This is a genomic window from Croceicoccus esteveae (assembly GCF_031846435.1).
GTDB lineage: Bacteria > Pseudomonadota > Alphaproteobacteria > Sphingomonadales > Sphingomonadaceae > Croceicoccus > Croceicoccus esteveae.
The window spans coordinates 344,067-398,208 of record NZ_JAVRHS010000001.1 but is presented as its reverse complement, the minus strand read 5'-3'; the positions used below and the strand labels follow the sequence as shown (position 1 = coordinate 398,208).

65 protein-coding genes (2 of these 65 only partly in view) are annotated in these 54,142 nt (G+C 61.3%); 25 read left to right on the top strand and 40 right to left on the bottom strand.

Annotated elements, in window-relative coordinates; genetic code table 11:
- Both RM533_RS01895 and hemF read right to left on the bottom strand, forming a co-directional pair.
- A protein-coding gene (locus tag RM533_RS01895; protein ID WP_311339489.1) for an SDR family NAD(P)-dependent oxidoreductase crosses the window boundary here: on the bottom strand, positions 1 to 54 show its 5' portion. It extends 777 nt beyond the left edge of the window; the window shows 54 of its 831 coding nt (coding positions 1-54); the start codon lies at positions 52 to 54; its stop codon lies off the left edge, out of view.
- 88 nt (positions 55 to 142) lie between these two features.
- Positions 143 to 1,012, bottom strand: coding sequence for an oxygen-dependent coproporphyrinogen oxidase (gene hemF, locus RM533_RS01890; RefSeq protein ID WP_311339488.1), 870 nt, complete (start codon positions 1,010 to 1,012; stop codon positions 143 to 145).
- A gap of 48 nt (positions 1,013 to 1,060) precedes the next feature.
- On the opposite strand from hemF, the gene pdeM reads away from it, so the two are divergent.
- The 3 genes from pdeM to RM533_RS01875 all read left to right on the top strand — a co-directional run bounded on the left by pdeM (position 1,061) and on the right by RM533_RS01875 (position 4,144).
- Positions 1,061 to 1,801: a ligase-associated DNA damage response endonuclease PdeM gene (pdeM, locus tag RM533_RS01885; protein ID WP_311339487.1), complete on the top strand. Its 741-nt coding sequence runs from the start codon at positions 1,061 to 1,063 to the stop codon at positions 1,799 to 1,801.
- Positions 1,802 to 2,043: 242 nt separating this feature from the next.
- On the top strand, positions 2,044 to 2,562 hold the full coding sequence (gene infC / locus RM533_RS01880) for a translation initiation factor IF-3 (protein ID WP_311339486.1): 519 nt from the start codon (positions 2,044 to 2,046) through the stop codon (positions 2,560 to 2,562).
- A 262-nt stretch (positions 2,563 to 2,824) separates the two neighbouring features.
- On the top strand, positions 2,825 to 4,144 hold the full coding sequence (locus tag RM533_RS01875; protein WP_311339485.1) for a cystathionine gamma-synthase family protein: 1,320 nt from the start codon (positions 2,825 to 2,827) through the stop codon (positions 4,142 to 4,144).
- A 104-nt stretch (positions 4,145 to 4,248) separates the two neighbouring features.
- On the opposite strand, the gene RM533_RS01870 is transcribed toward RM533_RS01875, so the two are convergent.
- The 15 genes from RM533_RS01870 to hisB form a co-directional block, all read right to left on the bottom strand.
- The gene (locus RM533_RS01870; RefSeq protein WP_311339484.1) at positions 4,249 to 4,788 is read right to left on the bottom strand and encodes a J domain-containing protein; all 540 of its coding nucleotides are present in this window, start codon (positions 4,786 to 4,788) and stop codon (positions 4,249 to 4,251) included.
- A 42-nt stretch (positions 4,789 to 4,830) separates the two neighbouring features.
- On the bottom strand, positions 4,831 to 5,376 hold the full coding sequence (pal, locus tag RM533_RS01865; protein WP_311339483.1) for a peptidoglycan-associated lipoprotein Pal: 546 nt from the start codon (positions 5,374 to 5,376) through the stop codon (positions 4,831 to 4,833).
- A 141-nt stretch (positions 5,377 to 5,517) separates the two neighbouring features.
- A complete protein-coding gene (tolB, locus tag RM533_RS01860) occupies positions 5,518 to 6,867 on the bottom strand; it encodes a Tol-Pal system beta propeller repeat protein TolB (protein WP_432265003.1) in 1,350 nt (449 codons plus the stop codon).
- Position 6,868: 1 nt separating this feature from the next.
- Entirely contained in the window at positions 6,869 to 7,828 is a 960-nt protein-coding gene (locus RM533_RS01855; RefSeq protein WP_311339482.1) for a hypothetical protein, read from the bottom strand.
- 14 nt (positions 7,829 to 7,842) lie between these two features.
- Entirely contained in the window at positions 7,843 to 8,268 is a 426-nt protein-coding gene (locus tag RM533_RS01850; protein ID WP_311339481.1) for an ExbD/TolR family protein, read from the bottom strand.
- A gap of 28 nt (positions 8,269 to 8,296) precedes the next feature.
- Positions 8,297 to 9,004: a protein TolQ gene (gene tolQ, locus RM533_RS01845; protein WP_311339480.1), complete on the bottom strand. Its 708-nt coding sequence runs from the start codon at positions 9,002 to 9,004 to the stop codon at positions 8,297 to 8,299.
- A 6-nt stretch (positions 9,005 to 9,010) separates the two neighbouring features.
- Positions 9,011 to 9,472 (bottom strand): YbgC/FadM family acyl-CoA thioesterase, encoded by a 462-nt coding sequence (locus RM533_RS01840; RefSeq protein WP_311339479.1) that lies wholly within the window; start codon positions 9,470 to 9,472, stop codon positions 9,011 to 9,013.
- A 130-nt stretch (positions 9,473 to 9,602) separates the two neighbouring features.
- Positions 9,603 to 9,989 carry an HIT domain-containing protein gene (locus tag RM533_RS01835; RefSeq protein ID WP_311339478.1) on the bottom strand — a complete coding sequence of 129 codons (387 nt, stop codon included), beginning with the start codon at positions 9,987 to 9,989 and terminating at the stop codon, positions 9,603 to 9,605.
- Complete coding sequence (locus RM533_RS01830; RefSeq protein WP_311339477.1) at positions 9,986 to 10,306, bottom strand: phosphoribosyl-ATP diphosphatase; 321 nt, start codon at positions 10,304 to 10,306, stop codon at positions 9,986 to 9,988. Before RM533_RS01830 ends, RM533_RS01835 begins: the two co-directional genes overlap by 4 nt.
- 88 nt (positions 10,307 to 10,394) lie before the next feature.
- Positions 10,395 to 11,189, bottom strand: a complete 795-nt coding sequence (hisF, locus tag RM533_RS01825; RefSeq protein WP_311339476.1) for an imidazole glycerol phosphate synthase subunit HisF — start codon at positions 11,187 to 11,189, stop codon at positions 10,395 to 10,397.
- Complete coding sequence (gene hisA / locus RM533_RS01820; RefSeq protein ID WP_311339475.1) at positions 11,186 to 11,914, bottom strand: 1-(5-phosphoribosyl)-5-[(5-phosphoribosylamino)methylideneamino]imidazole-4-carboxamide isomerase; 729 nt, start codon at positions 11,912 to 11,914, stop codon at positions 11,186 to 11,188. The genes hisF and hisA overlap by 4 nt, the downstream gene beginning before the upstream one ends.
- A 19-nt stretch (positions 11,915 to 11,933) precedes the next feature.
- Positions 11,934 to 13,070, bottom strand: coding sequence for a glycoside hydrolase family 130 protein (locus RM533_RS01815; protein WP_311339474.1), 1,137 nt, complete (start codon positions 13,068 to 13,070; stop codon positions 11,934 to 11,936).
- On the bottom strand, positions 13,063 to 13,830 hold the full coding sequence (locus RM533_RS01810) for an SDR family oxidoreductase (protein ID WP_311339473.1): 768 nt from the start codon (positions 13,828 to 13,830) through the stop codon (positions 13,063 to 13,065). The genes RM533_RS01815 and RM533_RS01810 overlap by 8 nt, the downstream gene beginning before the upstream one ends.
- 33 nt (positions 13,831 to 13,863) lie before the next feature.
- Positions 13,864 to 14,547: an imidazole glycerol phosphate synthase subunit HisH gene (hisH, locus tag RM533_RS01805; RefSeq protein WP_311339472.1), complete on the bottom strand. Its 684-nt coding sequence runs from the start codon at positions 14,545 to 14,547 to the stop codon at positions 13,864 to 13,866.
- A gap of 2 nt (positions 14,548 to 14,549) precedes the next feature.
- Positions 14,550 to 15,158: an imidazoleglycerol-phosphate dehydratase HisB gene (gene hisB / locus RM533_RS01800; protein ID WP_311339471.1), complete on the bottom strand. Its 609-nt coding sequence runs from the start codon at positions 15,156 to 15,158 to the stop codon at positions 14,550 to 14,552.
- A 231-nt stretch (positions 15,159 to 15,389) separates the two neighbouring features.
- Here hisB and RM533_RS01795 point away from each other — a divergent pair, with 231 nt between their 5' ends.
- The 9 genes from RM533_RS01795 (at position 15,390) to RM533_RS01755 (ending at position 20,164) form a co-directional block, all read left to right on the top strand.
- On the top strand, positions 15,390 to 15,923 hold the full coding sequence (locus RM533_RS01795; RefSeq protein WP_311339470.1) for an SspB family protein: 534 nt from the start codon (positions 15,390 to 15,392) through the stop codon (positions 15,921 to 15,923).
- A gap of 53 nt (positions 15,924 to 15,976) precedes the next feature.
- Entirely contained in the window at positions 15,977 to 16,330 is a 354-nt protein-coding gene (locus tag RM533_RS01790; protein ID WP_311339469.1) for a hypothetical protein, read from the top strand.
- 93 nt (positions 16,331 to 16,423) lie between these two features.
- A complete protein-coding gene (gmk, locus tag RM533_RS01785) occupies positions 16,424 to 17,119 on the top strand; it encodes a guanylate kinase (protein WP_311339468.1) in 696 nt (231 codons plus the stop codon).
- 110 nt (positions 17,120 to 17,229) lie between these two features.
- The gene (gene dapD / locus RM533_RS01780) at positions 17,230 to 18,075 is read left to right on the top strand and encodes a 2,3,4,5-tetrahydropyridine-2,6-dicarboxylate N-succinyltransferase (RefSeq protein ID WP_311339467.1); all 846 of its coding nucleotides are present in this window, start codon (positions 17,230 to 17,232) and stop codon (positions 18,073 to 18,075) included.
- 174 nt (positions 18,076 to 18,249) lie between these two features.
- Entirely contained in the window at positions 18,250 to 18,489 is a 240-nt protein-coding gene (locus RM533_RS01775; RefSeq protein WP_311339466.1) for a hypothetical protein, read from the top strand.
- 89 nt (positions 18,490 to 18,578) lie between these two features.
- Positions 18,579 to 18,806, top strand: a complete 228-nt coding sequence (locus RM533_RS01770; RefSeq protein WP_311339465.1) for a hypervirulence associated TUDOR domain-containing protein — start codon at positions 18,579 to 18,581, stop codon at positions 18,804 to 18,806.
- Between the two features lie 115 nt (positions 18,807 to 18,921).
- A complete protein-coding gene (locus tag RM533_RS01765) occupies positions 18,922 to 19,254 on the top strand; it encodes a DUF3140 domain-containing protein (protein WP_311339464.1) in 333 nt (110 codons plus the stop codon).
- Complete coding sequence (locus RM533_RS01760; protein ID WP_311339463.1) at positions 19,254 to 19,694, top strand: DUF1810 domain-containing protein; 441 nt, start codon at positions 19,254 to 19,256, stop codon at positions 19,692 to 19,694. The genes RM533_RS01765 and RM533_RS01760 overlap by 1 nt, the downstream gene beginning before the upstream one ends.
- Positions 19,695 to 19,696: 2 nt before the next feature.
- On the top strand, positions 19,697 to 20,164 hold the full coding sequence (locus RM533_RS01755; protein WP_432265002.1) for a DoxX family protein: 468 nt from the start codon (positions 19,697 to 19,699) through the stop codon (positions 20,162 to 20,164).
- Positions 20,165 to 20,172: 8 nt separating this feature from the next.
- Here the strand turns inward: RM533_RS01755 and RM533_RS01750 are convergent, their stop codons facing one another.
- From RM533_RS01750 to RM533_RS01730, 5 genes are all read right to left on the bottom strand, one after another.
- Positions 20,173 to 20,424, bottom strand: a complete 252-nt coding sequence (locus RM533_RS01750) for an SWIB/MDM2 domain-containing protein (protein WP_311339462.1) — start codon at positions 20,422 to 20,424, stop codon at positions 20,173 to 20,175.
- 54 nt (positions 20,425 to 20,478) lie between these two features.
- Positions 20,479 to 20,976 carry a YbhB/YbcL family Raf kinase inhibitor-like protein gene (locus RM533_RS01745; RefSeq protein ID WP_311339461.1) on the bottom strand — a complete coding sequence of 166 codons (498 nt, stop codon included), beginning with the start codon at positions 20,974 to 20,976 and terminating at the stop codon, positions 20,479 to 20,481.
- Positions 20,977 to 21,360: 384 nt separating this feature from the next.
- Complete coding sequence (locus tag RM533_RS01740; protein ID WP_311339460.1) at positions 21,361 to 21,567, bottom strand: cold-shock protein; 207 nt, start codon at positions 21,565 to 21,567, stop codon at positions 21,361 to 21,363.
- Between the two features lie 289 nt (positions 21,568 to 21,856).
- Positions 21,857 to 22,435 (bottom strand): fasciclin domain-containing protein, encoded by a 579-nt coding sequence (locus RM533_RS01735; RefSeq protein ID WP_311339459.1) that lies wholly within the window; start codon positions 22,433 to 22,435, stop codon positions 21,857 to 21,859.
- 179 nt (positions 22,436 to 22,614) lie between these two features.
- On the bottom strand, positions 22,615 to 23,037 hold the full coding sequence (locus RM533_RS01730) for a hypothetical protein (protein ID WP_311339458.1): 423 nt from the start codon (positions 23,035 to 23,037) through the stop codon (positions 22,615 to 22,617).
- Between the two features lie 227 nt (positions 23,038 to 23,264).
- Here RM533_RS01730 and modA point away from each other — a divergent pair, with 227 nt between their 5' ends.
- The 3 genes from modA to RM533_RS01715 are packed head-to-tail and all read left to right on the top strand — an operon-like array spanning position 23,265 to position 25,392.
- Positions 23,265 to 24,038, top strand: a complete 774-nt coding sequence (gene modA, locus RM533_RS01725) for a molybdate ABC transporter substrate-binding protein (protein ID WP_311339457.1) — start codon at positions 23,265 to 23,267, stop codon at positions 24,036 to 24,038.
- Positions 24,039 to 24,071: 33 nt separating this feature from the next.
- The gene (modB, locus tag RM533_RS01720; protein ID WP_311339456.1) at positions 24,072 to 24,767 is read left to right on the top strand and encodes a molybdate ABC transporter permease subunit; all 696 of its coding nucleotides are present in this window, start codon (positions 24,072 to 24,074) and stop codon (positions 24,765 to 24,767) included.
- On the top strand, positions 24,757 to 25,392 hold the full coding sequence (locus RM533_RS01715; RefSeq protein WP_311339455.1) for an ATP-binding cassette domain-containing protein: 636 nt from the start codon (positions 24,757 to 24,759) through the stop codon (positions 25,390 to 25,392). Before modB ends, RM533_RS01715 begins: the two co-directional genes overlap by 11 nt.
- A 6-nt stretch (positions 25,393 to 25,398) precedes the next feature.
- Here the strand turns inward: RM533_RS01715 and dnaE are convergent, their stop codons facing one another.
- From dnaE to RM533_RS01695, 4 genes are all read right to left on the bottom strand, one after another.
- Complete coding sequence (gene dnaE, locus RM533_RS01710; protein WP_311339454.1) at positions 25,399 to 28,869, bottom strand: DNA polymerase III subunit alpha; 3,471 nt, start codon at positions 28,867 to 28,869, stop codon at positions 25,399 to 25,401.
- Between the two features lie 136 nt (positions 28,870 to 29,005).
- Positions 29,006 to 29,290 carry a hypothetical protein gene (locus RM533_RS01705; RefSeq protein WP_311339453.1) on the bottom strand — a complete coding sequence of 95 codons (285 nt, stop codon included), beginning with the start codon at positions 29,288 to 29,290 and terminating at the stop codon, positions 29,006 to 29,008.
- Between the two features lie 91 nt (positions 29,291 to 29,381).
- On the bottom strand, positions 29,382 to 30,107 hold the full coding sequence (locus tag RM533_RS01700; RefSeq protein WP_311339452.1) for an ABC transporter ATP-binding protein: 726 nt from the start codon (positions 30,105 to 30,107) through the stop codon (positions 29,382 to 29,384).
- Positions 30,100 to 31,341 carry a lipoprotein-releasing ABC transporter permease subunit gene (locus RM533_RS01695; RefSeq protein ID WP_311339451.1) on the bottom strand — a complete coding sequence of 414 codons (1,242 nt, stop codon included), beginning with the start codon at positions 31,339 to 31,341 and terminating at the stop codon, positions 30,100 to 30,102. Before RM533_RS01695 ends, RM533_RS01700 begins: the two co-directional genes overlap by 8 nt.
- Before the next feature lie 246 nt (positions 31,342 to 31,587).
- Here RM533_RS01695 and purF point away from each other — a divergent pair, with 246 nt between their 5' ends.
- Together purF and RM533_RS01685 are read left to right on the top strand one after the other, a co-directional pair.
- The gene (purF, locus tag RM533_RS01690; RefSeq protein WP_311339450.1) at positions 31,588 to 33,069 is read left to right on the top strand and encodes an amidophosphoribosyltransferase; all 1,482 of its coding nucleotides are present in this window, start codon (positions 31,588 to 31,590) and stop codon (positions 33,067 to 33,069) included.
- Positions 33,069 to 33,785 (top strand): SDR family NAD(P)-dependent oxidoreductase, encoded by a 717-nt coding sequence (locus tag RM533_RS01685; RefSeq protein WP_311339449.1) that lies wholly within the window; start codon positions 33,069 to 33,071, stop codon positions 33,783 to 33,785. The genes purF and RM533_RS01685 overlap by 1 nt, the downstream gene beginning before the upstream one ends.
- A gap of 14 nt (positions 33,786 to 33,799) precedes the next feature.
- Here the strand turns inward: RM533_RS01685 and RM533_RS01680 are convergent, their stop codons facing one another.
- On the bottom strand, positions 33,800 to 35,062 hold the full coding sequence (locus RM533_RS01680; RefSeq protein ID WP_311339448.1) for a cyclopropane-fatty-acyl-phospholipid synthase family protein: 1,263 nt from the start codon (positions 35,060 to 35,062) through the stop codon (positions 33,800 to 33,802).
- Between the two features lie 88 nt (positions 35,063 to 35,150).
- Positions 35,151 to 36,542 (bottom strand): cryptochrome/photolyase family protein, encoded by a 1,392-nt coding sequence (locus tag RM533_RS01675; protein ID WP_311339447.1) that lies wholly within the window; start codon positions 36,540 to 36,542, stop codon positions 35,151 to 35,153.
- An 89-nt stretch (positions 36,543 to 36,631) separates the two neighbouring features.
- Between RM533_RS01675 and RM533_RS01670 the strand changes: the two genes are divergently transcribed.
- The gene (locus tag RM533_RS01670; protein WP_311339446.1) at positions 36,632 to 37,372 is read left to right on the top strand and encodes a phosphatase PAP2 family protein; all 741 of its coding nucleotides are present in this window, start codon (positions 36,632 to 36,634) and stop codon (positions 37,370 to 37,372) included.
- Between the two features lie 36 nt (positions 37,373 to 37,408).
- On the opposite strand, the gene RM533_RS01665 is transcribed toward RM533_RS01670, so the two are convergent.
- From RM533_RS01665 to RM533_RS01650, 4 genes are all read right to left on the bottom strand, one after another.
- The gene (locus RM533_RS01665) at positions 37,409 to 38,035 is read right to left on the bottom strand and encodes an EF-hand domain-containing protein (protein ID WP_311339445.1); all 627 of its coding nucleotides are present in this window, start codon (positions 38,033 to 38,035) and stop codon (positions 37,409 to 37,411) included.
- A 98-nt stretch (positions 38,036 to 38,133) separates the two neighbouring features.
- Positions 38,134 to 39,168, bottom strand: coding sequence for a 2-oxoacid:ferredoxin oxidoreductase subunit beta (locus RM533_RS01660; RefSeq protein WP_311339444.1), 1,035 nt, complete (start codon positions 39,166 to 39,168; stop codon positions 38,134 to 38,136).
- Between the two features lie 11 nt (positions 39,169 to 39,179).
- A complete protein-coding gene (locus tag RM533_RS01655) occupies positions 39,180 to 39,521 on the bottom strand; it encodes a hypothetical protein (RefSeq protein ID WP_311339443.1) in 342 nt (113 codons plus the stop codon).
- Positions 39,518 to 41,446: a 2-oxoacid:acceptor oxidoreductase subunit alpha gene (locus RM533_RS01650; protein WP_311339442.1), complete on the bottom strand. Its 1,929-nt coding sequence runs from the start codon at positions 41,444 to 41,446 to the stop codon at positions 39,518 to 39,520. The genes RM533_RS01655 and RM533_RS01650 overlap by 4 nt, the downstream gene beginning before the upstream one ends.
- A gap of 222 nt (positions 41,447 to 41,668) precedes the next feature.
- Here RM533_RS01650 and RM533_RS01645 point away from each other — a divergent pair, with 222 nt between their 5' ends.
- The gene (locus RM533_RS01645; RefSeq protein WP_311339441.1) at positions 41,669 to 42,163 is read left to right on the top strand and encodes an RNA pyrophosphohydrolase; all 495 of its coding nucleotides are present in this window, start codon (positions 41,669 to 41,671) and stop codon (positions 42,161 to 42,163) included.
- Here RM533_RS01645 and RM533_RS01640 read toward each other — a convergent pair.
- From RM533_RS01640 to RM533_RS01620, 5 genes are all read right to left on the bottom strand, one after another.
- Positions 42,156 to 42,671: a hypothetical protein gene (locus RM533_RS01640; RefSeq protein ID WP_311339440.1), complete on the bottom strand. Its 516-nt coding sequence runs from the start codon at positions 42,669 to 42,671 to the stop codon at positions 42,156 to 42,158. The genes RM533_RS01645 and RM533_RS01640 overlap by 8 nt on opposite strands.
- Positions 42,672 to 42,732: 61 nt before the next feature.
- A complete protein-coding gene (locus RM533_RS01635; RefSeq protein WP_311339439.1) occupies positions 42,733 to 44,016 on the bottom strand; it encodes an RsmB/NOP family class I SAM-dependent RNA methyltransferase in 1,284 nt (427 codons plus the stop codon).
- Between the two features lie 12 nt (positions 44,017 to 44,028).
- Positions 44,029 to 45,507 (bottom strand): IMP dehydrogenase, encoded by a 1,479-nt coding sequence (gene guaB / locus RM533_RS01630; protein ID WP_311339438.1) that lies wholly within the window; start codon positions 45,505 to 45,507, stop codon positions 44,029 to 44,031.
- 75 nt (positions 45,508 to 45,582) lie between these two features.
- Positions 45,583 to 46,671 (bottom strand): M28 family peptidase, encoded by a 1,089-nt coding sequence (locus tag RM533_RS01625; RefSeq protein ID WP_311339437.1) that lies wholly within the window; start codon positions 46,669 to 46,671, stop codon positions 45,583 to 45,585.
- 27 nt (positions 46,672 to 46,698) lie between these two features.
- A complete protein-coding gene (locus RM533_RS01620; protein WP_311339436.1) occupies positions 46,699 to 47,490 on the bottom strand; it encodes a 3-hydroxybutyrate dehydrogenase in 792 nt (263 codons plus the stop codon).
- A gap of 68 nt (positions 47,491 to 47,558) precedes the next feature.
- Between RM533_RS01620 and ypfJ the strand changes: the two genes are divergently transcribed.
- Genes ypfJ through RM533_RS01605 form a run of 3 tightly spaced genes read left to right on the top strand, consistent with a single transcriptional unit; the run spans position 47,559 to position 50,148 of the window.
- Positions 47,559 to 48,446, top strand: a complete 888-nt coding sequence (gene ypfJ / locus RM533_RS01615) for a KPN_02809 family neutral zinc metallopeptidase (RefSeq protein ID WP_311339435.1) — start codon at positions 47,559 to 47,561, stop codon at positions 48,444 to 48,446.
- On the top strand, positions 48,416 to 49,030 hold the full coding sequence (locus RM533_RS01610; protein ID WP_311339434.1) for a hypothetical protein: 615 nt from the start codon (positions 48,416 to 48,418) through the stop codon (positions 49,028 to 49,030). Before ypfJ ends, RM533_RS01610 begins: the two co-directional genes overlap by 31 nt.
- Positions 49,027 to 50,148, top strand: a complete 1,122-nt coding sequence (locus tag RM533_RS01605) for an ion channel (RefSeq protein WP_311339433.1) — start codon at positions 49,027 to 49,029, stop codon at positions 50,146 to 50,148. The genes RM533_RS01610 and RM533_RS01605 overlap by 4 nt, the downstream gene beginning before the upstream one ends.
- A 34-nt stretch (positions 50,149 to 50,182) precedes the next feature.
- On the opposite strand, the gene RM533_RS01600 is transcribed toward RM533_RS01605, so the two are convergent.
- Genes RM533_RS01600 through RM533_RS01590 form a run of 3 tightly spaced genes read right to left on the bottom strand, consistent with a single transcriptional unit; the run spans position 50,183 to position 52,610 of the window.
- On the bottom strand, positions 50,183 to 50,917 hold the full coding sequence (locus RM533_RS01600; protein WP_311339432.1) for a DUF2459 domain-containing protein: 735 nt from the start codon (positions 50,915 to 50,917) through the stop codon (positions 50,183 to 50,185).
- On the bottom strand, positions 50,878 to 51,813 hold the full coding sequence (locus RM533_RS01595) for a 50S ribosomal protein L11 methyltransferase (RefSeq protein WP_311339431.1): 936 nt from the start codon (positions 51,811 to 51,813) through the stop codon (positions 50,878 to 50,880). Before RM533_RS01595 ends, RM533_RS01600 begins: the two co-directional genes overlap by 40 nt.
- Positions 51,810 to 52,610: an SDR family NAD(P)-dependent oxidoreductase gene (locus RM533_RS01590; protein ID WP_311339430.1), complete on the bottom strand. Its 801-nt coding sequence runs from the start codon at positions 52,608 to 52,610 to the stop codon at positions 51,810 to 51,812. Before RM533_RS01590 ends, RM533_RS01595 begins: the two co-directional genes overlap by 4 nt.
- Before the next feature lie 200 nt (positions 52,611 to 52,810).
- On the opposite strand from RM533_RS01590, the gene sdhC reads away from it, so the two are divergent.
- The 3 genes in view from sdhC to sdhA are tightly spaced (at most 15 nt apart) and all read left to right on the top strand, a layout consistent with a single transcriptional unit that may run on beyond the window.
- Positions 52,811 to 53,221, top strand: a complete 411-nt coding sequence (gene sdhC / locus RM533_RS01585; protein ID WP_311339429.1) for a succinate dehydrogenase, cytochrome b556 subunit — start codon at positions 52,811 to 52,813, stop codon at positions 53,219 to 53,221.
- A gap of 15 nt (positions 53,222 to 53,236) precedes the next feature.
- Complete coding sequence (sdhD, locus tag RM533_RS01580) at positions 53,237 to 53,617, top strand: succinate dehydrogenase, hydrophobic membrane anchor protein (protein WP_311339428.1); 381 nt, start codon at positions 53,237 to 53,239, stop codon at positions 53,615 to 53,617.
- On the top strand, positions 53,618 to 54,142 hold the 5' portion of the coding sequence (gene sdhA, locus RM533_RS01575; protein ID WP_311339427.1) for a succinate dehydrogenase flavoprotein subunit. It continues 1,296 nt past the right edge of the window; only the first 525 of its 1,821 coding nucleotides appear in the window; the start codon lies at positions 53,618 to 53,620; its stop codon lies off the right edge, out of view.

Genomic DNA, 54,142 nt, shown 5'->3' with positions numbered 1-54,142 from the left:
ACCGACACCTCCGCCGGTGATCAGCACCTTCTTGCCGGCAAATGCCTTTGTCATACAAGCTCTCCTCTTGTTATGCGTAGCGAGGACGGTCGCATGTTTGCGCAGATCGGGCAAGCGTGCGCGCGGCGTGCTGCACCCGAGGTCAGTCCCAGCGGGCCAGTGGCGGCAGGCTCATCAAGATTGCATCGATGTTGCCGCCCGTCTTGAGGCCGAACAGGGTGCCGCGATCGTAAACCAGGTTGAACTCGGCATAACGACCACGCCATTCCAGCATCTGTCGCCGGTCGGCTTCTGACCATTCCTGCCCCATGCGCCTGCGCACGATCGGCGGAAATGCGGCGAGGAACGCCTCTCCCACATCTCGGGTAAAAGCGAAGTTTGCGTTGAAGGCTGCTTCGTCCGTGCATTCCAGATGATCGTAGAAAATGCCGCCGACACCGCGATGGACACCGCGGTGGGGGATGTAGAAATAGCTGTCCGCCCACTCCTTGAAGCGTGGGTAAAACCCTTTGTCATGCCGATCGCACGCCGCTTTCAACGTGGCGTGGAAATGCTCGGTGTCACGCGCGTCGGGGATCGGCGGGTTAAGATCGGCCCCGCCGCCAAACCAGGCGTTCTGTGTCGTGAGGAAGCGCGTATTCATGTGCACCGCAGGGACATGCGGATTGGCCATATGCGCAACCAGACTGATGCCGGTTGCAGTAAATTGCGGATGCTCGGCGCTGGCGCCGTTGATGGTGGCGGCAAATTCCGGCCGGAATGATCCGTGCACGGTCGACACGTTTACCCCGACCTTCTCGAACACCTGCCCCTTCATCACTGCGCGGACGCCGCCGCCGCCTTCCTGTTCACCATCTTCGGTGTCGCGTTGCCACGCCGTGCGCATGAAGCGGGCATCACTGCCCGCCTCCTGCTCGATGGCTTTAAAGGCAGCGCAGATCCTGTCGCGCAGGTTTTCGAACCAGTGGCGGGCAGCGATGCTTTGTTCGGACCAGTCGTTCTTTTCTTCCATAGGGAGAGCGACTTGCCAAACCCTGCCTGCTGCGGCAATAGCGTTCGCATGGTTCCCTTTTCGTTCGCAAATCAGGAATGGCGGCTGGTGGCAATGCGCGCGTTGTTCTGGCCCCGGGAAAACGCGCTCGTCGTCGCCGATCTCCATCTGGAAAAAGCGAGTTTCTTTGCGGGCACCGGGCAGATGCTGCCTCCTTATGACAGCCGGGAAACGCTCGAACGTGTGGCGCAGGCATTACGGATGACGGGGGCGCGTCGGGTGTATACGCTTGGAGACAATTTCCACGATGCCAACGGGCCGCAACGGCTTGAGCCGCATGCGCGCGGGATGCTTGATGCGCTGACCCGCGCCGTGGACTGGGTGTGGATAACGGGCAATCATGATGAAGCGCACAGCCCGGCTGGGCATGGCAGGATCGATGCGCCCGGCGGGACCGAGGTTGACGAACTGGAGGTTGGCGGCGCGCTGCTGCGCCATCAGGCAAAGCCGGGAGAGACCAGGGTGGAGCTGTCAGGTCACTACCATCCCCGATTGCAGATCAAGGTGCGGGAGCGGCGGATCGTCCGGCCTTGCGTGGTGATGAGCCAGTCCGACAGCGACACCGCGACCGGCCGGATGATCCTGCCGGCGTTCGGATCGTTGACTGCCGGCATGGACGCAGGTGACAAGACCATCATGAAGGCGATGCAGCCTGCCTGCCGGATCGCTGCAAAGGTCCCCGTGGCGGACCGGCTGCTCGATTTCCCACTGTGGCAGGCAGAACGCCGCGCCGGGCAGCAGGTTGCCTGACGTTTGCGAAGCGCCTGGCAAGCGCGGCAAGCGGAACCGGATGATCAAGGCTGGCAGCCAGCTTGTGCAAGGCCGCTTGCGCCTCTATATTTGATTTGAACTGAGCAGATGCGTTTGTTGTCTTTGCGACAGACGTTTTTGCCGCTAAGCGCACAGCATCTCCGGGCAATCGCGTCCGGTTCATCCGTTTTAACGAAGCAACTTCAGGAGAAGACCCCATAGCACGCCCACCCCGCCGCTCATTGCAACCGCCGGTCAAAAGCGGACCGCGTTTCAACAACATGATCCAGGTTGACAAGGTCCGCGTCATTGACGGCGAAGGCGAAAATCTGGGCGTGATGTACACACGCGAAGCGATCGAGCGCGCTGCGCAGGATGGCCTGGACCTGGTCGAGGTCTCGCCTAACGCCGATCCGCCAGTGTGCAAGTTCCTCGATGTTGGCAAGTTCCGCTACGAAGCGCAGAAGAAGGCCAATGCGCAGCGCAAGACGCAAAGGACGCAGGAACTCAAAGAGATCAAGATGCGTCCGAACATCGACGATCATGATTATGATGTGAAGATGCGCAATGTGACAAAGTTTCTGGATAACGGGGACAAGGTGAAACTGACGCTGCGGTTCCGCGGCCGTGAAATGGCGCATCAGGAACTGGGCATGGATCTTCTCAAGCGTGTGCAGGCAGACGTTGTCGAAGTAGCCAAGGTGGAAGCATATCCTCGCCTCGAAGGCCGTCAGATGCTCATGGTGCTGGCACCCAAGTAACGGGGCAAAAGCGGCGCTGCACCTTGCCTGCAGGTAATGTTCCGAGCGGCATCAACCCGGCAGACATAAGGCGCCGCTGTATCCTGCAGCCTCTCGACGCCAGCAGAAGTTTCATTGTGTTGCGACAGGAAGCTGTTCAGCAGAGCATAAGCGCTGGCCCGGCGTGCTGCCTTGCTCCCGTGTTCGCCACTGGTTAAGGTTGCAAATGAAACATGCTTTTGTGGCTATCTGCAGCAGGCGCATGTAAAGCAGGACTTCTTTCATGACCGACACGTCACATCCCGATACCTCCACTCCGCGCCGCAAACCCAAGCAGTCGCTTGATACAATCGGCGGCCGGCCGATCAGCCCGACCACCGCGATGATGGGGCACGGTTTTGATCCGATCCTTTCTGAAGGTGCGCTCAAGCCACCGATTTTCCTTACCTCCACCTTTGCATTCGAAAGTGCCCAGGCTGGCAAGCAACATTTCGAACAGCTGACCGGAAAACGATCCGGCGGTGCCGAAGGTCTGGTCTATTCCCGCTTCAACGGCCCCAATCAGGAAATTCTCGAAGACCGCCTTGCGATCTGGGACGGGGCCGAGGAAAGCCTGGTGTTCTCATCGGGGATGTCGGCTATCGCAACCCTGCTGCTCGCCTCGTGCAGTGCCGGTGATGTTATTCTGCATTCCGGGCCGCTTTACGCCGCAACCGAGGGTTTCATCGCCAAGGTGATGTCGCGTTATGGCGTTCGTTATGTCGACTTCGCCGCCGGCGCAAGCCGTGACGACATGGCACAAGCGCTGCAGCAGGCCCGCGACCTGGCGCAGGAACACGGCGGCAAGCTGGCGCTTATCTATCTGGAAAGCCCGGCAAATCCGACGAATGCCCTGGTCGATATCGAGGCTGTTGCCGATCTGCGTGACGCAGCCTTCGGCGAGGATGAGCGGCCGCCGATCGCCATCGACAACACGTTTCTTGGACCCTTATGGCAGCAACCGCTGCACCACGGCGCGGACATCGTCATCTACTCGCTGACGAAGTATATCGGTGGCCACTCCGATCTGGTCGCAGGCGGTCTGTCGGGCGCAAAAAGCCTGATGGATCCGATCCGCGCCCTTCGCAACACCATGGGCACCATTTGCGACCCGAACACGGCCTGGATGCTGCTCCGCAGTCTGGAAACGGTGGAATTGCGCATGTCCCGCGCAGGCGAGAATGCCGCGCGGGTCTGTGCGTTTCTCAAGGATCATCCAAAGGTGGCGGGTCTGGGCTATCTCGGCCTGATTGCCGACCCATCCCAGAAGGATATCTACGACCGGCATTGCACCGGAGCGGGTTCCACTTTTTCGCTGTTCATCAAGGGCGGTGAGAAGGAAAGTTTCGCTTTTCTTGATACGCTGAAGATAGCTAAGCTCGCCGTCAGTCTTGGCGGAACAGAAACACTGGCGAGCCATCCGGCCGCCATGACGCATCTGTCCGTACCCGACGATCGCAAGGCGCGGCTTGGCATCACTGACAATCTGGTGCGGATCTCCATCGGCATTGAAGATGCAGATGATCTGATTGCCGATTTCGACCAGGCGCTGGCACAGGTCTGATCAGGCCAGGACGCTGGTTTGCATCAGCAATTCAACCAGCAGCGGCGGGACAGTCTTGGATCTTCCGAGCCTGCCCGCCCGCTGCTTGCCAACCTAGCTGACGATTAGCTGCCCGGCCGCCACTGCCGCCGGTCCTCGGCATTGCGCAGCACATCATAGGCAAGCTGAAGGCGGTGAAATTCCTTGGCGGCATCCTTGTCGCCGGGCTTCACGTCAGGATGGACTTCCTTGGCGCGCACCCGCCATGCTTTCTTGATCGCGGCAAAATCGACGTCGACCTCCAGCCCGAGCACTTCCAAGGCGCGCATCTCGTCCGCGCTGCGGGTGCCATCGCCCGATCCTGCCCAGCTGTAATGCGCCGATTCGCTGTAGCCTGAATTGTCGCGTCGTTCATCGGCAGCGCGCGCTGCGGCCTCTTCCTTGTTCAGACCAGCGAAATAATCCCACCCGCGGTTATATTCTCCGGCATGCGTCTGGCAGAAAAACCAGCGTTCCGGACTGTTCGGGGATTTGGGCGCGGGGCAATCACCGACCGCTTCGCAGCCGACCCGATCGCAAAGCCGCACATTCTGCGCCTCGCGTCCAGCTTCGTAGCCGCGCCAGCGAGGAAAGCCCCAGTCATTGGATTGTCGCGATCTGGCCATGGCTCAGCCGATAGCCAAATCGCGATCAGAAAGCGACCCTTCCTATTGCACCGTAACAGTGACCGCGCGGCGGTTCTGTGCCCAGGCCTGCGGGTCCGATCCCATGGCTACCGGACGCTCCTTGCCATAGCTGACCGTATTAATGCGTGTGGCCGGTATGCCGAGGCTGACCAGGAAGTTCCTGGTGGCATTGGCCCGCCGCTCGCCTAGTGCAAGGTTGTATTCGCGCGTGCCGCGTTCGTCGGCATGGCCTTCGATGGTGACCTGCTTGTTGGGATATTGCATCAACCACTGCGCCTGGCTGCGCAGGATGCCTTGATCAGTGGTATCGACGTTGTACTCGTCGGTGTCGAAGAACACCCGATCCGACGCGACTGAAGCGATGAAATCGGCCTGGCTGCCCGGAACGACGGCAGCCCCTGCGCCGGTATTCATGCCACCCGATCCTTGCGTTGGCGGAGCAACCGGCTCTGGCGGAAGTTCATCGGGTGTAGTCTTGCAGGCAGCAAGTGCCAAAGTACCCATCGCCAACACAGCGATTCGCGAGACGGCAGTGCGGGTTCGACCCACATGGATGTTCCTAAGCATTGGCAATTCCTCCTGTTCAATTCCACCACAACGCCGCGATGCTATCCAAGATCCGCGGGGCTGTCTTGCCCAATTGTGCAACCTTGCAACGCTATGCGCAAATTGTCACGCAGCTTGCCCACGGCAGAGTAGAATACCCTTTCAGGGCAGCACCGGACCCCATGACGGATCAGAGGCATCGACTGGTGTCTGCAACTGGCGCAGGTTCTTGCCTGTCAGATCGACCTGCCACAATTGCGACTTGCCACTGCCGCGCGCCGTCCTGAAGAACTGCACGATCCGGCCATTGGGGCTCCACGTCGGTGCTTCATCCTGCCACGCGTCGGTAAGGAAGCGCAAACCGCCACCCGACGGGCTCATCGTGGCGATCCGGAAATTGCCGCCCATGTGCGTAAAGGCGATCTGGTCGCCGCGCGGGCTCCATTCCGGCGTTGCCGAACGCCCGCCAAAGAAGCTGATGCGGCGCTGCCCGGTACCATCGGCGTTCATCAAATAGAGTTGCTGACCGCCTGACCGGTCGCTTTCAAACACGATCTGCCTGCCGTCAGGTGAATATGATCCGCCGATGTCGATGCCAGGCGTATCGGTCAACCGCACCGGCTGCCCTCCTGTTGCCGGCACGCGGTAGATATCGGTATTGCCGCTCACGGCCATGGAATAGAGGATGTACTGTCCGTCAGGTGACCAGCGTGGAGCAAAGGTAGGATTGCTGCTTTGCGTGACAAGTGTCTGCGTCTTGGTGTTCACGTCATAAACGTAAATGCGCGGATTGCCGTCGGTATAGGAGAGATAGGCAATCTTCGAATAATCAGGGGAGTAGCGCGGCGTGAGCGCCGTGGTGGACCCGCTGGTGATGAAGCTGTGGTTAGCGCCATCGGAATCCATGATGGCAAGCCGCTTCATCCGGTTTCCCTTGGGTCCGGTTTCGGCGATATAGGCAATCCGGCTGTCGAAGAACGGGCTTTCGCCTGACAGCCGGGAGTAGACCATGTCGGCGCATTTATGCGCGGCCCGGCGCCAATCGGCAGGCGCGACGACATAGCCTTCGCGAACCATTTCCTGTTGCAGCGCCACATCATAAAGGTAGCAGCCAACCGTCAGCTGATCGTCTGGCGCTGCCCGTACGAAGCCCTGCACCAGCATTTCGGCGCCAAGCGGGGCCCACCTGCCAAACTGCGGGGCGGTCGCTTCGGAAAAGGCGATCGACGGCAGCGCGTCCGGCCCGACCGGCCGGAACAGCCCATTGTTTTTCAGATCGGCGGTAATGATACGGGCCAGTTCGCGGCCCAGCGCTTCTGTATTGCGGGGCGAGGCCGGGGTCGCGACATTGGCGCTGGTGGGAAAGGCGGGAATGGCGATGCCCAGATCTTGCCATTCGCTTTCATCCGAAACCGATCCGGTCAGACCGCCGGCAGGTGCCTCCTGCGCCATTACCGGGGCAAATGACAGCGCAGCGACGGCCGCGGCAGCAAACATGGCTGATCTCAGCATCCTACAATCTCCGATCGAAGCGGAACGCGTCGACGCGCTTCCAATTGTCAAAAAACTCATCCGGCAGATCAAAAGGTGCGGCAAGCTGCACGGCTCGCACGGCGATCTCGGCGTGCCGGTCTTTCTGCGCGGCGTTGGCGTCAGTCACGCCCGACTGCGACACCACGCGCGGCCGGCCTTTCAGGCTTCCGTCGCGGTTCATTTCCCATGCAAGCACCGTCACCAGCTTTTCGCTGTCCACCCCCTGGGGCGCGGTCCAGTGTGGCTTGAGCTGACGCGCAATGGCCGAAGACAGCGCAGCGGCGGTGAGCGGTCCGGCACGTTGTGCAGGTTGATCGGCATCGCTCCCGCTGCCGCCGGTGCCGGCGAGAAAGTCGCGGCCAAGCCTGCTGCCGCGTGCCGGCGCCGCCGTCGTTGGCGCAGACCGTGCCTGGGGCTTTGCCTCGGCCTGTGCGGGCGCCTGCTCCGTTCGCTGTGCCGGCCCGGTTGGCTGTGCCGGTGCCTTGGGTCGCGCTTGGGGTCGCGCTTGCGGCCTTGGCTTGGGCTGGGGCTCCGGTTGCGCTTCTGGCTGGGGCTGCTGGCGTGGTGGCTGTCGGCGAGGCTGGCGCTGGGGCTGCACCTGCGGCGTGGGCGAGGGCGCAGGCCGTGCGACAGGTTGCGGCTCAGGTGCCGGTTGCGGTTCAGGCGCGGGTTGTGGCGGGCTTGGTGCACCTGTCTGTTCAGCAACAGACGGCGCCGGATTGGCCATGGGATTGGGCGACACCGATTCCAGTGCAATTGTTTCTGATACGGTAACCGTGATCCGTTCGGGGATCGGCACGGCCGCCGGATCCTTGTCCGTCACCATCAGCGCGGCGAACAACGCCACATGTGCTGCAATGGCGACGCCCAGTCCCCAGCGTTCCTCTTGCCCGAACGGTGCACGTTCCCGATCCGGGGGAGCAGGTGAAAGCCTTTGCATGTCTGACAGAGTGCCTACGGGCTTTCCGCTGAACCGTTGGTGACCAAGGAAATCTGCCGGAAACCTGCATTGTTGAGAGCGCCCATGACCGCAACGACCCGGCCATAGTCCAGCGCACGATCGGCACGAAGGACCACAGGCGACGTTTCGCCGCTGCCGGTAGAAAGAAGCGTCAGGCGTTCGGAAAAGGCACCCGCGGGGATCCGCTCCTCATCGATGAAAATGCGCCCGTCTGCATCAAGGGAGACAACCAGCGGCGTGTCCTCGTCGGGAAGTGCTTCTGCCTGGCTGTCGGGCAGTTCGACCGGAACGCCCGCCATCAGCAAGGGCGCGGCGACCATGAAGATGATGAGCAGCACCAGCATGACGTCCACCATCGGCGTGACGTTGATCTCCGCCATGGGTGCACGCCCGCCACGTCCACGCCGCCCGCGTGTCATGCCTGCGCTGGACGTCCTCATTGCAAGTTCACTCCGCTTCCAGTTCCCGGCTCAGCGACGCATGGAACCGGTCCGCAAAGCGGTAAAGCCGGTTTTCAAAGCCGTTAACGCGAAAGGAAAAGCGGTTGTAGGCAATCACCGCCGGAATTGCCGCAAACAGGCCGATGGCGGTCGCAAACAAGGCTTCCGAAATACCTGGCGCTACCACGGCAAGGCTTGTGTTCGACTGTGCACCGATCTGGAAAAAGCTGTTCATGATGCCCCATACCGTGCCGAACAGGCCGACGAACGGGGCCACGGAGCCGACTGTTGCAAGGAAATTGAGCTGCACTGCCAGCTGATCGCTTTCATGGGTCACGGCCGCATCCAGCGCCGATGCCAGGCGCTGGCGCAGCCCGTCACGATCGGCGACGCCGTTGCGCGTCGAGCGCCGCCACTCGCCAAGCGCTGCGGCAGCGACCCGCCCTGATGGCACCGACTTGCCTTCGGCGCCGACGAGCGCTTCCAGATCGTCGGACCGCCAGAAGGATTTTTCGAAATGCCGGTTCTGCTCGTTCAGGCGCTTCATCTTCATGATGAACGAGACGATGATCGCCCAAACCCAGACTGAGGCGAGCAGCAATCCGGCCATGACCAGCTGCACCACGATATCGGCTTCGAGGAAAAGCGTCAGCGGGTCGAGCCGGGTCGGAGCGGCAGGAACAGCCGTAGCAGCCGCAAGTATGGAAAAACTCATCAATGTTCAGCCTCTATCCGGGACAGGCCCGGCAATCTTTGCAAATTGGCGATATGCGTCAACCCAGGCATCGGGTTGTCGGCGCGGTCGACCGTCGGGGCCGACAAAGACGACCCGGATCGTCATCTGCGCAATCAGCGTTGCATCGCGCAATGCACGCTGCACCAGCCGGCAGGAAGTTGCGCTGACGTTCTGTGCGGTTGTCTCAAGCATGATGGTGTCACCCAGCCGGGCGGAGGCTGCATAGCGAATGGACAGGTCGCTGATGACATACGCCCCCTCGCCAGCCTCGAAGCTCGCGCGTTGGTCAATGCCCAAGAGGTCTAGCAGGTCAGACCGTGCACGCTCGAACCAGCGCAGGTAATTGGCATGGTAAACCACGGCCGAAAGATCGGTATCTTCGAAAAAAACCCGCAGGGCATAATGATGCACCTGATCGCGAATCATTCCGGAGAGAGGTTGCGGCAAGCAGGTTTCCATGACCGGCAGGCCATATCCGGCGGGCAAACAGGCGGCAAGCACCATCGTAGGCCATGCGCGCTGCTCTTGATCCATACCGGACCTGTGGCCCGGCGACTGCGGACGGCAGTATTACCGGCTATCCTGCAGGCGCAACCATCGCGCCCAGCATTCTTCCGCCAACAAGATGCACATGCAGATGCGGCACCATCTGCCCACCGTCGGCGCCAATGTTGCAGATCATGCGGTATCCCGGCTCCACCAGATCGAGCTGCCGGGCAACAGTGCCGACCGCACGCACAAAGCCCGCAATCTCGTCATCACTGGCGCGCGCGCTGAAATCGTCCCAGCTCACATAAGCGCCTTTGGGCAGGACCAGCACATGCTTTTGCGCGACAGGTGCGATGTCGTTGAAGGCAAACGCCCAATCATCCTCATACACCTTGTCACACGGCAGGTCGCCCCTCAGGATCCTGGCGAAGACGTTCTGCGTGTCATAGGGAGCGGCCGGATCGACAGGTGTCATGCAGGTGTCCTTGCGGCTTTTTCAGCAATGCCGGAGATGCCTTCGCGCCGGGACAGTTCTTCAAGCACATCGGTCACATGCAATCCGCGGGCCGCGAGCAATACGCACAGGTGAAAGACCAGATCCGCCGCTTCTGCGACCAGTTCCTCGTCCGATCCGGCCAGAGCTGCGATGACCGTTTCCACCGCTTCTTCGCCCAGCTTGCGTGCAGGCAGCTCAGGTATGGACATCAGCCGGGCAACATAGCTTGCGGCAGGATCGGTTCCCCTGCGGCTGGCGATGGTATCGGACAGGCGTATCAGGAGATCGTCGGCCATGGCTTCGTGCATTGGCGCGCCTTTCCGGCAAAAGCAATGGCGCCCACAGCAAAGTGCGATGAAAAGCCGCGTCGCTTCTGCGTTGCCCTCATGACCGCGCCGGCAGTCCGGCAGCACGCAGCGCCGCGTGCGCCTCGGCAATGGTATGCTCGCCAAAATGGAAGATCGATGCCGCCAGCACTGCACTTGCATGCCCGCGCGTCACACCCTCGACCAGATGGTCAAGCGTGCCGACCCCGCCGCTGGCGACAACTGGCACCGGCACGGTATCGGCAATCGCGCGCACCAGATCAAGATCATAGCCGCGTCGGGTGCCGTCGCCGTCCATCGAAGTGACAAGCAGCTCGCCTGCGCCAAGCTCGGCAAGTCTGCGCGCGTGGTCCACCGCGTCGATCCCGGTGGCCCGACGCCCGCCATGGGTAAAGATTTCCCACCGCTTTTCCACAGCCGTGTCACCGGACCTGTCACCAGTCTTGTCCACAAGCCGCGCATCAACTGAGGCAACGACGCACTGGCTGCCGAAGCGCTCGGCGATGTCGGCAATGACCTGGGGACGCGACACCGCGGCGGAGTTTACCGCCACCTTGTCTGCGCCGGCCAGAAGGAGTGCGCGTGCGTCCTCCGCGCCGCGCACGCCGCCGCCCACTGTCAACGGCATGAAGCAGACTTCCGCCGTTCGGCGCACGATGTCGAGCAGAGTGCCCCTGCCCTCATGCGTGGCGGAAATATCGAGAAAGCACAATTCGTCCGCGCCTGCCTGATCATAAGCGCGGGCCTGTTCGACCGGATCCCCCGCATCGACCAGATCGACGAAGTTGACGCCCTTCACCACCCGTCCGTCGGCTACGTCGAGGCATGGAATGACGCGGATGCGAACCGTCATTGTCTGCGCGCCACCGTCAGCGCCGCAGCCAGATCGAGCCGCCCGTCGTAAATCGCGCGCCCGGCAATCACTCCCGTGATCCCTTCATGGGCGCAGGCATGCAGGCGTTCGATATCGGAAAGATCGGCAACGCCGCCGCTGGCGATGACAGGCAGATCCACCTGGCGGGCAAGATCGACGGTGGCCGCAATGTTGCACCCTTTGAGCAGGCCATCGCGCCCGATGTCGGTGAACAGGATCGCCGCCACGCCCGCGTCCTCGAACCTGTGCGCCATGTCTGCGACCGGAACGTCGGAAATCTGCGCCCAACCGGCTGTCGCCACCATGCCGTCGCGGGCATCGACAGCCACTACGATGCGGCCGGGATGCTTGCCGGCCAGTGTTCGCACAAGGTCAGGATCCGTAAGCGCGGCCGTGCCGATGACGATCCGTGCCACGCCGAGCGCGAGCCAGCGTTCTGCCGCATGCGCGGTGCGGATGCCGCCGCCAAGCTGCACCTCGCCTTCAAACGCAGCAACGATGGCCTCGATGGCAGGGGCATTGCGCGCCTCGCCGGCAAAGGCTCCGTCCAGATCCACGACATGGAGATGACTTGCTCCTGCCTTGGCGAATTGCTTTGCCTGCGCTGCCGGATCGTGGCTGTAGACTGTGGCGCTATCCATGGCGCCTTCGGACAGGCGGACGACCTGGCCGGCCTTGAGGTCAATTGCAGGATATACGATCATGCGCGTGCCCTAGCACCGCTCAGGACGGGCGCAAGGCATCCTTGGACAGATGCGTGATGCGGCAGGCCAGGTCTGCCTCGCCGGACGCGATGATGAGATGGTCGCCGGCATCGATCAGCCCTGTGGTGAACACGACATTGTCCACATACATCGCTTCTGCCAACGGCGCCGTGAGCGCAGCGTTCGCCTCAAGCAGCGGGCTGTGCTGCGTTGCCAGGGTTATTGCCGGGTCAGCAGGGGCGAGCAGCGACCAGAACGTGCGGTAGATGCCGATCGCGCCATCCGGCTCCACGCCGTGCCATAACGAAAGCCAGCCTTCCATGTCGGCAATCCGCGTCAGGACAGGCGGCGCGCCGCCGCCAAGCCGCGCGGTTGACGTGGTTGCCGCATGTGACCGGATGCACGTTTGCTCATGCGGCTTCCAGTGCAGCGCATCGGGGGACCGGGCCAGGTTGATGGAAGGTCCGGCCCGCCATTTGGCCCCGGGCGGATAGGCAGGATAGCTGGTACCGAGCGGCCGGGTCTGTGCCCAATAGGCACCACCGATAAGACCGTTAAACAGCACCATGTCCTTGTTCTGATGGTCGAGGATCAGGCCCTGCAAGGCCCAATCGAGGCCATCGTTCGAAGTGTAAAGACAAGTCCCCTGCCGTTGCGCAGATACACAGCACGCGGTCAGGAAATAGCGCCCTTCGATGACGCTGATGCGTGGATCCTCCACCCCATAGCTCTGGAAGTCGGCTGCAGGCGCAATCGCGCGGTCGTAATGAACGCGCACCACTTCCAGACCATCGGCAGAAAGCTCGACCGGCAGCAACCATGACAGGCTCGTTAGACCAAAGGTCGGCCACTGCCCCCCTGCAACAAGGAAAGTGCGTGGATCGGTCCTGTCCACATCGCTTAAGAGCCAGCCATTCAGCCGATAAGCACCATCTTCCCAGCGGATCGCATGAACTGCTCCATCCCACACCGGCTGCCTCAACGCCTCTGCCACTCTGACCATCAGCAGCAGATTGCCGTTCGGCAGGCGCGCCAATGCAGGATTGAAAGCGCCAAGCACGTAAGTGTCGGCCGCAAACCTGCCCGCCAGCGGTGATCGCGCAAGATCGACATCTGCCGGCGTGAACACCAGCTGGTCGTGCAGATGGTCAGGCACGGGTATCGCGCTGCATGACGACCAATTCCTGAACGACAGTGCGATCAGGCTGCGTCAGGGCAAAATGCACCGACACGGCAATATCTTCCGCGCGCAGCATTGTTTCATCAGCGATCCGTTGCGCTTGCTGCTCAGGCGTGATCTGCGGCTTCTGCAGATCGGTTCCCACCAGCCCCGGCACGATCAGGCTCACCTTGATGCCCTGTTCGCCGACTTCTCTGCGCAAAGCCTCGGCAAACCCGTGAATGCCGCTTTTCATGGCAGCATAGACGGTCGATCCGCCGCCCAGCTTGTGCACCGAATATGACCCGATCAGTACGATATGTCCAACGTCGCTGAACTGTTTGCAAGCCTTGTGCGCGCCGACGACATAATGCGTGAAATCTGCGGCAATGGCATAACGCAGATCATCCTCGTCAATATCGGTCAGCCCGCCTTCCCCGAACCCGGCGTTGAGAACGGCGATATCGTAGCTGCCAAGCGTCTGCTCCCCCTCATGGAAGAAGCGGTCGAGCCCTTCGCGCGTCGCAAGATCGCAGACAACACCGTGTCCTGTGCCTACTTCGGCAATCCGGCTGAGCGCGTCATCCAGATGTGCTGCGTCGCGCCCGCAGATGAACACCTCTGTTCCCTCAGACGCAAGCAGCACCGCGATGGCTCTGCCGATCCCGGTCGTGCCGCCGGTAATCAACGCCTTGCGTCCCTTCAGCGAAGGCATCGCCGTATGCGCGTCCGACGATGCGACCTGATCCTTCACCATGCAAATTCCTTCATGCAGCGAAAAATCGCCTTGTTACGGTCGCCAGTCGAGAAAGCGGGCCAGAAAGCCGAGACCATACTGCTGGCTTTTCTCCGGATGAAACTGCACGCCCATGATATTGGCACGCGCAACCGCTGCCGCCAGTTGACTGCCATGATCGGTCAACGCCGCCAGATCATGAGGATCGGCCGGGACAAAGTGATAGCTGTGCAGGAAATATGCCTCGCCAGGCAGGATCAGCCCTGCTTCTGCGGCCGGTGATGTCGGACATACATCGTTCCAGCCCATATGGGGCACCTTGATCGACGAGGCCGGGATCTGTGAAGCGGAGGTTTGCGCGGCTTTGGCCTGCTCCCGATCATTGCCAGCGCCGGCAATTGGCAGGACTTCGCCATCAATCCAGCCCAGCCCTGCATGAACGCCATGCTCCATTCCGCGCCGGGCGAGCAATTGCATGCCGACGCAGATGCCGAGGAACGGCACACCCTCGGTCCGCACGCGCGCTTCCATCGCCTCCACCATGCCTGTCACATTGCGCAGCGCAGCCGCACATGCTCCGAACGCACCGACGCCGGGGAGGACGATACGGTCGGCCCGACGCACGACTTCGGGGTCGCTGGTGACGATTGGCCGGTCCGCTCCCGCAGCAACAAGGGCGCTGACCACCGAATGAAGGTTGCCGGCCCCGTAATCGATCACCACCAGCCGTGTCGTCATCCTTACGTCTCGATCGTGCCGCTGCCCAGCATGCCCTTGGTCGAAGGAACAGCGTCGCTCTTGCGCGGATCGATCCCGACAGCCTGCCGCATGGCCCGGGCAAACCCCTTGTAGATGGCCTCGATCACATGATGGTTGTTGTTGCCGTAAAGAAGCTCGATGTGCAGCGTGATGCCGCAGGCCTGCGCCACGGAATGGAACCAGTGTTCGAACAGTTCGGTATCCATCTCGCCAAGGCGCGACTGGGTGAACCCTGCTCGCCAGACCAGATAAGGGCGACCCGAGATATCGAGCGCGACCCGGGCAAGCGCCTCGTCCATGGGAGAGAACGCTTCACCGTAACGAATAATGCCCTTGCGGTCCTGCAACGCCTGGTCAAGCGCCTGCCCAAGGGCGATGGCGCTGTCCTCGACCGTGTGGTGCTGGTCGACATGCAAATCGCCAGCGATTCGCATCGTGACATCGATGAGCGAATGACGCGAAAACTGTTCCACCATGTGGTCGAGAAAGCCGATGCCGGTGGCAACGTCGAACACGCCCGTTCCATCGAGCACAACCTGTACGTCGACATCGGTTTCGTGGGTCTTGCGCCTGATCGTGCCTGTCCGCATGCGGCCGCTATAGGCAAGCGGCCCTGCCGCGCAAGCCCATTCCCGTCGTGCGGCCTTTCACTGCCTTTGCCCTTGGCTGGATCATCCCCGAGGCTGGACCTGCTCCAACGCTGCACCGCCACCCGGATGCGCCCGATGTTCCGGCTCGAGCTCCTTGCGAGGCTGCCGTCGCAGGCTGGCAGGGTTAGTTTCCCGCTTGACCGGGCGGCACCGGGTTGCCAAGCCGAGGCGATGACACATAGCGCACCAGACAGCCTGATCCCCTATGACGAAATCGTGCAGGAAGCCTTGCGCGCGGTGGTCGGACGCGTGCTGAACCAGGTGCAGGCAGGCGGCGGCATGTTGCCGGGTGCGCATCATTTCTACATCACCTTCAACACAGGTGCCGCAGGGGTCGACATTCCCGAGCGCCTGCGAGCGCGCTTCCCCGATGAAATGACCATTGTTCTGCAAAACAAGTTCTGGGATCTTGAAGTTACCGACACGCAGTTTTCCGTGGGCCTGAGCTTCAACCAGCTGCCATCGAAACTGGTGATCCCGTTTGCCGCGATCACCTCCTTTGTCGATCCTGCCGTGGATTTCGGATTGCAATTTCAGGCAGCCGTTTCCGAAGCAGAGCCTGAACCGCATGATGACGCTCACAATGATTCTGCCGAACCGCACAAGCCCGGGCAGGAACGCACCAAAGATGCAAGCGTTGGGGGCGATGAAGGCGATGGGGACGGATCAAACGTCGTAACTGTCGATTTCGGCAAGAAGAAATGACGTGCCGCCGGCATCGGCCGGGCAAAGGGCAGCAAGACAGTAAAGAGGTATCAATGGCCAAACGTCGCCGCGTGCCGGGCATCAGTCCCAACCCGATGACCAATCTCATCGTCACTGACATCATGTTGCGCACGATCAGCCTCGCTGCGCGGCGGGTTGCTCAGGCCGAGCTGCTCAAGACGGGCTTGCGCGGGAAGGAAGCAGAAAAGCTGGCGAAACGCAAATCCCTACGTCGCACCCTGTTTTCAGCAGGGCTCGCGCGCCTTGCGACCCGGTCCATTCCCGGAGCGATGGTGGTGAGCGGCGGAGTGTTTGCCAAGACATTGTACGACCGGTCGAAAAGCCGCCGCGCCAGGCACGAAGGCAACAAGAAGCTGCAGAAAAGCCTGGCCAAGGCTGAAGATTGACAACAGCTCTGCCGCTGGGGTGCGGGAGTTTCATGACCTGTTGCATTGCGATCTCGGGCTTGACCGTGGGTGCGGCGCCAAGCATCAGCGGGCATGACCTTGTTCGATCCAGAAACTGATGCAACTGCCGCTTCTGCCCCGATAATGCATCGGCGTGGACTAATGCTCGTAATCTCCTCTCCATCGGGAGCGGGCAAGACAACGATTGCGCGCAAGCTGCTGGCCGCCGATGATCAGATTGCTCTTTCCGTTTCAGCAACGACCCGGCCGCGGCGGCCGGGCGAAACAGATGGCCGCGATTATCATTTCGTCAGCCAGACCGATTTTGACCAGATGGTCGAGGAACACGCCTTTCTGGAATGGGCCAAGGTGTTTGGTCACAGTTACGGAACGCCAAAGGCGCAAATCTGGTCGCGGCTGAAGGAAGGGCGCGACATCCTGTTCGACATCGATTGGCAGGGAACGCAGCAATTGCACCAGCGCGCCGAGGCCGATGTCGTGCCAGTTTTCATCCTGCCGCCAAGCATCGATGAACTTCGCCGCCGCTTGCAGTCCCGCGCCACGGACAGCGCTGACACCATCGATGCACGCATGGACCGAGCCAGAGCCGAAATCAGCCACTGGCACGATTATGACTATGTTGTTGTCAACGATGATGTGGAACGCTGCTATGACGAAGTGCGGCAGATTATCGCGGCCGAACGCCTGCGCCGGGCGAGGCAGACAGGCCTTGTTCCCTTCGTGCGTGCGCTGGTCGGCGACACCACGCATCCTCGCTCCAGCATATAGCGGGCCTCTTGCTCCTGCGTCTGCTTGACGTTAGTCCCCTGCCCAAACCAAGCTGACAAGGCTCGCCGCGACAGGCGGGCTGACCACAGCCTTTCAGCGGAGCAGCGGACATGGCTGATAAAGACGAACTGATCCGGCAAATCGATGCCGCTTTTGAAGACCGTGCGTCGGTGACACCGGCCAGCCATGCCGTTCGTCGTCCAGTCGAGACAGCCTTAAGCCTTCTCGACAGTGGCGATCTGCGTGTCGCGGAGTGCGATGGCGATGGCATCTGGACTGTGAACCAGTGGCTGAAGAAGGCTGTGCTGCTGTCCTTCCGGCTGAACGCAAACAGCCTTGTTCCCGCCGGATCTGGCGGTGCGCCGGCCTTTGACAAGGTGCCGTCCAAATTCGCTGGCTGGTCTCAGGCGCGCTTTGACGCTGCAGGATTCCGTGTCGTGCCCGGCGCCATCGTGCGCAGGGGCAGCCACATCGGCAAGGATGTCGTGCTTATGCCCAGCTTCGTCAACATCGGTGCCTATGTGGGCGAAGGCAGCATGATCGACACGTGGGCTACGGTAGGATCCTGTGCGCAGATTGGCAGGAACGTGCATATTTCAGGTGGCGCAGGCATCGGTGGAGTGCTGGAGCCCTTGCAGGCAGATCCGGTGATCATCGGGGATGGAGCGTTCATTGGCGCCCGCTCCGAAGTGGCAGAAGGTGTGCAGATCGGCGAAGGTGCAGTGTTGTCGATGGGAGTTTATCTGGGCGCATCGACCCGCATCATCGACCGCGCAACAGGCGAAGTTCATATGGGCAGGGTGCCTCCCTATGCTGTCGTAGTGCCGGGCTCCACACCGGGCAAGGCGCTCCCCGACGGTAGCCCCGGCCCTTCATTATATTGTGCCGTGATCGTCAAGACAGTGGACGCGCAGACACGATCGAAAACCGCGATCAACGAATTGTTGCGCCCCTGATCAGGCACAGCATCGGACGCTCTTTGGAACCTGTGCTTACTTGCCGGGTTTTGACACAGCGGCGGTTGCTGTTGCCGCAGACTAGTCTAGACTGGGTTTGTCTGGATAGAGTTGCATGTACAGAATTTCTCTCAATCCGGTCAGCAAGAACAACAGGCAGGAGCTGCGCATCTCATGAAACGCCAAGGGGATCGACTGGACGTGACGACGACGGAGGCTCGGTCAGGGTCGACACCCAACATCGTGCGCTGGGTCCTGATCATCAGCATGATCCTGATCGTAGGCGGTATGTCGGTGATCTGGATTACCGGAGCTTTGTCGACCGATGATGCCGAATCCATTGCGCCTGTTACCAACCAGACTGTTCCGCCCACCCCCGGTTCCGCTACTCGTCCCGGACCTGAGGGGCAGTAGACCGCGAGGGTTGTAGAGATCCTGTGGATACAACCGGCATTTATTTGAACCGCAACATTCAGGCAGGAAGCAAGGGATGAGGTGCTCAAATGGCTGACACGAAAAAATTCGGCAAGAACCAGCATGTAAAGTGGAACTGGGGCAGTGGCACTGCCAAGGGGCAGGTGCAGGAAAGATTCGAGCGCGACGTGGAGCGCACCATCAAGGGCACCAAGGTCAAGAAGCACGGCAGCGAGGACAACCCGGCATATCTCATCAAGCAGGAAGACGGCGACGAGGTACTCAAGCTTGGTTCGGAACTGGAAACCGACAGCTGACAGGAATTACGCGACGCCAGCTGCGCCTCTCGCTGTGCTTCAGCCAGTAACAAGGCCCCTTAGCAAGGCAAATCAGAACTATTACGACCCGCGATGTTAACAGGATGCCTTTGACATGACGGACGAGGAAAAGAAAACCATACGCAATGAGTTTGCCAATTGCGTGAATATGGCTCCGCAGGAGCTTGAAGACTGGCTTGAGACGAGCAAATCCAAATCGGTGGGCGACAGCGATACAGGCGAAAGCACTGGCCATGAATATGGCAGGCATATCGTAAAGATCAGACGCACGCATGTAGCCGATCTGTCAGAGGATCAATATCACCAGATGCGCAAGGTGGTTGGCTACGCCCATCGTCACCTCGCGCAGCGTCCTGATGGCGATATCGAGGAAACGAACTGGCGATATTCGCTGATGAACTGGGGGCATGACCCGCTAAAAACCTGATGGTCCATGCACTTGACCGCTTTGAAGATGCTCAGGAAGCCACGATCGACCGGGCTTTGGACGAGCTTTGTAAAGGCCGCAAACAAAGTCACTGGATGTGGTTCGTGTTTCCGCAGATCGCCGGGCTTGGCCACAGTCCAACGGCTCGGCATTTTGCAATCAGCGACGTGCATGAAGCGCAGGCCTATGCCACGCATCCGGTACTTGGTGCCAGACTTCGACTGGCATGCAGCGCTGTGATGTCCTGGGCGGGCCGACGCAGCGCACAAGAGATCTTCGGCGCAACCGACGCGATGAAATTGTGCAGCTCAATGACCCTGTTTGAATGGGCCTGCCCTGACGAAAACATCTTCGCTCAGGTCTTGGACGCCTATTTCAGTGGAAAACGGGACCGACGGACAAGATCGATACTGTCAGCCGGCGTGCAGCATCAGGAATGAGGTTGGAGCCTACAACCGCAGATCGGCGGCGGTCAGCTGAAGACCATCCGCTGTCCTCCAGGTGGCGCACCACTGCAAGGTGGCTGCTAGGGCCTGCATATGTGGTGGCAGGGATACTGCATCTGGCAGTGCCGGAACCATTTCTGCAGATCATGCCCGACATTGTCCCTGCACCGAAACTGGTAATCCTTGCCACTGGCGTCGCCGAAATCGCAGGCGGCCTCGCGCTTCTGCAGAATTTCTTTCCGCCCATTCGCAAGGCCGCGGCATGGGGATTGGCGATCTACGCCGTCTGCGTCTTTCCGGCCAACATCAACCATTTTGCAATGGACATGGCGCGGGTGGATCACGGCCTGGGTCTGGCCTATCACATCCCGCGTATGTTGTTGCAACCATTGCTGGTGTGGCTGGTGCTATGGGCGGGCCAGATCATCTTGTGGCCACAGCGGTTGCCAGACAAGCACGATTGACCCGCTTTTTATCCCAGATGTTTGGACACTGCAGCCGTCATCTTGAACATGGAAATCTTTTCACTGCCGATCACCTTCCCCAATTTGTCATCAGGTTCGATCATGCGTCGGTCATCTGCTGCCTGCAGATCATGCTTCTTGATGTAATCCCACACCTTGGCGGTAACCTCTCCGCGCGGCAGCGGCCCCTTGCCAACTATGGTTTCCAGATCGGCGGAGACAGCGACCGGTTTGTTGATGGCATTATTCTTTGCAGACATTTTCCTCGTCCCTCTTGTTTTGTGCCCGGTTCAAGTGCCCGGCGGTTGGCTGCCTCAATCCTGATCGTCCTCATCGAAAGTGTCATCGTCAGCGGCACGGGTATATTGCGCCGTAAGCACTGCGGCTGCAAGTACGTGTCCCTCAAGCGCCTCTACGATTGCAGTGCGCCCGGCACCCGCGGCAAGGTCCAGCGCACGATCCGTGGCGTATAGCTGAAAGACATAATCATGCGGCCCATGCCCGGTTGGCGGATCAGGCAGCAGCCATTCGTTTTTTCGGGCCGAATTGCGCCCGGTCTTTGGCGGCGTCTCGCCTTCAAGCAACTTTCCGCGCTGAGCAGCAAGCCCCCACACAAGCCAATGGCAAAGAGGTTTCGGCGCCGGCGCATCCGGATCCTCGACAATGAGGACAAGCTCTTTCGTGCCGGCAGGCGGGTCTGTCCATTCAAGCGGCGGGGCAACCGCATCCTCTTCATCAGCGGTAAAGCTGGGGTCGAGCGTCTCACCATCAGCAAAGGCGGCAGATCGCAGGCGAAAGCCGGATGCATGCAAGCTCTGCTCGCCGCCTAATGTTGCGATAGACAATTTACGATGACCTGCACGAACATTCTTAAGCGCAGCCCCCAACCAGGACGGAACGTGTTCCAGCATTCGAGCCATTCTCCAACCAGCAGCTTATGCAGGACGAATGTCGACCCACACACTATAGTCGGACAACGGCTTGTTGCCGCTTCCAGTTCCAGAGCAGTGATTTCGAAATGTAATCCCGGGGGTGCCAGCCAAGCGCTGTTGCAGTTCCACCCGATCACACTGGATTACAGCCTCGCAAGGGCGTATTCCAGAGGCATGTACACGCGCTTGCATCCGAAGCGTACGGACGAGGCGACGGCGTGCAAAAGGACCCGGTCCGACCAAAAAGCCGGACCGGAGAAAAATTCAGGCGCTCTCGAGGTTGATCGCGGCCTTCTTGCCGTTGCGACCAATTTCGACTTCGTAGGAGACACGCTGGTCACGCTCGAGCGTGTGCATGCCGGCTGCCTGAACAGCCGAGATATGAACGAAGCTGTCTTCGCCGCCGTCTTCAGGCTGAATGAAGCCATAACCTTTTTCGGTGTTGAAGAATTTTACTGTGCCAATCGGCATGATCGTTTCCTTTCGTAGTATCAAGACACGCCCGCAACAGCGCGGGTCGAGCCAGGCGTAATGTCGTCAAATGAAAGGAAGTCGTCGTGATTGGCGAGGTTGAAGCCAGACCTGTACCGAGTATTCCGTCGCAAATGTGACGTCAGCATCCAGCGCCTTAGCACAAAAGCGCGCCGGTGGAAAACTGTTTGCGTTGTCAACGGAGCGCGGCCCGACAGCCGGCCCCTTCGCAAGAAAAAGGGCGAGCTGCATCGTGCAGCCCGCCCATCTTAATCGCGGACCGATCCGATCAGCCAGGCATCATCACCGTGTCGATCGCGTGGATCGTACCGTTCGAAGCATCGACATCCGTCTGAACGACAGTGGCAGTGTTACCAGCGGCATCTGTCAGTGTGACATTGGTGCCATCGGTCTTTGCGGTCAGCATCTGTCCATTGACCGTGGTGAGTTGCGCCTCGCCGCCGCCCTGCTCGATCTGCTGCAGCAGCGCTGCTGCGTTCACGTCACCAGCAACCACGTGATAGGTAAGGATACTGGACAAATCGGCCTGGTTTGCAGGCGCGGTCAAGTCGGCAAGCGTGCCGTCGGGAAGCTTGTCAAAGGCAGCATTGGTTGGGGCAAATACCGTGAACGGACCTGCGCCCGAAAGCGTGTCGCCAAGGCCGGCAGCGGTAATCGCGCTGACCAGAGTCGAGAAATCGCCATTACCCTGGGCAACGGCAACCACGGTGTTGGCGTTGGTGTCCACCGCGGTGTCGGTTGCCATGGTATCCACCGGAACTTCAGCAACAGTGGTTTCGTCGGCGCCGCCACATGCGGCAAGCAGGAGAGTGGCCGAAGCCAGCGTTGCAGTAGCCAAAATCTTCATGATTACGTCCTTCTTGGTGCGGGCCACTTGCAGTCCGGCAGATGCCATTTTCGCGCCCGCAAACACCAATACGCTATGCTGAACCAGAAAAAAAGGCGAAATTATGGCAGCAACCTGTGCAAAGCTTGAAACATCAGTGCACAACAAATGCATCAGGTGCACTGATGCGCTGCAAGTCGTTATTCGGCAACGGCAAATGGCTGACTTGGCGTCCAGCCACAGCCATAGGATATTTCGCTCTCGGTCTGGTAAGTGACGGAATAGGGATAAAGGTTGTTCGTAGAACCATCCCTGCAATCGCCGGGTGTGGCGGCAAGCAGGAAGGATCCCTCCTCGTTCGTGCCGCTGAACGACACACCGTTGCGACCGGCAAACCGGTTTACGACGCGGGATTGATCGACCGGGATGTTTTGAGACGCCGGAATGTTTTGCGACAATGGTCGTCTGGGCGCAATGTCGTCGCTTGGTGGTGATCCGAGGTGTGCTGCATCGAGGTAGTGCAAGGTGGACCCGGTAACCTGTCCACTATGCAGCGGTGGCGGGCCGGTAAAGTAAAACGTTTCCTCCTCGGCGATCCCGGAATAAGGTTTTCGGTCGGACATGTCACCGGGCAGATCATCGCCAGCTCCTGGTGCCGAAACGCCAGAGTTGCATGCTGCCAACAGCAGACCACAAGAAATGATGCAGAACCTGTGCATTGCCATCGCTTGCGTGATCGCGTTCCGATTGGCAAGCTTGGCTTCAGCTCGGCAAAGCCCGCTGTTGAGTCGCGCACGAAAACATCGTCGCTATCGACGCGGTGGAGGGCGGTGGATATAGCCGCTTTGCCATGACACGCCCGATCAAGCTGCTGTTCATATCCTTCCTGACGCTGTTTTGCGCAGCGTGCACAGGCGCGGGAAGAACAGATGGTCCAGTGGTGCTTGCGGCCGCGAGCATGCAGGAGGCATTGGAGGAAATAAGCGCCACCTGGGCAGCGCAGGGGCATTCCCCGCCGCTCATGTCCTTTGCAGGATCATCCACTCTTGCCCGCCAGTTGCAACAAGGTGCACCGGCCGATCTCTTCATCAGCGCAGATGCTGCTTGGATGGACGAACTGGCCGCCGGCAGATTGCTGCGCGACGGCAGCCGCTCGGATCTGGCCGGCAACACCCTCGTGCTCATCGCGCCGCGCGAAGCCGATGTACGGGTGGAACTTGACGACAGCGGAAGTGTTCTTGCTGCCCTTGGCGACAGCAGGTTGGCAATCGCCGATCCCGATGCTGTGCCGGCGGGCCGCTACGGCAGATCCGCAATGATGTCGCTCGACCTGTGGGATCATCTGCGCGACAGGTTGGCAGTGGCGGAAAACGTGCGCGCTGCCCTTGCGATGGTGGAGCGAGGCAGCGCCACCTTGGGGGTCGTCTATGCGACTGATGCCACTGCATCGGACAAGGTGCAGGTGGTGGCGCGGTTCAACCCCGCCGATCATCCGCCAATCCGCTATCCTGTTGCCGTGCTTGCCGCGTCGTCGCACACAGATGCCGACGCCTTTCGCGCGTTCCTCGACAGCGATGCTGCCCGGCGTATCCTGCGCCAGCACGGCTTTACGGCAGTTCAATGAAGCCATCTTTGGCAGCATTGCGCGCATGAACAGATGATTGCCCTGTCCGCAGCCGAATGGGAGGTCATCCTGCTGTCCGTCCAGGTTAGCCTGACGGCGATCGGCCTGTGCCTGCCGCTGGCATATCTACTTGCCTGGCTGCTTGCCCGGCGCTTTGCCGGAAGGTTGCTGCTTGACGCAGTGGTGCACCTGCCGCTGGTGCTGCCGCCAGTCGTTACCGGCTGGCTGCTGCTGATCATGCTGGGGCCGCAGGGCTTCGCCGGAGCGTGGCTGAAGGAGACCTTTGGCATTACGCTCGTGTTCCGCTTTGCCGGCGCGGCATTGGCCGCTGCGGTAATGGCTCTGCCTTTGATGGTGCGGGCAATCCGGATTTCCATCGAGAATGTCGACCGACGTCTTGTCGGTGCAGCGCGCACCTTGGGTTGCGGCCCCTGGCGGGCATTTGCCACCATCACGCTGCCGCTGTCCCTGCCGGGTATCCTGGCAGGCGCGGTGCTGGGCTTTGCGCGATCCCTGGGTGAATTTGGCGCCACGATTACCTTTGCCTCCAGCATTCCAGGCGAGACGCGCACCTTGCCGCTGGCTATCTACAGCGGGTTGCAGGTTCCCGGCATGGAAGGAGCCGTCGCCAGACTTGCTGTCATCAGCGTGCTGCTTTCGCTTGCTGCGCTGCTTGCCAGCGAGGTCCTTATTCGTCGTTCGGGCGCGCGCAACCTTCATGTCCTTTGACATTGACATCAGGCATCGCATCGGGAGCACTGCCATTGCAGCAACCTGCCGCTCGCATGATCGGCTGATCGCGCTGTCGGGCCCGTCGGGTGTTGGCAAAACCACCGTGCTCAATTGCATTGCCGGTTTGCAAAAGCCCGAACAAGGGCGGATCGTCATCGCCGGCCTTACCCTGTTCGACAGCGATTCCGGCATCGATCTGGCGCCTGAAAAGCGCCGCTGCGGCTATGTTTTCCAGGACAATCGGCTGTTCCTGCATCGGCGCGTCGGTGCCAATCTCGTTTTTGGCGAAGCGCTCCACCCGCCTCAGGACCGGTGGATCACCCGCGATGCAGTCATCGAACTGCTGGGGCTGGCACATCTTCTGGAGCGATGGCCTGCCAACCTTTCAGGGGGAGAAATGAAGCGGGTGGCGATCGGACGCGCCTTGCTGAGCGCCCCGCGTTTCCTGCTGCTCGATGAGCCGCTTGCCTCGGTCGACCAGACCCGACGCGAGGAAATCCTTACCGTTGTTCAGCGAATCCGCGATGATCTTGCCATTCCGATCATCTACGTCAGCCATGAAGCAGCCGAGCTTGCCCGTTTAACCAGCACGATTATCACGATGGAGCCGCCAGCGCGCTAAGGCCCGCTAGGCGACAAGCCGCAGGTCTCGCACAACCGTCGCGTCGAGCGTCACGGCCGACACGCCGTCGATTGCGGCAACGGCATCGACCAGATCACCATCAAGCGCAAAGTCCCGCCCCAGCCGCATCATGGCTTCCCTGCCCTCAGCGAGGTGCAGCGTGACCAGCACCTCGCCATTGGCTCCATTGCCGCGCGGCAGCACAGCCGCCAGCTTCGCCAGTGCGTCCTTGCTGGCAATCGCCATGCGCAGCACCATGCGCGCCGTGCCTTTTACCTCTGCAATCGGGCGGGCGCCGCGCAGAGTCACGCGCGCGGGTTCTTCCGGGTTGGGCCGGTCAAGCTCCACGTTGAGCAGCAGGCACTCTCCGGCCGATGCCCATCTGTGCAGCGGTTCAATCAGGTCTTCTTCAAAACAGCTGGCACTGAACATGCCGGTCTGATCCGAAAATTCGAGCATCATGTATTCGCGCCCCCGCTTGGTACGACGCCGGCCTGCGCTTTCGATCATGGCGGCCATGACTGCTCTGCTGCGGTCAGCTGCGTTGCGTGCATCCGCTCCGACAAGGCTGGCATGGGTGCGCGCACCATTGGCACTGGCCACCGCGCGCCATTGTTCAATGGGATGGGCAGCAAAATAGAAGCCGAATGTTTCCCGCTCCTGCGCCATTTGCTCGGCCCGCGGCCACCGGGGAGCGTCGACAAGCCGCAAGTGCTGTGCATCGACTTCTTCGCTTGCGAACAGGCCCGCCTGCCCGCTGCCTTTCTCCCGGGCAGCGGTGTCGGCGACTGCCAGCAGCAGATCGGCGTTGGCGACAATTTTTGCACGGTTGTCCTCAAGACTGTCGAGCGCGCCTGCCCCTGCCAATCCTTCGAGTTGCCGCCGGTTCATCGACCCTGCCGGCAAACGTCGAAAAAGATTGGCAAGATCGGTAAATCGTCCGCGCAGGATCCGCTCTTCGACGACGGCTTCCATGGCTTTTTCACTGACATTGCGAATGCCGGCCAGTGCATAGCGGACCTGGTGGCCGTCGGGTGTCGGCTCCACGGTGAATTCCGCGTGCGAAGCATTGATGTCAGGCGCAGCCAGCGCCACTTCGGCGCGGCGCATGTCATCGACAAAGATCGAGAGTTTCTCGGATTGGTGCATGTCGAAGCACATCGACGCGGCATAAAACTCGTGCGGATAATGCGCCTTGAGCCAGGCTGTCTGATAGGCAAGCAAGGCATAGGCGGCGGCATGGCTTTTGTTGAAACCATAGCCGGCAAACTTGTCGATCAGGTCGAACAATTCGTTCGCCTTGCTGGCCTCGATGTCCGACACCACCTTGCACCCGTCGACGAACCGCTGGCGCTGCGCATCCATCTCGGACTGCACCTTCTTGCCCATGGCGCGACGCAGCAGGTCGGCATCGCCCAGCGAATAGCCAGCCAGGATCTGCGCTGCCTGCATCACCTGTTCCTGATAGACGAAGATGCCATAGGTTTCGGCAAGCACCGTCTTCAGCTTGTCATGCGGATATTCAATCGCCTCGGCACCATTCTTCCGACGCCCGAACAGCGGGATGTTGTCCATGGGGCCGGGCCGGTACAGTGAGACCAGCGCAATTATGTCTTCGAAGCGCGTAGGCCGCACCGCTGCCAGCGTACGCCGCATGCCTTCGGATTCGAGCTGGAACACACCCACCGTGCTGCCCGACTGAAGCAGGGTGAAAACCGCTTCATCGTCCCAGGGCAGCGTATCAAGATTGAGCGTGATCCCGCGCTGCGCCAGCAGGTCGAGCGCCTTGCGCAGCACCGACAGCGTTTTCAAACCAAGAAAGTCGAACTTTATCAGACCGCTGGTCTCGACATGCTTCATGTCGAATTGCGTGACCGGCATGTCGGAACGCGGGTCGCGGTAAAGCGGGACCAGCTCGCTCAGCGGCCGATCACCAATGACCACACCTGCGGCATGGGTGGAGCTGTTGCGCGGCAGGCCCTCAAGCTGCATGGCAAGGTCGATCAGCCGCCTGACCTGCGGATCGCGGCGGTATTCGCCGGAAAAATCGGCGATGCCGTTAAGCGTGCGGTGGAGCGTCCATGGGTCTGTGGGGTGGTTGGGCACCAGCTTGCACAACCGATCGACATGGCCGTAGCTCATCTGCAGGATGCGGCCGCAATCGCGCAGCACGGCGCGCGCCTTCATCTTGCCGAACGTGATGATCTGCGCGACATGATCGTGCCCGTATTTGTCCTGCACGTAGCGGATGACCTCGCCGCGACGCGTTTCGCAAAAGTCGATGTCGAAGTCGGGCATCGACACGCGTTCGGGGTTGAGGAACCGCTCGAACAACAGGCCAAGGCGCAGCGGGTCAAGATCCGTGATGGTCAGCGCCCATGCAACGACGCTGCCCGCGCCCGACCCGCGCCCCGGACCCACGGGAATGCCGTTTTCCTTCGCCCATTTGATGAAATCGGCCACGATCAGGAAGTACCCGGCAAAGCCCATGCCGGTGATGACTTCTGTCTCGAACTGGAGGCGCTCCTGGTAGGCTTGCCGCTCCTCGTCAGAGAGGGTGTCATATTGCGCCAGCCGCCGCTCGAGCCCGGCACGCGCGTCGCTGGCAAGGAGGCGCGCCTCACCTTCGACATCGCCTGCCAGACTGGGCAGGATCGGTTTGCGATCGGGCGGCAGCACTGCGGTGCGCTGGGCTACCACCAATGTGTTTGCCAATCCTTCGGGCAGGTCAGCAAACAACGCCTGCATCGCGGCGGCGTCCTTCACCCACGCATCACGCGGTGCACGCGGGCGGTCCTCGACATCGACATGCGTCGCATTGGCGATGCACAGCATGGCATCGTGCGCTTCGTGGAAATCCGCTTCGGCAAAGAAGGCCGGATTGGTCGCGACCAACGGCAGGTCGCGTTCGTAAGCAAGCGCGATCAGCGCCTCTTCCGCGGCGGCTTCAAGAGGAGCGCCACTGCGGGCAATTTCCACATACAGCCGGTCGGGAAACAGCCGCTGCAGTGCATCACAGCAGGCAAGCGCCTCATGGTGCTGACCTTCAGCAAGCAACCTCGCCAGCGCCCCCTCACCCGCGCCTGTCAGGCAGATCAAACCATCGGTGTGCCCTTCGAGCATGGCGAAGGTGACATGCGGGTCGAGATGCAGTGGCCGGTCAAGGTGGGCGCGGCTGACGAGATGGCACAGATTGTCCCACCCGGTCTCGTCCTGCGCATAAACTGCGATCCAGTCGATTGCCTCGCGCTCCGGCCGCTGAACGGCAAGAAAGGCGCCGATGATCGGCTGAACACCCGCCGCGACGCAGGCAGAGGCGAAGGCAACCGCGCCATAAAGCCCGTTGCGGTCGCAAATCGCTATTGCCGGAAAGCCGCGCTCCTTGGCAAGCCCGGCAATTTTCTTGGGCTCGATCGCGCCTTCCAGCAAGGTGTAGCTGGAAAACACGCGCAAGGGGACAAAGGGAGCAAAAGACATTCCCGCCCCTTAGCAAACCTTGCGCCGCCTTGGGAGTAGGCGAAGGATTTCACCCCCGCATTTTTGTCGCCAAGTCTGCCGCATCATGACTGCAGCGACAGGTCAGACACCAGCGAAACGGCAGTTGCCGCAGCGATCAGGCGGCAGGAAAATCGTCTCGCCGCGACAACGACAGGATCTCGGGAAGCTCGAAAACACGATCGCCAGCCTTCTGGATGACCAGATGCTGTCGATCATCATCAGGCAGCAGCGACACGAAACGGATCATTTCCGCAAATGTCCCTTCGCGCATTACGTTAAAGCCGCGCAAGAGATTGCTCTTGTTGCCATTGGGGCGCCGGTGAATCGATGCATGGTCACCCCAGTCGATGCCACCGCCCGAAGCCGGTTCGCCATGGAAAGTGGTGGGGGAATGGCTCACGGGCGAACTCCTTTTGTCATCTTGTACCATGTTCGTCGGGTAAACGCCCGACCGATAATTGCAGTTCCGGATGCGGCCGAAGCAGCAGCGATCAGCCTTGCTTCAGCAAGCCATCCTGCAGCCGCACAACCCTGTCCATGCGACGCGCGAGCCGTTGGTTGTGCGTCGCCACAATCGCGGCGCTGCCCTGCCCGCGCACGAGCCGCAGGAACTCGTCGAGCACACGGTCCGCCGTTGCTTCATCCAGATTGCCGGTCGGCTCATCCGCCAGCACCAGGTCCGGGCGATTGGCAAGCGCCCGCGCCACTGCCACGCGTTGCTGCTCGCCACCGGAAAGCTGGCTTGGCCGATGACCCAGCCGCTCGCCCAGGCCCAGTGCCTGAAGCAGTTCTGCTGCCCGCGACAAGGCGTCGGCCCGTGATCTGCCAGCCACCAATTGGGGCAGAATCACATTTTCCTGTGCATCGAAATCAGGCAGCAAATGGTGGAACTGGTAGACAAAGCCAAGATGATCGCGCCGCAAAATTGTCCGGGCATTGGCGCCAAGCGCGGTGGCGTGGGCGCCCGCAATCTCGATGCTGCCTTCAAAACCCCCTTCGAGCAGGCCGATTGCCTGCAGCATGGTCGATTTGCCTGATCCCGAAGGACCGAGCAGCGCAACAATCTGCCCGGGCATGACGTCAAGGTCGATGCCGCGCAGCACATCGATGGTAACCCCGCCTTGCGTGAAACTGCGCGCCAGCTTGCGCAGCCGGACCACTGGGGTGACCCCTGCGGCCGCAGTTCCTTCGAGAGTAGAAACGGCCGCATCATTCATAGCGCAGCACCTGCACCGGATCGGTATTGGCCGCTTTCAAGGCTGGGTAAAGCGTCGCCAGGAACGACAACACCAGCGCCATGGCCGCGATGGTGGTGACCTCCGCCGGATCGGTGCGCGCGGGCAGCTCGGTAAGAAAGCGAATCGACGGGTCCCACAATTGCTCGCCAGTGAAAAGCTCGACCACGCCGACCACCGACTGCCGGAACTCCAGCGCGACAAAGCCCAGGATCAGCCCGGCAATTGTTCCCATCGCGCCAATCAGAAACCCGGCGGTGACAAATATCTTGGTGATCGAACGCCGCGTCGCGCCCATCGTGCGCAAAATGGCAATGTCCCGCGTCTTGGCCCGCACCAGCATGATGAGCGAGGACAGGATGTTGAACACCGCGACCAGCACGATGATCGACAGCACGACGAACATCGCCACTCGTTCCACCGCCAGCGCTTCGAACAGGGATGCGTTGATCGTCCGCCAGTCCGATACGATCGCCCGGCCCGCCAGACGCTGTGTTACCGGTGCCAGCGTTTCGCCCACAGTGTCAGGATCGCTGGTAAGCACCTCGATGGTGCCGATGGAATCGCCTGTCAGCAGCAGCGTCTGCGCATCTTCCAGCGGCATGACGACAAAAGCGTTGTCATAATCATAGATGCCGATTTCGAAAACTGCCGCAATCTCGTAACCGATCTCACGCGGGACCGTGCCGAACGGCGTGCTGCGCCCCTGCGGATTGATGATGGTGATGGTGTCTCCGATCCGCGCACCCAGGGTCTGCGCCAGCCGGGCGCCGATCGCCACCTGCGACGCGCCGGGTTGCAGCGCGGCCAGATTGCCCATCAGTTTCTTGTCGGCAAGCCGGGCGATATCCTCAGGCTGATTGCCGCGCACCAGCACCGCTTCTACCCGGCCGTTGAAGGTTGCGAGCAACGGCTGCTCGATCAATGGGGATGCACGCGTCACGCCCGGTGTTGCGCGCACATCCTTCACCACCTCCTGCCAATTATCAAGCCTGCCACCATAGGCCTGAATGATGGCATGGCCGTTGAGCCCGACGATCTTGTCCACGAGTTCGGCGCGGAACCCGTTCATCACGCTCATGACGATGACCAGCGCGGCAACACCCAGCATCACGGCGGCAAGGCTGATCCCTGCAACCAGCGCAATAAACCGCTCGCCCTTGCCGGGCAGCATGTATCGCTTGGCGATCATCCATTCAAATGGAGTGAGGATCACGCCTGCTGCACCCGTTCAGGGCGTGCTGACAGGGCCGGACAGATGACGGCGGAGCAAGGAAAGGTGGAGGCTGCTATCACCGGCAGTCAAGTAGGCGCGTGCCCGCAAGCTGGCAAGTGCCGCCCGCCACGCCACATGACGGTTGTAATCACGGGTCTTTGGCGGCAATGCAGACGCGGCAATGGCAGGGCGGCCACTGGCGAGACACCTTGCTCACACGCGGCAGCACGCGGGAACGGTTCTTGAATGACCCAGGTTTCAGATAATTTGCACCCTTTCGGTGATGATGAGAGCGATTCGCTGCATGAGGAGTGCGGCGTTTTCGGAGTGGTGGGCGCACGCGATGCAGCAGCGGTCGCTGCTCTTGGCCTCCACGCATTGCAGCACCGTGGACAGGAAGCAGCCGGCATCGTCAGCTACGATGGGGCAGAGTTCCACGTGCGGCGCGGCATCGGCCACGTGGCCGAGAACTTTTCAGCAGGTGATGCCATTGCCGAACTGCCAGGTTCCGTCGCGATTGGCCATGTCCGCTATTCCACCACTGGCGGAGCAGGCTTGCGTAACATCCAGCCGCTCTACGCGGAGCTTGCCGCAGGCGGCTTTGCCATTGCGCACAACGGTAACATTTCCAATGCCTTGCACCTGCGGCACGAACTTGTCAGCAAGGGCGCGATCTTCCAGTCCACTTCCGACACAGAAGTCATCGTGCATCTGGTCGCAACCAGCCGGTATCCTACTTTGCTCGACCGGTTCGTGGATGCATTGCGCCTTGTCGAAGGGGCCTACGCGCTGGTCTGCATGACGCCAAAGCGCATGATCGCCTGCCGCGACCCGCTTGGCATTCGCCCGCTGATCATGGGTCGGCTGGACAACGCAGTCGTTTTTGCGAGCGAGACGGTCGCACTCGACATCATCGGCGCACGTTTTGATCGCGAAGTGGAGGCAGGCGAACTCATCGAGGTCGATCTTGACGGCAAGATCACCAGCCATCGCCCCTTTGGCAAGCCGCAGGCCCGCCCCTGCATTTTCGAGCATGTATATTTCAGCCGGCCCGATTCGATTTCAGGCGGGCGCTCCATCTACTCGGTTCGCAAGGAGATCGGCGCACAGCTCGCCCTCGAGGCGCCGGCCGACGTCGATATCGTCGTGCCCGTGCCCGATTCGGGCGTACCGGCTGCCATTGGCTATGCCCAGCAATCGGGCCTTCCGTTCGAGCTTGGCATCATCCGGTCACACTATGTTGGCCGCACCTTCATACAGCCCTCGGATGGTGCGCGCACTTCCAGCGTGAGCCGCAAGCACAATGCCAATCGGGCCCTTGTCGAAGGCAAGCGGATCGTGCTCATCGACGACAGCATCGTACGCGGCACGACCAGTCTGAAGATCGTGCAGATGATGCGCGACGCCGGCGCCGCCGAAGTGCACATGCGCATCGCCAGCCCGCCCACCACGCACAGCTGCTTCTACGGCGTCGACACTCCTGAACGATCCAAGCTCCTGGCAGCGCGGCTGCAGGTGGAAGCAATGCGCGAATTCATCCAGGCCGACAGCCTCGCCTTTGTCTCGATCGATGGGCTTTACCGCGCCGTCGGCGAGGAAAAACGCGATCCAGAGTGCCTTAATTACTGCGACGCCTGTTTTACAGGCGAATACCCCACCCGTCTTACCGATCTTGCCGAACGCACTGGACAGGGGGAACTGTCGCTGCCGATCGGGAAGGTCGCCTGATGACACAGGCAAAGGGCGCATTTGAGGGCCAGCTTGCGCTGGTTACCGGCGCATCGCGCGGCATTGGCGCGGCCACTGCGCTCGAACTTGCTGGCAGAGGCGCGCATGTGGTGCTGACCGCGCGAGACAGCGCTGCTCTCGAACAGGTGGAAGACGAGATCCACACGACAGGCGGCAGCGCCACGATCGCGCCGTTCGACCTTGCAGAGCCTGATGCGGTTGCCCGGCTCGCTACCGCGCTTGCTGGGCGCTGGCCTGCGCTTGACATGCTGGTGATCAACGCAGCCGTCCTGCCCCAGCTATCCTCGGTTCAGGACATCGATCCGCGCGAGTTCAGCCGGGCGATGACCGTAAACGTGCTCGCCACGCAGACCCTGCTGGCAGCGTTTCATCCGCAATTGAAGCAGTCTGCCAATCCACGCATCGTGGGACTGACCAGCAGCGTGGGCGCCGATGCGCGCCCCTTCTGGGGGGCTTATGGATCGACGAAGGCGGCATTTGACATGCTGCTTGACTGTTACGCGCAGGAAAACGGCCGCGTGACCGACATCAGGGTGGCAATAGTAGATCCGGCCGCCACGCGCACAAGAATGCGGGCTCGCGCTTATCCCGGTGAAGACCCGAACAGCGTCAAACCGCCGCAGCAGGTGGCAGTCCAGATTGCCGACCTGCTGGCAAGCGATTTTGCCAACAATCACCGGATGCGCGTGGATTGATCCTGCAGGCGCGGTCAAGCCACCGGCTTGACCAGCGTCACTTGATGCACATCTATGCCGCCGCCGCGAAAACCGCCCTCGCAGTACATCAGGTAATAACGCCACAGGTCGATGAACTTCCGGTCAAAACCTGCCGCGATCCGCCCCTCTTCCACTGCCGTGTCGAAGTTCCTGCGCCATAATAGCAGGGTTTCCGCATAATCCTGGCCAAAGTCTGTCTGGTCCTGCCATGACAGACCATGCTGGCGCGCAAGCGCACGAAATTCGCTGGTTCGGATCAGCAGGCCACCTGGAAAGATATAGGTCTGGATGAAATCGGCGCTATCGGCATAGCGTTCGAAAATAGCATCCGCGATCGATATGAACTGCAACGCTGCGCGCCCGCCCGGCTTCAGCGTGCAGGCGATCCGGTCCATGAACACCGGCCAGTTTTCCCGGCCAAGCGCCTCCACCATTTCCACGCTGACGATGGCATCGTAATTTCCTGCCGCGTCGCGGTAATCGCAGTGCACGAAACGGACCGCGCGATCGTCGGCTGCTCCTGCATGTCGCGCGTGCGCAAGCTGTTCTTCGGACAGGCTTATCGCTGTCACATTGGCACCGTGAGCCGTCGCAAGCCGCCGCGCCAGATAGCCCCATCCACACCCGATTTCCAGCACACATGCGCCTGGATCAAGCGCCAGCCGCACAGCCAGGGCATCGATCTTGGCCAGTTGCGCGTCCTGCAGCGTTGTGGCTCCGGAAGAGAACATGCCGCTTGAATAGCTCAACGTGGGATCAAGCCAGCTGGCATAGAAATCATTGCCAAGGTCGTAATGCGCCGCAATGTTCTGCGCAGCGCCTGTGCGCGTGTTGCGCCGCAGCCTGTGCAGGAGGCGGGAAGCAATGCGCCAGGGACCCTTTGCCCGAGCTGCCGCACCCAGGCTTTCGGCATTGGCCATGAACAGCGCAAAGATGGTGACCGGATCGGGGCTTTCCCACTCGCCAGCCTCCCAAGCATTGTACCAGCCGACCGACCCGCCGGAAGCCAGCCGCAACAATGCGCGCCAGTCCCGCATGATGATCCGTGCTGCAAACCCGGGTGCCCGCCCGCCCAGTACATGGATGCTGCCATCGGGGAACTCCGCCTCGATGGAGCCTGTCGCAAGACCAGCGTCAATGCGGCGCAGCACCTGTTCCACGCCGCCGGCAACAAGGCGGGCAAGCAAACCAGTGCCGTTCTGCAATCCATGGCCGGCACCTGTCAGGTGCGTGCCGCGCAAGTGAGGGACATTCATGGCTTTTTCTATGACAACCACTGCGCCGACCTGCAACTGCTCTGCGCAATGCGAGGCAATCGCGACGGCTGTTGTAGTGCCGTCCTGGCTAGCCTGCCTTTTCCCTCATCGTACGATAGGCAGCCAATGCGCGTTCGCGGGCCTCGCGATGGGGGATGCGCCTGTCCGGATATGCAGACGGGCGGCACTTGCCATCAGGGTCGTGGATCTGCTCGTCCGGAAGGTCGGCAAGTTCAGGAACCCATTGTCGGATATACTCGCCGGCATCGAATTTGTCCGATTGGGACAGGGGCGCCATGATGCGGGTGAACAGGCTGGTATCAACGCCGGTGCCGGCCACCCATTGCCAATTGACCGAGTTGTTACCAAAATCAGCGTCCACCAGCGTATCCCAGAACCAGCGTTCCCCGATCGTCCAGTCGATCAGCAGATGTTTGATGAGAAAGCTTGCCGTGATCATCCGCACCCGGTTATGCATCCAGCCGATCTGCCACAATTGCCGCATGCCGGCATCCACGATGGGGTATCCGGTGCGACCCTCCTGCCACGCCCGAAGATCCGCTGCTGCCGCGCTGTCCTGCTCTATCTGGCGCCAAGGGAACTGCTTGAAGCGGTCGCGATAGCTTTCGTGGTCGTAATCGCGAAACTGGCAGATGACGTTCTGCGCAAAATCGCGCCACAGCAATTCGCTCCTGTACGTCTGAACTCCCGTTCCATCGCGCCCTTCAAGCGCTTTCCAGACTTGCGTCGGTGAAATCTCGCCCCAATGAAGATGCGGGGAAAGACGCGAGGTGCCGTCAATTGCGGGCAAGTTGCGCTGATCATCATAGCTTGCGACATGCTGCACGAAGGCATCGAGCTGAGCATGTGCTGCATCTTCCCCCGCTGTCCATTCGGCTGCAAAACCCGCAGCCCAGTCGGGTTTGGACGGCAGCAGGTGCCAGTCTGTCAAACGGTCGCTTTGCGGCCAGTTTTGCGGCGAAGTCAGTGGCGGCGCTTCGATGGGATCGCGTTGTGGCAACATCTGCATCGCCGCACGGGCAAAAGGTGTGTAGATCCTGTAAAGTTTGCCGGCCCCGGTCCTCACCGATCCTGGCGGCAGCAGATAATTGCCATCCTGCAAGCACAGCTCGAGCTGCCCTGACAGTTCTTCCTCTGCGTTTTTCCACCATGGTTCGTAATGACGGATCGCGTGGATGGCACCGGCACCAGTCTCATCAGCCAGCCGGACAAGCTCCTCTGCAGCCTTCCCACGCCGCAGGATGAGCCGCATGCCCTGCTTTTGCAATTGTACCTCGAGTGCAGCAAGGCTGTGATGCAGCCACCAACGCGATGCTCCGCCAAGCTGGCGGCTCCCGGCACCGGCATCATCAAGCACATAGACCGGGATAACTGGCCCGGCCGCAGCCGCAGCGGCAAAGGCAGGCTGATCGGCAAGCCGCAGGTCCCGGCGCAGCCAGACGATTTGCGGCGTAGGCATCGATCATTCTCCTGTCGGCACAAGGCACATGTGCTGATAGGCACATGTCTTGACAACAAACCGCATAGCAAGGGGGCAGGTTCCGGCACATGCATTCCACTGACGATGCCACAGCAGTCCCGACGCATGGCGACGGCAAACAGATGTTGTGGCTTTCACCCGAGCACGCGCTCGCTTTTGCTGCCACTTTCCTCGTTGGCTTCGTGGCTTTGGCCATGCTAATCGCGCACGGGCAAACGGCTGGGTTCGACAAAGCCGGCTTGCTGTTCTGGCGGCATGGCGACGCATTGTTGCCAGCGGGCCCTGGGTGGGTGCAGGAGATGGTGCGCGATATTTCCGCCCTGGGCGGTGTGACTTTGCGCAATTGGGCAGCCGGCGCCGGCGTGGTGGCGCTGTTGTTTCTGGGCAGACGCGCACCGGCTCTGATGCTGGCGATCACGGTGGCGTCAGGCTGGCTGGTGAACACCGGCGCGAAACTGGCGTTCGATCGGGCAAGGCCGCAGATCGTCCCCCATCTTGCAGAAGCAAGTGGCGCCAGCTTTCCGAGCGGTCACAGCTTCAATGGCGCGGTCGTTTATATTACCCTCGCACTGCTGTTTGCAGCGATCAGCACGCGCCGACAGGTGCGAAACATGCTGATAGCCTGTGCCTTCATCGTCAGTGCGGCTATTGCAATGAGCAGAGTTTGGCTTGGCGTCCATTATCCCAGCGACGTGGCAGCAGGCTGGATGGCCGGCGCGGGATGGGCGTTCGTGTGCGTAGCCGTGCTGCACCGGCCCGTGCAGCGATTGACCGCCCCTACTGCCAGAACCTTGCCGCCGGCAGGGTAGAAGCGCCTGCCGGCGGGGCGGCTGTATTGCTGCTGCTCAGGATTCCCGGTTGCGGGCCTGCTGAAACTCGGCCTGTGACAAATAGGTCGTGCCGTCCTTGTCATAGTAGAAAAATGTCTGGCCCGCCTCGTTGATCTGATCCTGCGTCAGGAACGGCTTGGTGTTGTCATTGGGCTTTGGCTCGTTGGGGTCGACGCCGACGGCCCAGATCGCATATTCTGCGACCGACAGCTTGCCGTCGTCATTGCGGTCGAGATAGGCGAAATCCATATTGGCGCGCGAAGGCATGGACGGGGTCGCGGTCGTGCCGCTGGTCGATCCGCCAGACGAGTTCGCGCCGGCGCTGCTGTTCGCGTCCGTCGTTGACGTGGTGTTCGAAGCACCCTGGTTTGCAGCGATATCGGGCGCGCTCGGCATCTCGCGGGCGATCTGCGCGCGCAGTTCACCATATTCGGTGTTCACCGCATCCGTATCGATCCGGCCAAGCGCGGCCTGCTGATCGGGATTGAGCACCACATCGGTGCGCGGACCGACATCGGTGGGCAGCGTAACTTGCGGCACAACATCCGTTTCCACAACCTCATCGGGCGTTTCGTCAGCGCATGCAGATAGACCCAGAGCCAGCAGCGAAGCCGTGGCGAGCGCAGGAAAAACGGTTTTCATGAACAATCCCCTTGCAATAACAAGCCGACACGAAACCGGCCTTTCGTGTATTTCAACGTCATGCAGCGGGTTTTGTTCACAAATTCATTCAAATGCCCTCAGACAGGATCCTGCGCAGTGCCGGAGACAGTCCAGGTCTGCCCCTTGCGCAACAGCGCTGCAAAATCGGTCGATTTGCCTTCTGCATCCTTGGCGTTGCGCGCATGGACAAGTTCTTCGTAAACGGGTGCAGGGCTGTCGAAGATCACGCCAAGCGGCATCGGGAACGGCCCGAACGGCAATTCTACCAGCATGTGGGCAAGCGTGCGGTTCGTGACGTCATGCACCAGCACGCCGGCTGTCTGCCAATCGCCATCGACGACCTCCACGACCTTGAGCGCCAGCGTTCTTGTATCCAGCGCCAGACCCTTGGCACCCTTTGCAAACAGCATGGGTGCGCCATCGGTCAGCCACAGCTGACTTTCCGCAGCGGTCTTCTTCTGCGTGAAATCGTCGAACACGTCCTTGTTGTAGACAATGCAATTCTGAAAAATCTCGATGAAAGCGGCGCCCTTGTGCGCATGGGCGGCTTTCAGCACGTCGGGCAGTTCCTTGGAAATATCGTAGCCGCGAGCGACGAACCGCGCGCCCGATCCCAGGGCGAAGGCACAGGGCGAGGCCGGGTTTTCGACCGATCCCGCCGGTGTTGAAGGCGATGTGGTGCCGGGCCTGCTGGTCGGGGAATATTGCCCTTTGGTAAGGCCGTAAATCTCATTGTTGAACAGCATGATCTGCATGTTCACATTGCGGCGCAGCACATGCATCATGTGGTTGCCGCCGATCGACAAGCCATCGCCGTCGCCGGTAACCAGCCACACATCGAGATCGGGATTGGCCAGCTTGACGCCGGTGGCAACGGCAGGCGCACGCCCGTGGATCGTGTGAAAGCCATAGCTTTCGACGTAATATGGAAACCGGCTGGAACAGCCGATGCCGGAGATGAACACGGTGTTGGCAGGATTGGCACCGATCTGCGGCAGCGTGCGCTGCACCGCTTTCAGGATCGCGTAATCACCACAACCGGGGCACCAGCGGACTTCCTGATCGGTTTCCCAATCCTTGAGCGTCGTGGTTACGGGCGTCATGTCGTTCATCGTGCTGTTCCTCAGGCGAGATCGCAAATACGTGAAACAAAGTCAAAGGAGAAACCGTCCTTGCCAGCCGCGACATTGTCGACCTCCCACACAGCAACATAGCCGGTACGCTTGAAGCTTCTTTTCCCTTCACCATCCGATGGTTCTGAAACTTCGTCGGTAGTAAGAACAACCCTCTTTTTCTCAGAAATCGCAGCGACAAATTTGTCCCATTTCTCGGGATCAGCTTCATATCCAGGATCCAGATATGCAAGCTTCTTCACCCAGTGTTTGTGAACGCATGGCAGTTTATCTTCCTCGAGCGTGGCGAACCAACTCCCGCGTTCACCCTTCACCTTGCGTGTCACACTCACGGGTTTGCCGCTTTCGGGCTGGGCAACTGGACCTTGTTCACGTCCACCTGCCCGCCTTCATTGCCGGCAATTCCATCGAAATACCGCCCGATTGCTATCTCGAGTTCCGCAATGGCAAAAGGCTGACCGCTCGTTTTCGTCAACGGCTCCGCATCGATGAGGAACTGGTCGCGCAACACGGTCTTGAACTGCCCGGTGTTCATTTCAGGGACCAGCACATTGTCGAACCCATGCAGCAGATCGCCCAGATTGCGCGGCAGCGGCCAGACATGACGGACATGAATGTGCGAAACATCAAGCCCTTGCTTGCGCGCCCGCCGCACCGCCTGGTGAATGGGGCCATAGGTCGAACCCCAGCCGACCACGGCCAGCCTGCCGCGCGTGTTGCCAAGACATACCTCCTGGTCGGGAATGGCATCAGCAATGCCATCGATCTTGTTCTTGCGTGCGTCGGTCATCGCCTGATGATTGGCGGGCGAATATTCGATGTGCCCCGTGCCCTGCGCCTTCTCGATCCCGCCGATGCGATGCATCAGACCGGGCGTGCCGGGGCGGATCCAGGGCCGCGCACCCTTTTCATCGCGCTTGTAGGGCAACACTTCCTCACCATTGTTGGGTGCAGTAAGGAACCGGGCCGGGAACGGTTCGAAACCAGCCGGATCAGGCACTTTCCACGGTTCGGCCGCATTGGCGATGTACCCGTCGGTCAACAGCATTACCGGGGTCATGTAATCCACAGCAAGCCGGCATGCCTCTATCGCGCAATCAAAAGCATCGGCCGGGCTGCGCGCGGCAATCACCGGCAAGGGCGCATCGCCGTTGCGGCCGTAAATGGCTTGATAAAGGTCGGACTGTTCGGTCTTCGTCGGCAGGCCAGTGGACGGACCACCCCGCTGCGAATTGACGATCACGAGCGGCAGTTCGGTCATGACGGCAAGGCCCATCGCCTCACCCTTCAAGGCGATGCCCGGGCCTGACGAGCTGGTAACGCCAAGCTGTCCTGCATAGCTTGCACCGATGGCGGCACAGATGGCGGCAATCTCATCCTCGGCCTGGAAGGTGACGACGTTGAATTCTTTAAGCCGTGCCAGATGGTGCAGGATCGCCGAGGCCGGCGTGATGGGATATCCGCCGAAAAACAGCGGCAGACTGGCCAGTTGCGCCCCTGCGACAAGGCCCAGCGAAATGCTTTCGGCGCCCGTGATGGTGCGGTACAGCCCCGGCTCGCTTTCAACCGGTGCCACCTGATATTGCTTGAGCGGGCCGGAAATCTCCGCCGTCTCGCCATAAGCGTGCCCTGCGTCCAGTGCGGCAATGTTGGCGTCGGCAAGCTCCGGCGCCTTCCTGAACTTCTGTCTCAGCCAGTCATGGATCGGCCCGCGCGGACGGTCGAACATCCAGAGCGCCAGCCCCAGTGTCCACATGTTCTTGCAGCGCAGCGCTTCCTTGTTGCCGAGACCAAAGGGCTTGACCGCCTCCAGCGTGAGGGCGGAAATGTCAAAGGCCAACACATCCCATTTCGCCAGCGAGCCATCGTCAATCGGATTGACGTCATATTTCGCCTTGTCGAGATTGCGCTGCGAAAACTCACCCGTGTCAGCAATGATCAGTCCACCCGGCTTCAATGCCGCAACGTTCACTTTCAACGCCGCCGGGTTCATCGCCACCAGCACGTCAGGCGCGTCGCCAGCTGTATCGATGTCGGTGGAGCCAAAATTGATCTGAAAGGCCGACACGCCGAACAGCGTGCCTTGCGGAGCGCGAATTTCCGCAGGAAAATCGGGAAAGGTTGCAAGGTCGTTGCCGGCCAGCGCCGTCGACAGGGTAAACTGCCCGCCGGTAAGCTGCATCCCATCGCCGCTATCGCCAGCAAAACGGACGACCACTGCTTCGGGAGACGCGGCAACTGGTACTTCAACACCCATGGCTAACCCCTTTTCGACCACGGCAAATCTTGCTGCGCGGCATACTCTCCCATCAACAAGAGAGCGATCGGCAATGACGACAGCGTCGCAAACGGCAATGCCTTTTCCTGTGTAGCTTCATGATGCGGCCGCATCAAATTAGAAAAACTTTGCAAGCATGTGGCAGGCCTGCTTCACCGCACATCTCTTGGAAAGGGATGCCGAATGCAGAAAGAGCGAATCATGAACGACCCCGATCCGGCGCAATACCGGCCCTGCGCAGGGCTCATGATTGTCAACGATGCAGGGCGCGTCTTTGTCGGCAGGCGTCTTGATGCCAAGGAAGGCGACTGGTGGCAGATGCCCCAGGGCGGAATCGATGAGGGCGAAGACCGCGCCGCCGCCGCCATGCGCGAATTGTGGGAAGAGACCGGCATCACAGCTGACAAGGCCGGTATCGTGGCGGTCGCAGAGGAAGAGCTGTTCTACGACCTGCCGCCCGAACTTCAGGGCAGACTGTGGGGCGGACGGTATGTCGGGCAGCGGCAGAGCTGGTTTTTTATCCGCTTTACCGGGACGGATGCAGATATCGACCTTGAAGCGCATGATCCGCCTGAATTCGGCGCCTATCGCTGGGTCGATCCACAAGTGCTGCCCGATCTGATCATCCCTTTCAAGCAGCCGATCTACCGGGCGGTGCTGAAGACGTTTGGCGAACAATTGCGCAGCTTCAATTGACCTTTACCGCGTCGTCAAGCGTATCCATATCGCCCACTTGTGCGGATTGGACATTGTTGACAGGGCCAAGGGCGATCGCGGCTGCAAGTGCGCCTGCCTCTGCGCAATCGGCTCCGCACAAGGAGCGCAACGTCACTAGGTTCTGCTCCGCCTTGGCCAGTGCGCCTTTCTCGGCCAGTGCAGCACCCTCGCCCGCCAGTGCATCGAGATTGGCCGGGTCCAGCATCAGGGCCTGACGATAATAACGAATGGCACGCCCCTGAAGCCCGTTGGCGCGTGCAGTGGCGGCAAGGTCGATATAGGTGACGGCATAACCCGGCGCGAGGGCGAGAGCTGCCTCGAACCGGTCGACAGCGGCGGCAACATCGCCCTGCGCCAGCGTGGCACGGCCATCGGTCAGCAGGCGTTCGACACGCGGATCGGCCGGTGCATCCGCGCGCCCGATGGACGTGCTTGCCCCCACAGCGACGAACATGCAGATAGCAAGCGCAAGCGGGGTGTATCGCATCACATAATCCTTCACGGCAGAACCCGGACGCCAGTTTGCACTTTCATGAAGGCAGGCAATATCATGTGCGGCGAAAATTCGCGATGAAAAAGCCGTCCGTCTGATCGTGGGCGGGCGTGAGACGTATTCCCGTCCCGCGTGCCCTGCCAAGCGGAAGCTGCGGCACTGCGCTGGCAAATTGCGGATGCCGCTCCAGAAATGCGGCGGCCTGATCCGCGCCTTCGATGTCCAGCAGCGAACACACGACGTAACTCACCTGCCCGCCGGGCCTGACCAGTTCGGCCGCGAGATCGAGCAATCGGGCCTGCAAGGCGGCATGCTCCTTCAGAATGGCAGGGGTCACGCGCCACCGCGCTTCGGGATTGCGCCGCCAGGTGCCGGTACCACTGCACGGTGCATCGACCAGCACGAGATCGGCGGTGCCCAGCCTGCCCATCAATGCCCCGTCCGAAACGGGCCGGCCCGCCACTGCGCCATCTCCCGCCGCGACAGGTGGATCCGCGCTGTCGGCTTCCGCAGGGTTGCCGCCGAGGATGTCGTGAAAATGATCACGCTCCTGCAACGGGTTCAGCAGCCGGCTTTCCGCGATGGTCACACCGGCGCGATCTGCCCGCGACGGCAGCCGACCCAACCGCATGCGCGACGTGTCGCAGGCGATGATGCGCCCCTCATTGGCCATTGCAGCGCCCAGCGCCAGCGTCTTGCCGCCCGCCCCGGCACAAAGGTCCACCACCATCATGCCTGGCTCCGCCCGGGCTGCCACACAGGCAAGCTGACTGCCGGTGTCCTGCACCTCGATCTCGCCAGCCTGCCATTGCGGCCATTCCTCGACGCGCTGTCCGCCGGACAGGCGTAAGCCGTCGGGCGCTGCGGTCGGTTCAGCCGGCACCGGCAGGACCAGCGTGTCGCGCGATGCTTTCAGAACATTGACCCGCAGATCGAGCGGCGCACGTCCGGTGAGTGCATCCTGCTCCTCCCGGTCGAGCCCACTGGCCTGCAGCTCTTCGCGCAGCCAGCGCGGTGCTGTATCGATGTTGGCGACAGGCTCACCGCTTTCGATCGGAGCAGGAGCATGCCGGCTCCCGTCGAACAGGTCACGCAGCTCCGGTCGCGCCTTGGCCAGGGCCAGCATTGCGGCACGGCCCGACACCGGCACTTCGCCACAGCAGCGGATGCCATCATAGACCAGATCGCGAATGGCGCGCCGGTCGCCCGATCCTGCATAACGGTTCGCCCGCGCCCATTCGGCAAGGATCCGGTCCGCCGGCGCGCCATTGCCACGCGCTGCCGCAATGATGCTGTCGAGAATGCCGATCGCGGCCTGCACCCGGGCTGGAGGAGTCATGCCGCCTGCTCCTCAGCGCGTCGGGTAATTGGGAGCTTCGCGGGTGATCGTCACGTCGTGGACATGACTTTCGCGAAGACCGGCATTGGTGATGCGGATGAACCGCGCATCGCGGCGCAGTTCGTCAATCGTGGCGCAGCCGGTGTAGCCCATGGCCGCCTTGATCCCGCCGACCAGCTGGTGGATGACATCCTTGGCCGGCCCCTTGTAGGGAACCTGCCCCTCAATCCCTTCGGGCACCAGCTTCATGGAATCCTTGATGTCCTGCTGGAAATAACGATCGGCGCTGCCGCGCGCCATCGCGCCGACGCTGCCCATCCCGCGATAGCTTTTATACGCCCGCCCCTGGTACAGGAACGTGTCGCCCGGTGCTTCCTCGGTGCCGGCGAGCATGGAGCCGACCATGATGGTGGAGGCACCCGCCGCCAGCGCCTTTGCCGCATCGCCCGACGTGCGCAGCCCGCCATCGGCGATGACCGGCACGCCGGCCTTGTCCGCTTCTTCGGCAGCATCCATCACTGCGGTCAGCTGGGGCACGCCGATGCCGGCGACGATGCGGGTCGTGCAGATGGAGCCTGGGCCGATGCCGACCTTGATCCCGTCCGCGCCCGCGTCGATCAATGCCCGGGCCGCCGCTGCCGTCGCGATATTGCCGGCCACCACCTGCACATTGCCGGAAAGTTTCTTTACCCGTTCGACCGCGCGGGCGACATCGCGGTTATGGCCGTGCGCCGTGTCGATCACGACAACATCCACTTCGGCATCGATCAGCGCTTCGCTGCGGGCAAAGCCGTTGTCGCCCACGGTGGTTGCCGCCGCCACGCGCAGCCGGCCCGCCTTGTCCTTGGTGGAATCGGGGAAAGTCACTGCTTTTTCGATGTCTTTTACCGTGATAAGCCCGACGCAGCGGTAATCCTTGTCGACCACCAGCAGCTTTTCAATGCGACGCTGGTGCAGCAGCCGCCGGGCTTCTTCCTGGCCGATATCGGCGCGTACCGTGGCCAGATCGTCCGCTGTCATCAATTCGCGGACCGGCTGGCCGTCACGGTCGGCAAAGCGCACATCGCGGTTGGTCAGAATGCCGACGAGCCGACCCGAAGCCTCCACCACCGGGATGCCCGATATGCGGTTCTGCTCCATCAGCGCTCGGGCTTCGCCAAGCGTTGCATCAGGCGCAATGGTGATGGGGTTGACGACCATGCCGCTTTCGAACCGCTTCACCTGCCGGACGGCGGCGCATTGTTCATCAAGCGTCAGATTGCGGTGCAGCACCCCCATGCCGCCCATCTGCGCCATGACAATGGCCATCTGCGATTCGGTAACCGTATCCATCGCGCTCGACAGCACCGGGATGTGGAGCACGATGTCTCGTGTGATCCGGGTGCGGGTGTCGGCCTGCGACGGGACGATGTCCGATGCCGCCGGTTGCAGCAGCACATCGTCAAAGGTCAGGCCAAGAGGAATGTCGGTTATGGAACTGCGATTTGCCACGTGAAGAAAACGCTTTCTCAACAATGCGGGTTTTGACGGACGAGAAGTGCCTCTACCTGCCCGGCCGCGTCACCGCTAGGGGGCAGGAACGGTTTGCGTGCCGCTGGTGTATTCGAAAGGATAAACTTCGGGGTCGGCCGCCGCTTTGACAAGCGCGACGTGCAACGCCACCATCCGGACCGCGCCACCCAGTTCCACTGCGTCCGCTTCGTCGTCAGCGCGGTGGTAACTGCCCGCCATCCATCGCGCGAGCCGCTCCTCGTCGGCAAAGCTGGCGCTGACCATTACGGTTGGCAACCCGGCACGTTCGAGCGCCCAGCCATCCTGGCGGTGCCGGTAGAGGCGGTTCGCCTTGGTTGCGTCGGCAAGGTGCACGCCGTTGGCAGCGGCGGTTGCCCTGACCAGTTCGGCAAGCGGGCCGGCATCATCCCCGATCATCACCGCAACAGTCCCGGTGGGTGTCAGCCCTTCGCTGTCGATATTGAAAGCAGCGACAAACTTGCCCAGCGGTACAGGCGGGTCGGCGGCAAAAGCGGTTGCGCCAAGCAGGCCTGCTTCCTCGCCGCTCGTTGCCAGAACATAGACGTCGCGGGCCATCGGGGGCCCTTCTGCCAGGATGCGCGCTATTTGCGTGATCATGGCAAGGCCGGTCGCATTGTCGATGGCGCCGTTGCACACGGTGTCGAACAGGTGCGGGCGGCATGCCGGCGTATCCCGGCCAAGATGATCCCAATGCGCAAGCACGAGCACCGCTCCCTCGTGCGGCTGCGTTCCGGCAATCCGCCCGATCAGATTGTGCGTCACGACGGGTGCCTTGCCGACCGGGTAGATCGTGAAAGACGCGCGCCACGGGCTGACAGGGTCATGCGTTCCGGACAAGAGGCCGATCGCCTCCCAGCTTTTCTGCAGATGATCGAGCGTCTGCTCCTCATCGACAGTGCCGGGCGCCCGCCCGCCATAATCATCCGATGAAAGAACGCGCACCTGCCGCTCCAGCAATTCGGCAACTCCGGGCTGCTGCGTCTGCGGCGTGGCGCAAGCTGTCGCCAGTGCTGCCAGAGCCAGCGCAATGATAATGCGCGCGCGCAAACGGGCACCACACCGGACCGACGGCGACAGGCGCGTGCTCATTGCCAGCGCGAAAGCGGCGCTTGCCCCCTTCATTTCAGCCGACCAGCGCCGGCAAGCACATCATTGCGCAGTCCAGCCGCCATCGACGGCGATATTGCTGCCGGTCATGTTCTGCGCCTCGTCCCGGCACAGGAAGACCGCGAGCGCAGCAATGTCTTCGGGCTGGGAGAACTTCTTGGTAGGCTGTCCGGAAAGCAGCACATCATTGATGACCGCCTCGCGACTGAGGCCCCGCGCTTTCATGGTGTCGGGGATCTGGTTTTCCACCAGCGGCGTCCAGACATAACCGGGACTGATGCAGTTCGCCGTGATGTTGTGCTGTGCAAGTTCCAGCGCGATTGTCTTGGTCAGTCCGGCAAGGCCGTGTTTTGCTGACACATAGGCCGCTTTGAACGGCGACGCTGTCGTGGAATGGGCAGAAGCGGTGTTGATGATGCGCCCCCAGCCCCGCGCCTTCATCATTGGAATGCACAGGCGGCAGGCATCGAACGCAGCGGTGAGGTTGAGAGCAATGATCTGATCCCATCGTTCAGGCGGGAATTCATCCACGGGGGCTACGTGCTGCATTCCTGCATTGTTCACCAGTATATCGACGTGGCCGAATGCATCTCTTGCCGCTTCGACCATCGCGTGCGTGCCTTCGCGGGTGATCAGGTCGACGTTCAAGCAAATGGCCTTGACCCGATGCCGATCGGCAAGAGACCTGCGCGCGTCCTCCATCTCATCTGGTTCGCCAATGCCGGTGATCACCAGATCGGCGCCTGCTCCCGCCAGCGCATAGGCAATGGCCAGGCCAATCCCCGATGTCGAACCGGTGACAAGGGCGGTTTTTCCCTTAAGGAACATTTGCATCTCCACGACTATTTACACGGCTGATCCGAAGGTAGGATGATTCGCTCGTGGTATAGGGACCAGACGGAATGCGACTCAATGATTTTGGCCGTAACATTCGTGTGCGCGACCAGCGCCGAAGCGGCGGCGGCCTGGGCGGGGGCCTGGGCGGGGGCGGAAAGCTTGGCTGCGGCGCGGTTGTCGTGGCGATCATCGGCGCCGTGGTGTTCGGGATCGATCCGTCCACGACCCTTGCCACGTTCGATCAGGTGCAGGGCGGCATGAATTCGCAGAGCGCGCCAACGGGACAGGACGGCGGACAGACCCTTGAACAAAGCTGCACCGTCAACGCCTATAGTCTGGAAAGCTGCGCTGCGCTTTCCTCACTGGACGACACGTGGCAACCTTTGTTCATGGCCGCCAACCTGCCGTTTCGCCGTCCGGTGCTCAACTTCTACGATGGCACCGGCGGTTCGGGATGCGGAACGGCACAAGCCGCAATGGGTCCGTTTTACTGCCCGGCGGATGAAGGTATCTATATCGACACCAGCTTTTACGATGATCTGCAGGGCCGCTTCGGCGCCGGCGGCGATTTTGCACGCGCCTATGTCATGGCGCATGAATACGGCCACCATGTCCAGAAACTGACAGGGATCGCCGATCAGGTCCGCAGCGCCCAGTCGCAGGACCGTTCATCGGCGAACCAGCTTCAGGTGCGTATGGAACTGCAGGCGGATTGCTATGCCGGTGTCTGGGCGGCAAGAAACCGCGACAGGATAGAACCGGGCGATCTTGACGAAGGCATGCGCGCCGCCGCCGCAATCGGCGATGATACGCTGATGCGTAACGCAGGCCAGCGGATGGCGCCTGAAAGTTTCACCCATGGAACCAGCGCGCAACGCACCCAATGGCTGCAACGCGGGCTCACCACCGGAGACGAGGACCAATGCGACACTTTTGCCGATCTGCGCCGCTGATTGCCGGTGTCCTGCTGACAGCTGCACTGCCTGCCGCTGCGCAGGACATGCAGAATGACGATGTTTCCGCAGAAGACATCGCCACCCAGCCGCTGCGTGATTTCAACCTCCACAATGACGACATTCCGCCGCTGCTCATCGATGTCGCGGCCGACCCCTATTCGGCGCAAGGCCTGAACCGCTGTGTCGACATCGAGAGGGCCGTCGTCGACCTTGACCTCTACCTTGGTCCCGACATCGACATGCCTGCAGTCCGCAAGTCCGACATGCAGAACGGCGCGAACATGGCCGGCAATGTTGCAAAATCGCTGCTGGGCGGGTTCATCCCTTTTCGCGGCGTCGTGCGTGAAGTAAGCGGCGCCAACAGCGAGCAGAAGCGGTTCGAGCGCATCGTGGGCGCGGCATTGATACGGCGCGGCTTCCTCAAGGGATTAGGGCTGGCGCGCGGCTGCGATTGGCCTGCACGGCCTGCAGCCGAGGGACATGTGTTTGATCCGGTGGCACACCGCTCCCGCGAACTGCAGCGCAACAACTCTCCTGCGCCGATTGCTGACAAAAATAAACCAGCCAGGAGCGATGATTGAGCATCTTGCGCACCGCTGCACCATTTTCCGGCGGCACAGTACATACTATCCTGGTGCAAAGTGCCCACCGTATTTCTCAGCGGCTGAGATTTGCTATGCTGGCGCTCCTGCTGGTGTTCATCGGAACGTCTTATCTGGTCTTGCCCGCACCTGCTCTGGCGGCAGAGCAGGTGGCAATCACGGCAATGGAGCCATACACTCACAAGAATGCCGAAGGCCAATGGTCCGGCCCTGCAGTTGACCTGTTTCGTACTGCGGCCGACCGTGCCAATGTCCAGTTCGAATTTGTCGAGCAGTCACCCGGCGAAATGGCGCAGGAAACCCGCAATCGGACCATAGCGTCCTTTCCATTTTCCGCCGTCGCCCAACTTGCACCGGGAGATGCCCAGAGCCTCCCGTTCCACATCGACAGCGTCGGACTGATTGGCGTATCGGCCAGCGGGGATTTCCTGCTCGGCCTTTCCGACATCTTCAACCTGCAATTCCTCAAGATCGTAGGGCTGATCTGCTTGCTGCTGCTGATCGCAGGAGCGGCTTTCTGGCTGGCGGAACATAAAGGGCCAGGTGCGCTCGACCCCGAGACCGGCAAGATCAGAGGGATTGGCGACGGCTTCTGGTGGGCTGGCGTGACTGCCACCACCATCGGCTATGGCGATCTTGTTCCCAAAACGGTCAGTGGCCGTGTGGTTGCCATGATCTGGATGCTGTTTTCGATGGCATTGACGGCAGTACTGACCGCCTATCTCGTCTCCTTGACCAAGGAAAGCGGTGGAGGAGGCGATCTTGCCCAAACGGTCCAGGAGCAGCGGGTCGGCATCGTCAGAGGTATGGCGATAGACGAGCAGGATCTGGACGGCGCGAAGCGGATCGTGCCGTTCGACAGTCTTGCGCACGCCCTGCGCGCGCTGGACCAGGACCAGGTCGATGCCGTCGCTTACCCCTATGTGCCGGCAAGGCAGCAGGCAGGAGGCCGCAGCATATTGAAAACGAGCCGGTCTGTGGTCATGCCGGTTTTCAGGCTCCATGACGCCGAGAAGCTGCGCACCGAGATCGATCGCGTCATCCTGTCTCCTGCCTGGCAAGCCCGCGTGGAGCGGCAGCTTACCGCCGATAACTGATGACAGAGCAGATGCGTGCGCCTGCTCGCAACGCTCAGCCTGAGCCAGGTTCAGGCACCCATTTCATCACACCACCGGCAAACGGCGTCCACCACCCGGTCTTTATGCCCGCCCCGGCGAGTCGTTCGCTGGTCCATTGGTTACAGGTCCTGAAGATCGTATAGGTGCCCCTCGCATCGTAAAACACGTCCTGAGCTGTATAGCCTGCATAAACCGGGCGTTTCCGATCGGGCCGGCGCGGCGGCAGCGTCGCCATGATTGCGGTGGCCAGTTGCTGATATTCGGCACGGCTGATGCGCAATGGGCGGTAATTTCGTGAAGGTGCAGGCCGCACATAATGCGCCACATGCAGCAGGGCCGAGCCGCCGCGGGTCACAATGCGCAGCACGGCAAAAGGCGACAGATCGGCCCAGGTCGGCGTGTCGAGAAATATCTCCCTCTCACCCCAGCTGATCCCCACATGGGTGTAGCCCCTGTGCGGCAGTCCCTGCCTGTTCACCGCAAGGTCTGCAGGCGGCAGCACATGTGTCCAGTCCACTCCCGCAGCCCGTTGTGGCAGGATGATCTCGGTGTGCACGCCATTGGTGCCGATCATGATCTCTATGGCATCGGGTGCGCTGGATGCCTGCCAGCCGCCATTTCGCGGCACGCTTGACGCAAGCCAGCCCACAAGGAAATAGCAGCCGAGCAGCACCGCAATCCCGCCCGCCAGAAAGCGGGTGACGCGCGTCAGAGCACGAACGGGCGAACGCCGCGCTTGCGCAGCCACAGGACTGACCAATCGCCACGAACGATGCGCCGGGCAAGCCGGAAGCCGGAGCGGAATGCAGCGCGCTGCACGCCTTGCTCCTGCGTCGTCAACAGCCCCGCCAGCAGCAGATTGCCGCCGGGAACAACGGCGCGGCCAAAATCAGCGGCTAGGTCGACCAACGGCCCCGCCAGGATATTCGCGATCAGCAGGTCGTAAGGCGTGCGCGATGCCAATATGGGCGATTCCATTCCTGTAGCGATGGTCATGACAAGCCGGCCCGGCCCTTCGCCGATCGACACATGGTTGAGCGCCGCGTTATCCAGCACCACTTGCAGGCAGACGTCGTCGATGTCGCTGGCAGTGGCAAGTGCCCGCGGCCACAGCGCCATGGCCGCAAAAGCGAGCAGCCCCGTGCCTGTTCCGATGTCGGCAATATTGCGCGCAATGACGCCTTCGCGCTTCATCAGGTCCAGCATCTCCAGACAGCCTGCCGTGGTATGGTGCTGCCCTGTGCCGAACGCCTGGCTGGCCGGAATGACAAGTCGGATAGCTGGCCGATCCCCACCGGCTGCAAGCTGTTCTGGCGCATGATCGGGCGTGTGAACACAGAACCGCCCGGCGTGTACGGGGTCAACGCCAGCCTGGCTCAGGGTGACCCAATCCTGCTGCGGCAATGGTTCTGCATGCATGGCGGGCGCATCATTGCCGAACAAGGCGGCAATAGCGCGTCGGTCAGCCGCAGTCGGCCGACGCTCCAGATAGGCATCGAGGCGCCACTCCAGCGGGCGGTCCTCGGCAAGTTCACACGCAGCGATCACGATGGACTGGTCCCACTGCTCAAGCTCCTCATGCGCAAGCAGCGCCGCCTGCACCACATCACGCGAGGCAAGCAATGTGATCTTCCATGCTGTCATCTGACGAAGCTTGCCCCATTGGCGTCAATCACCGCGCCTGTCATGCTATGCGGTGCATCCAGCGCGCAGAACCCCGCGATGCTGGCAATCTCCTCGGGAAGCGCAACCCGGCCGAGCGGAATGTCCGCAAGCAGTTTGGGCCCGCCCCTGCTCTCCAGATAATCGCCGGCAGGGGCAGTGTCGACAAAGCCGGGGCATATGGCAAAGGCCAGCACGCCATCGGCAGCATAGCTTCGTGCGACAGTTTTGGTCATCGCCACCAGGCCCGACTTCGCCGCTGCATAATGCCAATGTTCAGGCGAGTCTCCCCGATAGGCAGCCCGACTGGCGATATTGACCAGTCGTCCGGTCCCTTGTTTCGTCTCCAGCCAGTGCCGCACGGCAAGGCGCGACAATTGCGCGGCTGCGGTAAGATTGATGCGCAGGGTGCGGTCCCATTCGTCCAGCCATTTTATGTCCGAACCGCCGATTGGATTGGCGGCGAACAGACCGGCATTGTTCACCAAGATGTCGATGGTCCCGCCTGCCTGCTGCAGCGCGGTCTCCCACAATTGCGCCGGCGCTGCAGGATCATCGAAATCCGCCATGATCGGCAGAAGCGCGCCCTGCCTTGCCGCTTCGCCATCCGGCGCGCCCGTTTCACCGGCACGAGCACCGCTGCCATGACGAAGCACGGTGACGCCGCGCGCTTCAAGGCTGTTGGCAATGGCCTTGCCAATGCCGCGGGTGCTTCCGGTGACAAGCGCGACGGGCGGACCGCGACCGGTCGCATCATTGGCTGTTGCAGGCTTGATCATCGGCCGGCAATTACCCGTATTGCTGCTGGTCGGCAAGGCGTGGTGCGATGCGTTCTCAATAGTCCGATTGGCGCTTGCCTATGCAGTGCCAAGGTGCCATTCGCGCATGGAACAGCCACTTTGGCGCAGGCTTGCGTTGCGCATTTTTCAAATCTGGCCCGGCATGACCGCGGCGCAGACCATGAACCAGGGGACACGACATGGCAGATGCAAGAGGCGGGAACCGGTATGCGCGGCCCCGTCCGTTATCGCCGCACCTCTCGATCTGGAAATGGGGTCCGGCAATGCTGTCCTCCATCCTGCACCGGGTGACCGGCAACGCGATGGCGACATTGGGATTGCTGATCCTGCTGTGGATGCTGGGCGCGATTGCGGCCGGCCCGCAAGCCTATGCCGTGTTTGCTGCCGTGATGGGCAATCCTGTGGGCATCATTGTGCTGATCGGGATCAGCTGGTCGTTCTTCAATCACATGTGTTCGGGGATCCGGCACCTGGTGATGGATGTTGGTGCAGGGTTTGAGGTAGAGCGCAACAACCGCGCAGCGATCATCTCGATCGTTTGCGGTGTCGTGCTGACGGTGGCATTCTGGCTGGTTATCCTGCTGAAGTAAGGGAAGTGCGACACAATGGGTAATGGAACCAGAATCGGCAAGGTGCGCGGCCTCGGCTCCGCGCATCAGGGCACCCATCACTGGTTGCTGCAACGCTTTACCGCGGCCGGCAATCTCGTGCTGGTGCTGTGGCTGGTGTTCAGCCTGCTGCTGATGCCCGGCTACAGCTATCTTGCCATGGCAAGCTGGCTGGCCAGTCCGTTTGCCGCGACCGCAATGGTGCTGCTGATCATCTCCACCTTCTGGCATGCCCGGCTGGGAATGCAGGTCATGCTGGAAGATTATGTACATGGCGCAAACCGGTTTGTTGCGATCCTGCTGTTGAACCTTATCTTCGTGGCAGCGGCCGTGTTCGGCATCGTCGCTGTGATCCGCATCGCGCTGGGAGCCGTTTGAATGGCCGAGATTAACGTACAGCCTGCCTACAAGATTATCGATCATACCTATGACACCATCGTGGTTGGCGCGGGTGGATCAGGCTTGCGCGCCACGATGGGCAGCGCGGAGGCGGGGCTGAAAACCGCCTGCATTACCAAGGTATTCCCCACCCGGTCGCACACCGTTGCGGCGCAGGGCGGCATCGCTGCCAGCCTTGGCAACAACACGCCCGACCATTGGTCGTGGCACATGTACGACACTGTCAAGGGATCGGACTGGCTGGGCGATCAGGACGCCATTGAATATCTCGTGCGTGAAGCCCCGCAGGCAGTGTACGAGCTTGAACATGCCGGCGTGCCGTTTTCCCGCAACCCTGAAGGCACGATCTATCAACGCCCGTTCGGCGGGCACATGCAGAACATGGGCGCAGGCCCGCCGGTCCAGCGCACCTGCGCCGCGGCCGACCGCACCGGTCATGCGATGCTGCATGCATTGTATCAGCAATCGCTGAAGTACGACGCGGATTTCTTCATCGAATATTTC

Bases quoted from the DNA above. Each gene is read 5' to 3' on its own strand.
- hemF (WP_311339488.1), bottom strand. From the start codon at position 1,012: ATGGAAGAAAAGAACGACTGGTCCGAACAAAGCATCGCTGCCCGCCAC.
- pdeM (WP_311339487.1), top strand. From the start codon at position 1,061: ATGGTTCCCTTTTCGTTCGCAAATCAGGAATGGCGGCTGGTGGCAATG.
- RM533_RS01875 (WP_311339485.1), top strand. From the start codon at position 2,825: ATGACCGACACGTCACATCCCGATACCTCCACTCCGCGCCGCAAACCC.
- RM533_RS01870 (WP_311339484.1), bottom strand. From the start codon at position 4,788: ATGGCCAGATCGCGACAATCCAATGACTGGGGCTTTCCTCGCTGGCGC.
- pal (WP_311339483.1), bottom strand. From the start codon at position 5,376: ATGCTTAGGAACATCCATGTGGGTCGAACCCGCACTGCCGTCTCGCGA.
- tolB (WP_432265003.1), bottom strand. From the start codon at position 6,867: ATGCTGAGATCAGCCATGTTTGCTGCCGCGGCCGTCGCTGCGCTGTCA.
- RM533_RS01855 (WP_311339482.1), bottom strand. From the start codon at position 7,828: ATGCAAAGGCTTTCACCTGCTCCCCCGGATCGGGAACGTGCACCGTTC.
- RM533_RS01850 (WP_311339481.1), bottom strand. From the start codon at position 8,268: ATGACACGCGGGCGGCGTGGACGTGGCGGGCGTGCACCCATGGCGGAG.
- tolQ (WP_311339480.1), bottom strand. From the start codon at position 9,004: ATGAGTTTTTCCATACTTGCGGCTGCTACGGCTGTTCCTGCCGCTCCG.
- RM533_RS01835 (WP_311339478.1), bottom strand. From the start codon at position 9,989: ATGACACCTGTCGATCCGGCCGCTCCCTATGACACGCAGAACGTCTTC.
- RM533_RS01830 (WP_311339477.1), bottom strand. From the start codon at position 10,306: ATGGCCGACGATCTCCTGATACGCCTGTCCGATACCATCGCCAGCCGC.
- hisF (WP_311339476.1), bottom strand. From the start codon at position 11,189: ATGACGGTTCGCATCCGCGTCATTCCATGCCTCGACGTAGCCGACGGA.
- hisA (WP_311339475.1), bottom strand. From the start codon at position 11,914: ATGATCGTATATCCTGCAATTGACCTCAAGGCCGGCCAGGTCGTCCGC.
- RM533_RS01810 (WP_311339473.1), bottom strand. From the start codon at position 13,830: ATGGTGAAGGATCAGGTCGCATCGTCGGACGCGCATACGGCGATGCCT.
- hisH (WP_311339472.1), bottom strand. From the start codon at position 14,547: ATGACGACACGGCTGGTGGTGATCGATTACGGGGCCGGCAACCTTCAT.
- hisB (WP_311339471.1), bottom strand. From the start codon at position 15,158: ATGCGGACAGGCACGATCAGGCGCAAGACCCACGAAACCGATGTCGAC.
- RM533_RS01795 (WP_311339470.1), top strand. From the start codon at position 15,390: ATGACACATAGCGCACCAGACAGCCTGATCCCCTATGACGAAATCGTG.
- RM533_RS01790 (WP_311339469.1), top strand. From the start codon at position 15,977: ATGGCCAAACGTCGCCGCGTGCCGGGCATCAGTCCCAACCCGATGACC.
- gmk (WP_311339468.1), top strand. From the start codon at position 16,424: ATGACCTTGTTCGATCCAGAAACTGATGCAACTGCCGCTTCTGCCCCG.
- dapD (WP_311339467.1), top strand. From the start codon at position 17,230: ATGGCTGATAAAGACGAACTGATCCGGCAAATCGATGCCGCTTTTGAA.
- RM533_RS01775 (WP_311339466.1), top strand. From the start codon at position 18,250: ATGAAACGCCAAGGGGATCGACTGGACGTGACGACGACGGAGGCTCGG.
- RM533_RS01770 (WP_311339465.1), top strand. From the start codon at position 18,579: ATGGCTGACACGAAAAAATTCGGCAAGAACCAGCATGTAAAGTGGAAC.
- RM533_RS01765 (WP_311339464.1), top strand. From the start codon at position 18,922: ATGACGGACGAGGAAAAGAAAACCATACGCAATGAGTTTGCCAATTGC.
- RM533_RS01760 (WP_311339463.1), top strand. From the start codon at position 19,254: ATGGTCCATGCACTTGACCGCTTTGAAGATGCTCAGGAAGCCACGATC.
- RM533_RS01750 (WP_311339462.1), bottom strand. From the start codon at position 20,424: ATGTCTGCAAAGAATAATGCCATCAACAAACCGGTCGCTGTCTCCGCC.
- RM533_RS01740 (WP_311339460.1), bottom strand. From the start codon at position 21,567: ATGCCGATTGGCACAGTAAAATTCTTCAACACCGAAAAAGGTTATGGC.
- RM533_RS01735 (WP_311339459.1), bottom strand. From the start codon at position 22,435: ATGAAGATTTTGGCTACTGCAACGCTGGCTTCGGCCACTCTCCTGCTT.
- RM533_RS01730 (WP_311339458.1), bottom strand. From the start codon at position 23,037: ATGTCCGACCGAAAACCTTATTCCGGGATCGCCGAGGAGGAAACGTTT.
- modA (WP_311339457.1), top strand. From the start codon at position 23,265: ATGACACGCCCGATCAAGCTGCTGTTCATATCCTTCCTGACGCTGTTT.
- modB (WP_311339456.1), top strand. From the start codon at position 24,072: ATGATTGCCCTGTCCGCAGCCGAATGGGAGGTCATCCTGCTGTCCGTC.
- RM533_RS01715 (WP_311339455.1), top strand. From the start codon at position 24,757: ATGTCCTTTGACATTGACATCAGGCATCGCATCGGGAGCACTGCCATT.
- dnaE (WP_311339454.1), bottom strand. From the start codon at position 28,869: ATGTCTTTTGCTCCCTTTGTCCCCTTGCGCGTGTTTTCCAGCTACACC.
- RM533_RS01700 (WP_311339452.1), bottom strand. From the start codon at position 30,107: ATGAATGATGCGGCCGTTTCTACTCTCGAAGGAACTGCGGCCGCAGGG.
- purF (WP_311339450.1), top strand. From the start codon at position 31,588: ATGACCCAGGTTTCAGATAATTTGCACCCTTTCGGTGATGATGAGAGC.
- RM533_RS01685 (WP_311339449.1), top strand. From the start codon at position 33,069: ATGACACAGGCAAAGGGCGCATTTGAGGGCCAGCTTGCGCTGGTTACC.
- RM533_RS01680 (WP_311339448.1), bottom strand. From the start codon at position 35,062: ATGAATGTCCCTCACTTGCGCGGCACGCACCTGACAGGTGCCGGCCAT.
- RM533_RS01675 (WP_311339447.1), bottom strand. From the start codon at position 36,542: ATGCCTACGCCGCAAATCGTCTGGCTGCGCCGGGACCTGCGGCTTGCC.
- RM533_RS01670 (WP_311339446.1), top strand. From the start codon at position 36,632: ATGCATTCCACTGACGATGCCACAGCAGTCCCGACGCATGGCGACGGC.
- RM533_RS01665 (WP_311339445.1), bottom strand. From the start codon at position 38,035: ATGAAAACCGTTTTTCCTGCGCTCGCCACGGCTTCGCTGCTGGCTCTG.
- RM533_RS01660 (WP_311339444.1), bottom strand. From the start codon at position 39,168: ATGAACGACATGACGCCCGTAACCACGACGCTCAAGGATTGGGAAACC.
- RM533_RS01650 (WP_311339442.1), bottom strand. From the start codon at position 41,446: ATGGGTGTTGAAGTACCAGTTGCCGCGTCTCCCGAAGCAGTGGTCGTC.
- RM533_RS01645 (WP_311339441.1), top strand. From the start codon at position 41,669: ATGAACGACCCCGATCCGGCGCAATACCGGCCCTGCGCAGGGCTCATG.
- RM533_RS01640 (WP_311339440.1), bottom strand. From the start codon at position 42,671: ATGCGATACACCCCGCTTGCGCTTGCTATCTGCATGTTCGTCGCTGTG.
- RM533_RS01635 (WP_311339439.1), bottom strand. From the start codon at position 44,016: ATGACTCCTCCAGCCCGGGTGCAGGCCGCGATCGGCATTCTCGACAGC.
- RM533_RS01625 (WP_311339437.1), bottom strand. From the start codon at position 46,671: ATGAAGGGGGCAAGCGCCGCTTTCGCGCTGGCAATGAGCACGCGCCTG.
- RM533_RS01620 (WP_311339436.1), bottom strand. From the start codon at position 47,490: ATGCAAATGTTCCTTAAGGGAAAAACCGCCCTTGTCACCGGTTCGACA.
- ypfJ (WP_311339435.1), top strand. From the start codon at position 47,559: ATGCGACTCAATGATTTTGGCCGTAACATTCGTGTGCGCGACCAGCGC.
- RM533_RS01610 (WP_311339434.1), top strand. From the start codon at position 48,416: ATGCGACACTTTTGCCGATCTGCGCCGCTGATTGCCGGTGTCCTGCTG.
- RM533_RS01595 (WP_311339431.1), bottom strand. From the start codon at position 51,813: ATGACAGCATGGAAGATCACATTGCTTGCCTCGCGTGATGTGGTGCAG.
- RM533_RS01590 (WP_311339430.1), bottom strand. From the start codon at position 52,610: ATGATCAAGCCTGCAACAGCCAATGATGCGACCGGTCGCGGTCCGCCC.
- sdhC (WP_311339429.1), top strand. From the start codon at position 52,811: ATGGCAGATGCAAGAGGCGGGAACCGGTATGCGCGGCCCCGTCCGTTA.
- sdhD (WP_311339428.1), top strand. From the start codon at position 53,237: ATGGGTAATGGAACCAGAATCGGCAAGGTGCGCGGCCTCGGCTCCGCG.